Annotated in this window: 49 protein-coding genes and 1 tRNA gene; 29 read left to right on the top strand and 21 right to left on the bottom strand. The window is 40.9% G+C overall.

From position 1 onward, the window contains the following. Positions 1 to 707 precede the first annotated feature (707 nt). The 9 genes from ACSFVZ_RS17990 (at position 708) to ACSFVZ_RS17950 (ending at position 10,481) form a co-directional block, all read left to right on the top strand. Positions 708 to 2,018: a hypothetical protein gene (locus tag ACSFVZ_RS17990; RefSeq protein WP_435559361.1), complete on the top strand. Its 1,311-nt coding sequence runs from the start codon at positions 708 to 710 to the stop codon at positions 2,016 to 2,018. Between the two features lie 16 nt (positions 2,019 to 2,034). Beyond that, positions 2,035 to 3,411 (top strand): SH3 domain-containing protein, encoded by a 1,377-nt coding sequence (locus ACSFVZ_RS17985; protein WP_435559360.1) that lies wholly within the window; start codon positions 2,035 to 2,037, stop codon positions 3,409 to 3,411. 8 nt (positions 3,412 to 3,419) lie between these two features. Beyond that, on the top strand, positions 3,420 to 4,532 hold the full coding sequence (locus tag ACSFVZ_RS17980; RefSeq protein WP_235382762.1) for a dipeptide epimerase: 1,113 nt from the start codon (positions 3,420 to 3,422) through the stop codon (positions 4,530 to 4,532). Beyond that, a complete protein-coding gene (locus tag ACSFVZ_RS17975; RefSeq protein WP_435559359.1) occupies positions 4,529 to 5,278 on the top strand; it encodes a L,D-transpeptidase family protein in 750 nt (249 codons plus the stop codon). Before ACSFVZ_RS17980 ends, ACSFVZ_RS17975 begins: the two co-directional genes overlap by 4 nt. A gap of 80 nt (positions 5,279 to 5,358) precedes the next feature. Next, positions 5,359 to 6,927 carry a sodium:solute symporter gene (locus tag ACSFVZ_RS17970; RefSeq protein ID WP_295511878.1) on the top strand — a complete coding sequence of 523 codons (1,569 nt, stop codon included), beginning with the start codon at positions 5,359 to 5,361 and terminating at the stop codon, positions 6,925 to 6,927. Then, a complete protein-coding gene (locus ACSFVZ_RS17965; RefSeq protein WP_435559358.1) occupies positions 6,928 to 7,839 on the top strand; it encodes a glucosamine kinase nucleotide-binding domain-containing protein in 912 nt (303 codons plus the stop codon). Continuing rightward, positions 7,829 to 8,764, top strand: coding sequence for an N-acetylmuramic acid 6-phosphate etherase (gene murQ, locus ACSFVZ_RS17960; protein WP_135925862.1), 936 nt, complete (start codon positions 7,829 to 7,831; stop codon positions 8,762 to 8,764). The genes ACSFVZ_RS17965 and murQ overlap by 11 nt, the downstream gene beginning before the upstream one ends. Then, positions 8,764 to 9,942, top strand: coding sequence for an exo-beta-N-acetylmuramidase NamZ family protein (locus tag ACSFVZ_RS17955; RefSeq protein ID WP_249930256.1), 1,179 nt, complete (start codon positions 8,764 to 8,766; stop codon positions 9,940 to 9,942). Before murQ ends, ACSFVZ_RS17955 begins: the two co-directional genes overlap by 1 nt. 101 nt (positions 9,943 to 10,043) lie before the next feature. After that, positions 10,044 to 10,481 (top strand): energy transducer TonB, encoded by a 438-nt coding sequence (locus ACSFVZ_RS17950; RefSeq protein WP_295511883.1) that lies wholly within the window; start codon positions 10,044 to 10,046, stop codon positions 10,479 to 10,481. Between the two features lie 59 nt (positions 10,482 to 10,540). Here the strand turns inward: ACSFVZ_RS17950 and ACSFVZ_RS17945 are convergent, their stop codons facing one another. Next, the gene (locus ACSFVZ_RS17945) at positions 10,541 to 13,561 is read right to left on the bottom strand and encodes a carboxypeptidase regulatory-like domain-containing protein (RefSeq protein ID WP_435559357.1); all 3,021 of its coding nucleotides are present in this window, start codon (positions 13,559 to 13,561) and stop codon (positions 10,541 to 10,543) included. A gap of 377 nt (positions 13,562 to 13,938) precedes the next feature. Continuing rightward, positions 13,939 to 14,784 carry a MurR/RpiR family transcriptional regulator gene (locus ACSFVZ_RS17940; RefSeq protein ID WP_135925859.1) on the bottom strand — a complete coding sequence of 282 codons (846 nt, stop codon included), beginning with the start codon at positions 14,782 to 14,784 and terminating at the stop codon, positions 13,939 to 13,941. A gap of 335 nt (positions 14,785 to 15,119) precedes the next feature. On the opposite strand from ACSFVZ_RS17940, the gene pbp4b reads away from it, so the two are divergent. Both pbp4b and ACSFVZ_RS17930 read left to right on the top strand, forming a co-directional pair. Then, positions 15,120 to 17,567: a penicillin binding protein PBP4B gene (pbp4b, locus tag ACSFVZ_RS17935; RefSeq protein WP_235382768.1), complete on the top strand. Its 2,448-nt coding sequence runs from the start codon at positions 15,120 to 15,122 to the stop codon at positions 17,565 to 17,567. A 94-nt stretch (positions 17,568 to 17,661) separates the two neighbouring features. Beyond that, positions 17,662 to 19,038 carry a Na+/H+ antiporter NhaC family protein gene (locus ACSFVZ_RS17930; RefSeq protein WP_235382769.1) on the top strand — a complete coding sequence of 459 codons (1,377 nt, stop codon included), beginning with the start codon at positions 17,662 to 17,664 and terminating at the stop codon, positions 19,036 to 19,038. Between the two features lie 245 nt (positions 19,039 to 19,283). On the opposite strand, the gene ACSFVZ_RS17925 is transcribed toward ACSFVZ_RS17930, so the two are convergent. The 4 genes from ACSFVZ_RS17925 to ACSFVZ_RS17910 form a co-directional block, all read right to left on the bottom strand. Then, positions 19,284 to 20,420 carry a PQQ-dependent sugar dehydrogenase gene (locus ACSFVZ_RS17925; RefSeq protein WP_235382770.1) on the bottom strand — a complete coding sequence of 379 codons (1,137 nt, stop codon included), beginning with the start codon at positions 20,418 to 20,420 and terminating at the stop codon, positions 19,284 to 19,286. Positions 20,421 to 20,777: 357 nt separating this feature from the next. After that, the gene (locus ACSFVZ_RS17920) at positions 20,778 to 21,377 is read right to left on the bottom strand and encodes a hypothetical protein (RefSeq protein WP_235382771.1); all 600 of its coding nucleotides are present in this window, start codon (positions 21,375 to 21,377) and stop codon (positions 20,778 to 20,780) included. Next, a complete protein-coding gene (locus tag ACSFVZ_RS17915; RefSeq protein ID WP_421968077.1) occupies positions 21,367 to 21,918 on the bottom strand; it encodes an RNA polymerase sigma factor in 552 nt (183 codons plus the stop codon). The genes ACSFVZ_RS17920 and ACSFVZ_RS17915 overlap by 11 nt, the downstream gene beginning before the upstream one ends. Positions 21,919 to 21,924: 6 nt before the next feature. After that, positions 21,925 to 22,572, bottom strand: a complete 648-nt coding sequence (locus ACSFVZ_RS17910; RefSeq protein WP_435559356.1) for an energy transducer TonB — start codon at positions 22,570 to 22,572, stop codon at positions 21,925 to 21,927. 103 nt (positions 22,573 to 22,675) lie between these two features. On the opposite strand from ACSFVZ_RS17910, the gene ACSFVZ_RS17905 reads away from it, so the two are divergent. Both ACSFVZ_RS17905 and ACSFVZ_RS17900 read left to right on the top strand, forming a co-directional pair. Beyond that, positions 22,676 to 23,182: a DUF3087 domain-containing protein gene (locus ACSFVZ_RS17905; RefSeq protein ID WP_435559355.1), complete on the top strand. Its 507-nt coding sequence runs from the start codon at positions 22,676 to 22,678 to the stop codon at positions 23,180 to 23,182. A gap of 9 nt (positions 23,183 to 23,191) precedes the next feature. Continuing rightward, entirely contained in the window at positions 23,192 to 23,641 is a 450-nt protein-coding gene (locus ACSFVZ_RS17900; protein WP_135925850.1) for a low molecular weight protein-tyrosine-phosphatase, read from the top strand. A gap of 29 nt (positions 23,642 to 23,670) precedes the next feature. Here the strand turns inward: ACSFVZ_RS17900 and ACSFVZ_RS17895 are convergent, their stop codons facing one another. Further along, on the bottom strand, positions 23,671 to 24,741 hold the full coding sequence (locus ACSFVZ_RS17895; RefSeq protein WP_199526250.1) for an energy transducer TonB: 1,071 nt from the start codon (positions 24,739 to 24,741) through the stop codon (positions 23,671 to 23,673). A 331-nt stretch (positions 24,742 to 25,072) separates the two neighbouring features. On the opposite strand from ACSFVZ_RS17895, the gene ACSFVZ_RS17890 reads away from it, so the two are divergent. From ACSFVZ_RS17890 to csrA, 6 genes are all read left to right on the top strand, one after another. Next, positions 25,073 to 25,699: a GTP cyclohydrolase II gene (locus ACSFVZ_RS17890; protein WP_135925848.1), complete on the top strand. Its 627-nt coding sequence runs from the start codon at positions 25,073 to 25,075 to the stop codon at positions 25,697 to 25,699. A 78-nt stretch (positions 25,700 to 25,777) separates the two neighbouring features. Further along, positions 25,778 to 26,572 (top strand): BPSS1780 family membrane protein, encoded by a 795-nt coding sequence (locus tag ACSFVZ_RS17885; protein ID WP_435559354.1) that lies wholly within the window; start codon positions 25,778 to 25,780, stop codon positions 26,570 to 26,572. Then, positions 26,572 to 27,024, top strand: coding sequence for a regulatory protein RecX (locus tag ACSFVZ_RS17880; RefSeq protein ID WP_135925846.1), 453 nt, complete (start codon positions 26,572 to 26,574; stop codon positions 27,022 to 27,024). Before ACSFVZ_RS17885 ends, ACSFVZ_RS17880 begins: the two co-directional genes overlap by 1 nt. A gap of 17 nt (positions 27,025 to 27,041) precedes the next feature. Beyond that, a complete protein-coding gene (alaS, locus tag ACSFVZ_RS17875) occupies positions 27,042 to 29,642 on the top strand; it encodes an alanine--tRNA ligase (protein WP_135925845.1) in 2,601 nt (866 codons plus the stop codon). 6 nt (positions 29,643 to 29,648) lie between these two features. Then, complete coding sequence (locus tag ACSFVZ_RS17870; RefSeq protein ID WP_135925844.1) at positions 29,649 to 30,866, top strand: aspartate kinase; 1,218 nt, start codon at positions 29,649 to 29,651, stop codon at positions 30,864 to 30,866. Positions 30,867 to 30,959: 93 nt separating this feature from the next. Beyond that, complete coding sequence (csrA, locus tag ACSFVZ_RS17865) at positions 30,960 to 31,151, top strand: carbon storage regulator CsrA (RefSeq protein WP_036970495.1); 192 nt, start codon at positions 30,960 to 30,962, stop codon at positions 31,149 to 31,151. A 26-nt stretch (positions 31,152 to 31,177) separates the two neighbouring features. Here the strand turns inward: csrA and ACSFVZ_RS17860 are convergent, their stop codons facing one another. Next, entirely contained in the window at positions 31,178 to 31,645 is a 468-nt protein-coding gene (locus ACSFVZ_RS17860) for a YcxB family protein (protein WP_199526247.1), read from the bottom strand. Positions 31,646 to 31,769: 124 nt separating this feature from the next. On the opposite strand from ACSFVZ_RS17860, the gene ACSFVZ_RS17855 reads away from it, so the two are divergent. Further along, the gene (locus ACSFVZ_RS17855; protein ID WP_435559353.1) at positions 31,770 to 32,693 is read left to right on the top strand and encodes a hypothetical protein; all 924 of its coding nucleotides are present in this window, start codon (positions 31,770 to 31,772) and stop codon (positions 32,691 to 32,693) included. A gap of 367 nt (positions 32,694 to 33,060) precedes the next feature. On the opposite strand, the gene ACSFVZ_RS17850 is transcribed toward ACSFVZ_RS17855, so the two are convergent. After that, complete coding sequence (locus ACSFVZ_RS17850) at positions 33,061 to 33,252, bottom strand: hypothetical protein (RefSeq protein ID WP_135925841.1); 192 nt, start codon at positions 33,250 to 33,252, stop codon at positions 33,061 to 33,063. Positions 33,253 to 33,304: 52 nt separating this feature from the next. After that, positions 33,305 to 33,478 carry a DUF1328 domain-containing protein gene (locus ACSFVZ_RS17845; RefSeq protein WP_064485886.1) on the bottom strand — a complete coding sequence of 58 codons (174 nt, stop codon included), beginning with the start codon at positions 33,476 to 33,478 and terminating at the stop codon, positions 33,305 to 33,307. 532 nt (positions 33,479 to 34,010) lie between these two features. Between ACSFVZ_RS17845 and ACSFVZ_RS17840 the strand changes: the two genes are divergently transcribed. The 4 genes from ACSFVZ_RS17840 to ACSFVZ_RS17825 all read left to right on the top strand — a co-directional run bounded on the left by ACSFVZ_RS17840 (position 34,011) and on the right by ACSFVZ_RS17825 (position 37,480). After that, the gene (locus ACSFVZ_RS17840) at positions 34,011 to 34,259 is read left to right on the top strand and encodes an OadG family protein (RefSeq protein ID WP_135925840.1); all 249 of its coding nucleotides are present in this window, start codon (positions 34,011 to 34,013) and stop codon (positions 34,257 to 34,259) included. 15 nt (positions 34,260 to 34,274) lie between these two features. Beyond that, positions 34,275 to 36,047 (top strand): sodium-extruding oxaloacetate decarboxylase subunit alpha, encoded by a 1,773-nt coding sequence (gene oadA, locus ACSFVZ_RS17835; protein ID WP_138558651.1) that lies wholly within the window; start codon positions 34,275 to 34,277, stop codon positions 36,045 to 36,047. A gap of 10 nt (positions 36,048 to 36,057) precedes the next feature. Beyond that, positions 36,058 to 37,188, top strand: coding sequence for a sodium ion-translocating decarboxylase subunit beta (locus tag ACSFVZ_RS17830; RefSeq protein WP_135925838.1), 1,131 nt, complete (start codon positions 36,058 to 36,060; stop codon positions 37,186 to 37,188). A 115-nt stretch (positions 37,189 to 37,303) separates the two neighbouring features. Beyond that, positions 37,304 to 37,480, top strand: a complete 177-nt coding sequence (locus tag ACSFVZ_RS17825) for a hypothetical protein (protein ID WP_165385086.1) — start codon at positions 37,304 to 37,306, stop codon at positions 37,478 to 37,480. A 163-nt stretch (positions 37,481 to 37,643) separates the two neighbouring features. Here the strand turns inward: ACSFVZ_RS17825 and ACSFVZ_RS17820 are convergent, their stop codons facing one another. Further along, on the bottom strand, positions 37,644 to 38,960 hold the full coding sequence (locus ACSFVZ_RS17820) for a peptidoglycan DD-metalloendopeptidase family protein (protein WP_135925837.1): 1,317 nt from the start codon (positions 38,958 to 38,960) through the stop codon (positions 37,644 to 37,646). 399 nt (positions 38,961 to 39,359) lie between these two features. Here ACSFVZ_RS17820 and tyrS point away from each other — a divergent pair, with 399 nt between their 5' ends. Next, positions 39,360 to 40,559 carry a tyrosine--tRNA ligase gene (gene tyrS, locus ACSFVZ_RS17815; RefSeq protein WP_135925836.1) on the top strand — a complete coding sequence of 400 codons (1,200 nt, stop codon included), beginning with the start codon at positions 39,360 to 39,362 and terminating at the stop codon, positions 40,557 to 40,559. 58 nt (positions 40,560 to 40,617) lie between these two features. Here the strand turns inward: tyrS and ACSFVZ_RS17810 are convergent, their stop codons facing one another. The 4 genes from ACSFVZ_RS17810 to folE2 form a co-directional block, all read right to left on the bottom strand. Continuing rightward, positions 40,618 to 41,568, bottom strand: coding sequence for a cobalamin biosynthesis protein CobD/CbiB (locus ACSFVZ_RS17810; RefSeq protein ID WP_435559352.1), 951 nt, complete (start codon positions 41,566 to 41,568; stop codon positions 40,618 to 40,620). A 1-nt stretch (position 41,569) separates the two neighbouring features. Beyond that, on the bottom strand, positions 41,570 to 42,277 hold the full coding sequence (gene mtnN, locus ACSFVZ_RS17805; protein WP_054551291.1) for a 5'-methylthioadenosine/S-adenosylhomocysteine nucleosidase: 708 nt from the start codon (positions 42,275 to 42,277) through the stop codon (positions 41,570 to 41,572). A 103-nt stretch (positions 42,278 to 42,380) separates the two neighbouring features. Then, positions 42,381 to 42,974 (bottom strand): DUF2726 domain-containing protein, encoded by a 594-nt coding sequence (locus ACSFVZ_RS17800; RefSeq protein WP_062564930.1) that lies wholly within the window; start codon positions 42,972 to 42,974, stop codon positions 42,381 to 42,383. Between the two features lie 81 nt (positions 42,975 to 43,055). Next, positions 43,056 to 43,976 carry a GTP cyclohydrolase FolE2 gene (folE2, locus tag ACSFVZ_RS17795; protein WP_235382779.1) on the bottom strand — a complete coding sequence of 307 codons (921 nt, stop codon included), beginning with the start codon at positions 43,974 to 43,976 and terminating at the stop codon, positions 43,056 to 43,058. A gap of 175 nt (positions 43,977 to 44,151) precedes the next feature. On the opposite strand from folE2, the gene arcB reads away from it, so the two are divergent. After that, positions 44,152 to 46,479, top strand: a complete 2,328-nt coding sequence (gene arcB, locus ACSFVZ_RS17790; protein ID WP_138558648.1) for an aerobic respiration two-component sensor histidine kinase ArcB — start codon at positions 44,152 to 44,154, stop codon at positions 46,477 to 46,479. Positions 46,480 to 46,485: 6 nt separating this feature from the next. Here the strand turns inward: arcB and arcA are convergent, their stop codons facing one another. The 5 genes from arcA to trmB form a co-directional block, all read right to left on the bottom strand. After that, the gene (gene arcA / locus ACSFVZ_RS17785; protein ID WP_054551295.1) at positions 46,486 to 47,202 is read right to left on the bottom strand and encodes a two-component system response regulator ArcA; all 717 of its coding nucleotides are present in this window, start codon (positions 47,200 to 47,202) and stop codon (positions 46,486 to 46,488) included. Positions 47,203 to 47,307: 105 nt separating this feature from the next. Beyond that, positions 47,308 to 47,829, bottom strand: coding sequence for a YfiR family protein (locus ACSFVZ_RS17780; RefSeq protein ID WP_135925830.1), 522 nt, complete (start codon positions 47,827 to 47,829; stop codon positions 47,308 to 47,310). Further along, positions 47,829 to 49,451 carry a sensor histidine kinase gene (locus ACSFVZ_RS17775; RefSeq protein WP_435559351.1) on the bottom strand — a complete coding sequence of 541 codons (1,623 nt, stop codon included), beginning with the start codon at positions 49,449 to 49,451 and terminating at the stop codon, positions 47,829 to 47,831. The genes ACSFVZ_RS17780 and ACSFVZ_RS17775 overlap by 1 nt, the downstream gene beginning before the upstream one ends. A gap of 119 nt (positions 49,452 to 49,570) precedes the next feature. Then, positions 49,571 to 50,599, bottom strand: a complete 1,029-nt coding sequence (locus ACSFVZ_RS17770; protein WP_235382781.1) for a methyltransferase — start codon at positions 50,597 to 50,599, stop codon at positions 49,571 to 49,573. 17 nt (positions 50,600 to 50,616) lie between these two features. Then, a complete protein-coding gene (gene trmB / locus ACSFVZ_RS17765; protein ID WP_435559350.1) occupies positions 50,617 to 51,342 on the bottom strand; it encodes a tRNA (guanosine(46)-N7)-methyltransferase TrmB in 726 nt (241 codons plus the stop codon). 218 nt (positions 51,343 to 51,560) lie between these two features. Here trmB and mutY point away from each other — a divergent pair, with 218 nt between their 5' ends. Together mutY and ACSFVZ_RS17755 are read left to right on the top strand one after the other, a co-directional pair. Next, positions 51,561 to 52,637, top strand: a complete 1,077-nt coding sequence (gene mutY / locus ACSFVZ_RS17760) for an A/G-specific adenine glycosylase (protein ID WP_435559349.1) — start codon at positions 51,561 to 51,563, stop codon at positions 52,635 to 52,637. A 15-nt stretch (positions 52,638 to 52,652) separates the two neighbouring features. Beyond that, positions 52,653 to 52,925 carry an oxidative damage protection protein gene (locus ACSFVZ_RS17755; RefSeq protein WP_036970432.1) on the top strand — a complete coding sequence of 91 codons (273 nt, stop codon included), beginning with the start codon at positions 52,653 to 52,655 and terminating at the stop codon, positions 52,923 to 52,925. A gap of 49 nt (positions 52,926 to 52,974) precedes the next feature. Here ACSFVZ_RS17755 and ACSFVZ_RS17750 read toward each other — a convergent pair whose 3' ends face one another. Continuing rightward, positions 52,975 to 55,737 carry an ATP-binding protein gene (locus ACSFVZ_RS17750; RefSeq protein WP_435559348.1) on the bottom strand — a complete coding sequence of 921 codons (2,763 nt, stop codon included), beginning with the start codon at positions 55,735 to 55,737 and terminating at the stop codon, positions 52,975 to 52,977. Between the two features lie 344 nt (positions 55,738 to 56,081). On the opposite strand from ACSFVZ_RS17750, the gene ACSFVZ_RS17745 reads away from it, so the two are divergent. Continuing rightward, positions 56,082 to 56,157 (top strand) — tRNA-Phe (locus ACSFVZ_RS17745).

The following is a 56,157-nucleotide window of genomic DNA, read 5'->3' as shown; positions in this document are numbered from 1 at the left end:
CATTTCTCTTAGAACGACTTTGAACCACGCAGCCGGAGGTTCACTGTTTCAAAATACGTCCCGCGTCCGCCACTTTCTCTCAAGTAGAGCTAAGTGAATCAAACCGACGAAAGTCGGTTTTTTTGTGCCTGCAATTCGCATAGGATTGGTTTTAGGAGAGGCTTCAGTTGCGAATAAACACAACGTTTTATTGCGTTCATTTCTCTTAGAACGACTTTGAACCACGCAGCCGGAGGTTCACTGTTTCAAAATACGTCCCGCGTCCGCCACTTTCTTCTTGAAAGTGACATAAACCGACGAAAGTCGGTTTTTTTGTGCCTGAAATTCGCGTAGAAGCTTGAATGCTCAATATAAACTTGATGCAATAATTTTATATCGCGTTCATTTCTCTTAGAGCAACTTTGAACCACGCAGCCTAAGGTTCACTGTTTCAAAATACGTCCCGCGTCCGCCATATTATTTTTTTATATCCCGCGTTTAATAGCAATTCACAACAATAGACCAGTTAATTAAGCGTATCGGTATAAGTAGCTTCAAATGACACTAGCAAAAAGTGCATGGTAAGTTTGCTCGTTTCACTTTGTACCTTTTTACTTTCATATTTTCTTGATATTTAGCAATAAATCCCAGTTAACTTGCTTCACGGTCAAATTGTGTTAGATTTAATAAAATATTCCAAAAATAATAACTAATGGGAATTTTAGTTTATGAATACTAAAGCTGCATTTCAAAAGCGGCTAGCTTTATCATGTGGTTTTTTATTGCTAGCGGGTTGCCAAACAAGTGCAAGTAAGGTTGTTTTGTCTGATGAAGAGTACTTTGATAGGGTCATGCTAGCCCCAGCAATTCTTCCTGCTGATTTAACAAATACTGGTTGTTTAAGTTTAAATAATGATGATGATGCAAAAGACTATAAAACAGCATCGCAGGTGAATTATCAACAAGCAGATTGGCAATCTCGCGTGGCTGCTGACTGGCTGTACTTTGCAGATCCTCTGCAACCAGGCAAGTTGTTATTGATAGATTATCAGGTTAAGAGTGGGCAACTTGCTTACCGTTATTTAAGTGATGGTAGTCACAATGAGCTTTATGAACCTTGGAGCTCATCAAAAATTCAAGCATTTACTGGCGCGTTATCAAGAGTGAGGCAAGCTCACCCTGAGCTAGGTGCAACTGTGTTTGCAGGAGATACAGCACTGGCTGATTTGATCAGCAGTATTAATAGTTACGAAGCATTTGGTAAAGCCGATGGTAATTCAAATGCTATTGCCAGTTATTTTGTTAATGTGGCAGGGCGAGAATACTTACGTGGGCTTTTTAATGAGGGCTGGCTGAAACTGCAGGATCAACGTTTGTTGTTTAACGGTGCATATGGCTCAGAGCAGTTTGCCCCATCAGACGACTATTGGCATAACCCGATAAATAAAGAGTTTGCTGTAAAGATAGACCGTTACACTGCAAGCAGTGATGATCCCGGTTATTTACGGTATCGTTGTGATAGTTGTGGTTTAACGGGTAATAAAGCAATGACCACACTTGCTCAAGCTGAATGGTTAAAGCGACTAGTAAGTCATCAACGTGAGCCAATTACGCAAATGCCTAATTTACAAAGTAGTGATGTAGATGTGCTACTTAACGGCACAGGACATACCGATCAACATGCTAAGGTTGGCGGTATGATGGTGGGTATAAGCCACATTGTTACAAATGCATTGGCAAATGTTATAGCCCCTAATGATAGTCGCTCTGCAAAAGAGGTGCTCGACACTGCAACTAATGGACAATGGCGTGTTTGGCAAAAAATAGGCTGGGGTCCAAGTGAAACGCGCTCAACCACAGAAACAGTGATGCTTGCACATGTGTGTTTAGGAAATTATCAAGGTGGCCGTGAATTTACTTTCAGCGTGCAGCAGTCAATAGGCGGAGCTGACGAAGCCAATTTGCCAAAAGTCGGTAAGCAAATGCAGCAAAAGTTGCAGCATGCGTTTACAAAATTATTAGATTCACGCATTCAATAAGAATTAAGGAACAGCTATGCGTCGTTCAATTATCGCGTTATCAATTACTTTAGGTGTAGCCTTTTGTGCACCTATTCATGCTGAGGGCTGGCAATCAGATGTTATTGCGGTTACTCAGTCGCAACTTTCGCCCAATTACTGGTTAGCGAAAGGTGCATCGGCAAAAATGATCATGACAGAGGCGCAAATTACAGCCTTTAACGAAAAGCTGATTAAAGAAAATAAATACATTGTTGATCCACTGTCATTTCAAACAACATTGAGTAAAGAGGAATTAACAAGCGCGATTCACTCTGCAAGCTCTATCCCTAAAAGTCCGCGTTTTTTTACTGATGGTAGACAGTTAACCGCCAAAGACTTCGCCAAATATCAAGCTAACCTAAACCTTAATAAAGTGGCCAGTAGTAACAAGGTTCGTTTTGGTATGGTTGTTAAGCGAACTGCTCTGCGCACTTTTCCAACCTGGGACCGGGTATTAAATAGTGGTCTTGATCAAGACTTAGATCGCTTTCAAGAAAGCGGCATGTTCCCGGGTGAAGCTGTTGCTGTATTGCATCAAAGTGCAGATAAAAAATGGCTCTTAGTTCGTGCTTACAACTATTTAGCATGGGCTCCTAGTGAAGATATCGCTTTTGCTGACGCCGATGAAATTAAAGCTTATCGAGAGCAAGATAACTTTTTGGTTGTAACCGGCGCAAAAGTAAATACCGCCTATGTGCCTAACGACACTGCAAGCTCAGAAGTCCAACTAGATATGGGTGTGCGTTTACCTTTGCTTGATAACGAACAAGTACCTAATTTGCTCAATGGTCAAAACACGTATGCAAGCCATGTTGTTCAGCTGCCCACCCGCAATGAGCAAGGCCAGCTTGTTATAAAACCGGCGATGATCAGTAAAACCGCCGACGTAAATTTAGGTTACTTAGAATACAACGAGCAAAACCTAATAAAACAAGGTTTTAAGTTTTTAGGTGAACGTTATGGCTGGGGACATGATTACAATGGCCGTGACTGTACAGGCTTTGTAGGCGAAATTTATAAAAGTTTTGGCTTATTAATGCCACGTAATTCAGGCCAGCAAGGCAGTAGTGAATACGGACAAAATAATCGCTTTGATAAAAATACGACCGCAGACGCAAAATTACCGGTGGTTAAAAATATGGCGATTGGCGATCTTATTTATATTCCAGGTCACGTGATGATGTATTTAGGAGAGCACCAAGGCGAGCCGTATGTTATTCATGATGTGAAAGGCTTAGGCTATAACAAAGGCGATGGCAGCTTTTATAGTAGTGCGCTTAATGGCGTATCGGTTACCCCCTTGTTACCCCTGCGATTATCTCAAGAAACAAGTTACCTAGACCGTGTTTATAACATTAAGCGTATTCGATAGAGGCTTGTATGAAAATTAAAGCAGTTCGTTTTGCGAAACTTAAAGTGCCTTTGGTCACGCCATTTAAAACAGCGCTTAGAGAAGTGAGTTTTATTGAAGACCTAGTGGTTTTAATAGACACCGAATGTGGTCAAGTCGGTTATGGCTCGGCTGCTGCAACTCCCGTTATCACAGGTGATACACATCAAGGCATGATAGCGGTGATTCAGCAGTTTATTGCTCCTAAACTGATAGGGCATGAAATCGAAAACATCAACCAGCTTACTCACATTATTCAATCAACGGTGATTGGTAATAGCAGCGCAAAAGCGGCTTTAGAATTAGCGGTTTACGACTTGTGGGGCAAACTCTACAGAGCGCCTTTATATAAGTTACTTGGTGGTGGTAAGTCAGAGTTAAAGACTGATATTACCATCAGCGTAGATAACATAGATAAAATGCTTAATGACTGTCAGCGAGCGGTTGAGCAAGGTTTTGATGTATTAAAAATAAAAATCGGCAATAACCTTAATCAAGATATTGAACGTGTAAAAGCAATTCACGCAGGGTTTGCCGCTAAGGCGCAGTTACGTTTAGATGTAAACCAAGGGTGGAATGCCAAACAAACAGTGTTTGCACTGCAACAACTTGAGCAAGCAGGTGTGGTGTTAGAGTTGGTTGAGCAGCCAGTAAAAAGCAGTGATATTCAAGGGCTCAAATATATTACTGAGCGAGTGAACACTCCGATCATGGCCGATGAAAGCGCCTTTTCACCTAAGCAAGTAATACAACTTTTAGAGCTTGGCGCAGTTGATATTATCAATATTAAACTAATGAAAACGGGCGGTTTAAGTCGAGCAATTGAGATTGCTAATATCACTGCCCAATACCAAGCGGAGTGTATGATTGGCTGTATGTTAGAGGGCAGTATTGCTGTGGCAGGTGCAGCGCATTTAGCTTCAGCCAAAGCGCAACAAATAAGCAAAATAGACCTCGACGGCCCTGCGCTTGGTCAATACGACCCGGTTCAAGGTGGGGTTGTATTTAACGGTCCACAAATTAACTTATCGGATGCCCCCGGCCTTGGTATTGAGTCAATAAACGGTCTAGAACTAATAACAAACGGAGTATGGCCAGCATGAAAAAACTAGTCAGTCTTATTGCAGCTATGAGTTTAACCGCTTGTGCAAGCGTAGAATCACCTAAACCAGTCATTGATAACAGTCATCAGCAGCTCGTGGTGGTGGTCGCTAATGACAGTGATGCTATTGATGCCACGTTGTATCGCTTTGAAAAAAATGCTGGTAGCTGGCAACAACAAGGCCAGCAACATGCTGTGGTGCTTGGCCGCACAGGGCTTGCTTGGGGGGTAGGGCTACATCCGTCACAACCTGGACAGCAAAAACAAGAGGGTGATGGTAAAGCGCCTGCGGGCATTTTTGAGTTAGGTACAGCATTCGGTTATTTAGATTCACTGCAAACAAACCTTAACTATCAAGCAATGACTGCTAACGACTATTGTATCGATGTGAAAGGCTCACCCTTTTATAACCAACTAGTTGATAAGGCGGTTGTTGGTGAAGAGGCGGTTAAGGATTCTTCGGAGTGGATGCGCCGAGATATTTATAGCCAAGATAATCTCTATAAAAAAGGCATTGTTGTTAAGCATAACCCAAGCAATATTAATGGCGCGGGCAGCTGTATCTTTATGCATTTGTGGCGAGCACCTAGTAAACCAACTGCGGGTTGTACAGCGATGACTGAAAGCGATATGGACACATTACTAGCCTGGCTTGATGAGCGTAAAAAGCCATTACTGGTAAGCCTGACCAAAGCGCAATATCAGCAAAAACAAAGTCAGTGGCAATTACCTAGCCTAGGTAACTAAAAATAATAAAATAAAAGTATTTTAATTTTGTCATAATAATGGAATAATATATTCCATTAAGGTTTGGGTTAGGATAATAAATGAGTGCAAATTACGCTTTACTCGATTGGCTAGTATTCGCAGGCTACGCAGCAATTTTGTTGTTAAGTGGTTGGTGGTTTAATCGCAAACGTGCTAACTCAAGCCAAGATTTTTTTCTAGGCGGAAATAGCATGCCAACGTGGATGGTTGCGATATCTGTACTGGCTACTTCTCAGTCAGCTGCCACTTTTATTGGTGGGCCAGATCAAGGCTACCAAGGAGACTTTTCTTATATTGCTACCAATATTGGTGCCTTTATTGCGGCGTTTATTGTTTCTGCATTCTTAATTCCAAAGTTTTATCAGCAAAAAGTTTATACGGTCTATGAGTTATTAGAAAAACGCATTGGTCCTAAAGCAAAGCGACGCAGCGGCTTGATGTACTTATTTGGCCGAGTGTTTGCAAGTGGTGCTCGTTTATATATGGCAGCGATTGCTGTTGCGATGATTTTATACGGAAATATCGATGCAGACAGTGTGGTTGTAGCCACTCTAGTGCTGGCACTAGCAGGTTTGTTGTATACCTTTTTGGGCGGGATCCGCAGCGTTATTTATTCTGATGTATTGCAAAGCATTGTCTATGTGAGTGCGGCTATTGCGGTTATTTGGAGCTTGCTGAGCGTTATTCCAGCCGATTTTTCAACCATTATTGCAACCTTAAATGAACCAAGCCCAGGGGCAGACTCAAAACTCGCGCTGTTTAAGTTTGATTTAGACTTTGGCCCGTCAGGGGTGTTCAACATGGCCTCTGTTCTAACTGGTTTTGTGTTATTAAATATTGCCGCGTTTGGTCTTGATCAAGATATGACACAACGTTTGTTAACCTGTAAAAGCCCGAAAGAGGGCAGTAAAGCTTTACTACTTTCAGTGGTAATGGTGATCCCGGTTATGGCTATTTTCATCTTTATTGGTTTGCTGCTTTATATTGTTTATCAGCAACCAGCATTAATGAATAGCGAAGCTGGACAAACGGTTGTTCAAGAGTTTAACGGTGAAAAAATCACTATCTTTATGTACTACGTATTAAACGAAGTACCAGCCGGAGTGAAAGGCTTAGTGAGTGTCGGTATTATTGCAGCCGCTATTTCTACTTTGAACTCTGGGCTTAGTTCGATGTCTTCAGTCATCGTGCAAGATTTATATCGCCCATATTTAGAGAAAGCCAATAAGCGAGTCAGCGATCAGCACTTTGTTAAAGCAGGTCGTGTGGGTATGGCGCTGGTAAGTCTTGCTTTAGCGCTAATGGCTATTCTTTGTTATTTCTGGCAGCAGTATAGCGATATGCCATTATTAAAATTTGCTCTAAGCGTAATGGTCTTTTCCTACAGTGGTTTATTAGGGGTGTACTTTACAACTTTATTTACCAAGCGTGGCAGTGAAGGGTCAGTATTAGCTGCCTTAATTACAGGATTTATGGTGACCCTATTCATGCAACCTTACATGATTGATTGGTTACTGCCTGAATCTATGCGCTTTTACTTAGGGTTTACGTGGCAATTATGTATTGGCACCTTGCTTGCCACATTAGTGTGCTGTATAGGAAAAGCAAGCAATGAGGCAACGGCATAAATGGCGCCATCATATATTTTAGCCATCGATGGCGGTGGCACTAAGGTGGTAGCTGAGCTTAAAGAGCTGGCAACGGGTAAGCAATTTCGCGCTCAGGCTGGCTCTGCATCACTGTCGAATGATCTTGATTTAGCAGTTGAAAACATTGTTAAAGTGACGCGCGAGGTGTGCGAACAAAGCAATGTTAAGCCTAGCGATATAGTTACCGTTATGGGGCTTGCTGGAGGTTCGTCAGTAAGCCTTGCTGAGCAAGTCAAAGTAATGCTCAAGCTTATTTATGAAATCGAATTTGCTTACTTAGAGATTACAAGTGATGCGACTACTTCACTGTATGGGGCAAATTTAGGTGCTCCTTGCGTTGTCGTAGCTCTTGGCACGGGAGCTGTCGGGGCGCGATTAACGGCTCAAAATCAAATTAAATTGGTTGGGGGGTGGGGGTTCACTGTTGATGACTTTGGTGGTGGTGCCCGCATTGGCCTTATGGCTGTACAGCATTTATTAAACGATATAGATAGTTTTGATTTACCAAAAAGCCCTTTAACGATTCGCTTGAGTGAGCAGCTAGGATGTACTCGTCAAGCAATTAGTGATTGGCTTAAACTTGCTAAACCCGCAGATTACGCAGCATTTAGTCCGTTGGTGTTTAGCTTACAAGATGAATGTAAGGTGGCAAAAAGTGTTTTGGCAGAACACACACAGTCAGTGGTTGAGTTAATTAGCAAAAGCAGAGGCAACTCACCTTTACCGGTAATTTTAATAGGTGGTCTTGCGAAGGTGAGCCAACCATTATTACCACAGGCCTTACAAAATGACCTATCTCCTTGTAAGGGAGATTCTTTAACTGGCGCCTCAATTTTAGCGGCAAAGCATTATTATGACATTATTGAAGAAGGACAACCCAATGAGCCCTGAGCACGTATTTAAGCAACAACGTGAATTACTCGAAGAGTTAAATGGCATTGTCTCAGAAGGACAAAACCCTGACACTTTGGATATTGACTTGCTCAGCACTACTGAGATCCTCACTAAAATCAATAATGAAGATCATAAAGTGGCTGCGGCAGTAAAACTTGTTATTCCGCAAATAAGTGCTGCGGTAGATCACATTGTAGAAGCGTTTCAGCAAGGCGGTAGGTTGATTTACATTGGTGCTGGCACCAGCGGTCGCTTAGGTATTTTGGATGCGGTTGAATGTGCTCCTACTTACAGTGTGAATGATCAGCAAGTGCAAGGAATTATCGCAGGAGGTGATACGGCCTTTAAAAAGGCTGTTGAAGGCGCTGAAGATAGCACGACCTTAGCTATTGAAGATTTAAAAAATGCCAACTTAACGAGCCGCGACGTTGTTGTCGGCATAGCTGCCAGTGGGCGCACACCTTATGTGTGCTCTGCAATTGAATATGCAAAATCAATAGGTTGTGTAACTGTAGGTGTGACTTGTAATCCTAATTCAGCGGTCATGTGTTTACCACAAATTGGCATTTGTCCGGTGGTCGGAGCTGAAGCTGTAACAGGCTCAACTCGAATGAAATCGGGCACAGCACAAAAGCTTGTATTAAACATGTTAAGTACCGCCAGCATGATACGTACAGGCAAAGTGTATAAAAATTTAATGGTCGATGTGAATGCCAGCAATGAAAAGTTGCATGCCCGCGCTATACGTATCGTGATGCAAGCGACTGATTGTACGCAGCAGCAAGCAGTTGATGCGTTAAAGCAAGCAGAGCAAAGTGCCAAATTAGCCATTTTAATTGTACTAACAGGAAAATCGGCAGTTGATGCTAAAGAGCTTCTATCGAAAGCTGATGGTTTTTTACGTAAAGCGGTGGAGGAATAATGCGCTTTTTAGTTGTTATGATTATCAGTTGTTTATCACTGTTAGGCTGTAAAGAGACTCCACAACAAGTCTCTGAAAACACCTTGCCATTGCAAGTTGGTGCTGCAAATTACGACGCTTATATACCAGCCCTTAAAGGTAAACGCGTTGGTTTAGTGGTTAATCAAACCTCAGAGATTAATGGTCAGCATTTAGTTGATTTATTGCTCGATAGGGGAGTTAAGGTAAGTAAAATATTTGCACCTGAGCATGGCTTTCGCGGCGATCATGATGCAGGCGCACATGTAAAAAGTACTGTTGATGCAAAAACAGGCATTGATGTTGTTTCTATTTATGGCAGTAATAAAAAGCCAACTCCTGAAGTACTTGCTGATCTTGATGTCATTATATTTGATATTCAAGATGTTGGTGTGCGCTTTTACACGTACATCAGCTCAATGCACTACATGATGGAAGCGGCAGCTGAGAATGATAAGTCATTTATCGTATTAGACAGACCTAACCCGAATATTGCTTATGTTGATGGGCCTATCCTTGATCCACAATTTCGTTCGTTTGTTGGTATGCATGAAATTCCTGTTTTACATGGTATGACAGTGGCTGAACTGGCTCAAATGATTAAAGGTGAGGGATGGATAAACAATGCAGATAAACTTAATTTAACAGTGGTTCCCGTTGCTAATTATGAGCGCACAATGAGCTATGAGTTACCGGTAAAACCAAGCCCTAACTTACCTAATGCTCAATCGATTCAGTTGTACCCATCACTTTGTTTCTTTGAGGCAACGCCTATTACCATTGGCCGTGGTACGGATTTTCCGTTTCAAGTTGTGGGCTATTCGCCAATAAAACTAGGGGAGTTTAGTTTTACCCCTCGTGCAATTGAAGGCGCATCAATGAACCCTAAATTCAAAGAGATTGAAGTTTTTGGTCAAGATTTACGAGATGCTGATATTCATGGTCTAGATTTAAGTTTATTTATTTCAGCCTATCAAAAGCTAACTGCGAATAATCAAGAATTTTTTGAACGCGCTGGCTTCATGGATAAACTTGCGGGTACTGATAAATTGCGTTTAGCCATTGAAGCAGGTCAAACTGAGCAGCAAATTAAGCAAAGCTGGCAAGCTGACTTAAGTACTTTTAAACGAAAGCGAGCTCCGTATTTGCTTTATCAATAATAGCTAGGTAACTAGAAAATAAGAACGAGGCGCTTGCCTCGTTTTTTTATATCCATAAAAAGCTGTGTTATATTCAGGAGCTTGATTTATAAGGATATACCATGAAGACTTATTTCAGTTTAAGCATTGCTGCTTTCGCTTTACTAGCTGGCTGCTCACAACTCCCCAACACCTCAACAAGTAACTCAACCGATGCGCTTGATCTACGTGATAATAAAAACGCAGCAGAGCAGCTGTGGACACTAAAACATGCAACAAAGCCTATCTATCCTAAAGCTGCTTTAATTGCCAAACAGACGGGCTGTGCGCGCTTTGTTATAACTATTGATAATCAGGGCAATACGATTGATATCCGTTTTGTCGAGAGCTTCCCAGAAGGGCTGTTTGTCGATGTGTCGCGAGAGTCGCTTAAAAGTTGGCAGTGGCAGGCAAGTGCAGGTAACAGCGAGTCGCAAGCGATTATTCGCACTGTGCAGCTCGACTACTTTATGAAAGAAGCGGTTAATATAGATGCAGCAAAAGCATTTTGTACAATTTAAGTCTGTTCTTGAGGCATAAAAAAGGGCCGCAATAGCGGCCCCCAACAGGATTGATTAACTTAGAACTTGAAGTTAAACGACAGCTGCACACGACGTGGGCTGTAGTAATTACGATACTCACCAAAGGTTTCTGACGATACATATGGGTTATTGTTATAACCTGTTTGACGGTCAAATACGTTGAAGATATCAGCACGGAATTGTAGTTCCATGTCACCTGAGAACTTAAAGTCTTGGGTGTAGTTTAAATCAAGCTGCCAATGGCTAGGGCTACGACGGCTACCTGCAGGTTCTCCATAACGTGCTGTACCACTTGAGTAGCCATAGATTGAACCATCCCATGCTTCCCAAGGTTTACCCGACTGGAATACAAAGTATGCACCGATGTTCGCATCCCATGGCACAGTGTAGTAACCATACACTTTTACTTTATGCGGCTTATCACCTGATAATGTGCCGTATTTGTAATCCCAAGGGTAGCGGCCACGGCCATCACCATAGTTCGATGAACCAATGAAGGTATTCGCATCTGTTGTTGCTGTGGTGTTATCTTGGTCGAAGTTACCGTAGTAGTGACTCCAAACATAAGAAGCATTGATATAGCTGTTTTCGCCTAGGTATTCCGCTTCGATGCTCGCTTCCCAATATTTCGTTTCGCCACCATCTACTTCGGCAATAACATATGATGAACCGCCAATTTCATCACGGATCGCATCAAGGTTATCTACGTATAAGCCTTTATCAGCGATATGTTGTGGCACGCCTTCAGCATCAACACCAGAGTAGTCAGTTAAGCGCGCATTATTTGGCATATCTTCCCAGAAATGCGACGCCTTACGGTGACGAACATGAGCACGTAATACTAAATCAGAACCCACATATTTAGTGGTACCAAGAGTAAACTCTTTGATTTGACGAGGCGTTAAATCATCAGCAAATACTTTACCAGATGAACCTTGACGCGGCTCTGCGTAAATTACTTTACCCGCTTCATCAAATTCAACTTCGATTTCGGCACGGGTATTACGGTCCCAAGAGGCTGCACGCGCTAATGAGCTTGCTTCAGGGTTATACATTGAGAAGTTAGCAAATACAGAGTCTTGATCTGCATAATTCCAATTCACACCTAAACGAGGCTGGATCATATCTGTCCAATCTGTTTGATACATTTCGTATTTTTCGCCTGGTGCTAACTCATAACCAGAGAGAGTACCAGATGCTGATTTAAGACCTTGACCATACCAAGTATCGCGGCTCACAAGCACACCCACATTGTAAGTCCAATCACCTACTTCAATGGTGTCGTTGATTTCGAAGTTCAGCGTTTCCATTTCTGAGTTAATAGCAGAAACCGCATCTCCACCTGCTACTAAGCTCATTTGTTGCACGCGAGCACGGTAAATAACCGGCGCAGAGCTGCCTTCTTCTAAGCTTTCATCTAGGCCGCCAACATAAGAAATTCTACCCCAACCATTTGAAAGGCGAGACAGAACTTCTTTACTTTCTTTCCATTCACCACCTAAATGTAATGTATGGTAACTATCGCCCCAGCTAAATTCATGTTCTAGATTTAACTCAAAGCTATCACGGTAAAAGTCGATATTATCGTATTGGTAATACGCACCAACACCGCCGCCACCTCGCATTTGCCCATCTTCGGTATAACCGTATTGTGCAATGAGTGGTGCAGCGCCTGCATTGTATGCAGCAATTTGCTCTGCTGTGTAGTTATCATCAGCATCTAATAAGCTTGGTACACTGAAGTAACCCATTTCAGTTAGATTACTTAAGTCAAGTTGACCCGTTAACGATGGTACTACAGGTAGTTTTGTATCAGGTGTGGTACCAGACTCTATCTCTAATTTACTGTATTGGAATGAAAGAGTTGTTGCATCACCTAAAAGCCACGAACCATCTAAGGTAAAGATATCTTGATCGGCTTTATCACCTGCAGAAACACTGTCAGTTTCGTAAGCGCCAACAGAGCGACCTTCGATGGTTTTTTCTGAGGTACGCTGTGAAATATTAATTAAAATATCGTCAGTAGGTGCCCAAGTTAACTTACCAAAGTATTCATCTCGGACATTTTTATAGTCTTTTACTTCACCATAGGCTGTATCTTTATTAGTACGTGTTTCTTCAGGGCGATAATAAGAAGTGTAGAAGTATAAAGTGTCTTCAATAAGCGGGCCGCCTAAACTTGCTGTTAACCAGCTTTTATCAAGCTCATAGCTTTCTTGACCTGTTGGAGTCGCCACTAAGCTCTTAGGTTGAACTTTGTATTCAACATTACCGTGGAATTCGTCAGTACCTGATTTTGATACGGTATTGATTGAGAAGCCACCTGAACGGTTAAAGCCAACGGCTTTTGCACCACCGCGATCCATAGTAACGTAGGCAACGTCATGGGTTGATGGCTCTGATGCTAAGTTACCAAACATAGGGAGTGAAACATCAACACCGTCAAAGCCGTACGAGTTATCAACACCCGAACCACCTGCTGATGGACCAAGGGTTGCGTTTTCAGATAGCTCAACACCCGGAACAAGTTTTAATAGGTCACGGTAATCTTGACCAACTGGCACGCTATTGATTGCTTCTTCACCTAATGAGTTAGTGAGTGCAGATTTACCTTCGCGGAATAACTTACTGCCGGTAACCGTGATAACCTCAACGTTTTCGTTAGCACCACCCATAGTGACGTTTAAGCTTGATGTTTGCTCAAGTAAAACGTCGACAGTCATGGTTTGCGTTACACCGTTTTTATCGGTGAAAGTCAGTTCATAAGTACCGGGCTTTAACTGCGGTAAGTCATAACTACCATCTTCACGCGTAACAACGGTACGAGGTTTTGGCATCACGTTACTCTTTGCAGTTACTGTGATCCCAGCCAGTGACTGCTGTGTCGCTGGTGATGATACTTTACCTTTAATACCACCGGTTAGATTTGCAAAGGCTGGTGCGCTGGCTAGAGCCGCGGCCATAACAACGCCGGTAAAGGCTGTTTTCTTTGCACGAAGTGCATTGCTTGTCGCTTTGGCTATATAGCTAATTGCGAGTGTGGATGCATGTTGTTTCATTGTTTCCCGTCCTTATATTTATATGCTTTGTTGGACTGCTTACCCAGTTGAGACTTATGAACTTTAATATTATGTTGCCCACATATTAAACAGGTGTTATTTACTATGGTCAAGAATATTTTTTTATTAACGTACCTTTTTTTAGGAATAAAATATATAACCTGTTTTAGGTAAAGTTCAGCAATCGCTCGCTTTAGCGGTGGCTCAATTATCAGAAAGTTATTTTTGTAAGAAATTATGACTGTATACTCAGTGGGTTAATCCCAAAGATAAAGAGTAAAAGATGTGATTTATGGTAAGAGGAAAAAGTCTGCTTCAATCATAAAAAAAAGCAGCCTAGGCTGCTTTTTTGTTCTTAAATGTTATTTATTAAGAAATTAGTTATTCTTAAATTCACCGACAACTTCATTAGAATGTTCCAGTAGTTTACGGCCTTGGCGACTTGACTGGGTGAGAGCGATAAACAGAATATCAATAACAAAGTCTTGTGCTGTTCGCGCAAGAATTGACGATAAACGCACAGACTCACCTTCAGCCACTGAGTAAAGTTTTACATCAGCAGAGTCAGCAACAGGGCTACTGCCAAACTTTGTGACTGAGATCACTGAGCTGTCATTCTTTTTCGCTTGTTTAACTACTTCAGCAATTTCGCGGGTCATACCTGACTCACTTATCGCAATCACCAAGTCACCTTTTGAAAAGGTAGCAACGTATGCAAGCTGCGCGTGGCCATCTGGCTCGGCTATTGCAGGCATGCCGAGTTTTTGTAATTTATAAGAGAAGTCTTTTGCAACTAATGCTGAGCCACCTAAACCACAGATCAGTATGCGCTTTGCTGACTTTAAAAGCTCTACTGCTTTTTCGACTGCCACGGCCTCGTTGAGATTCTTTGTTTCAGTGAGTACAGCCAGTTTACTACTTAATAATTTTTCTGCGATTTGTTCAAGTGAGTCATTAAGGGTGATTTTACCATGTAGTTTTGGTTCACTTGTTTCGTCATTGAGCGCATCAATCACCGCAAGTTTAAAAGCAGGAAAGCCTTTGTAACCTAATTTTTGTGAAAACTTCACCACACTTGACTGGCTCACTCCAACCACTTTCGCAAGCTCAACGGATGATAAGTTACGAATAGCATTCGCCGAATTTAGTGTGAAATCAGCAAGCTTTGCTTCGCTGCTCGATAAAGACTGGCGTAAAGCTTTAATTTTTACAAAAGTAGACATAGGGCTCACTTTGTTTAATTAACTTAAGTCACATTGCATAGTAATGTACTACACACCTTAAGTTGCGATACGTAATTGCTTTGATACCACGACTTATTTTTTGTTTTACTTGACCTAAGTTTGGAATATTTTTCTTTAATTAGATGGAATAATATAGTTTTATTCCATAATAGATACAAGATTATTTGTTGAGATAGCTGCATTTTTAGAGACTTAGCGATAATGTATGCTGTTTATTCTTTATTTAGTAAATAAAATATTTTACATGTTAAGTGGGTGTTGCTACTGTATTGCTGAGAATCGTCAACGCTTAAATCATCAGGTATGAATCTGTTATGAGTTTTACCCCTTTAAAAAAATTTCTTAAACAGCTGTGTTATCTCAGTAGTGCTGCTTTTTTAGTAAGCTGTGCCAGTCATCAATATACCTTCACACAATCAGCTAATTACAGTCACCGTGTAAAGTTTTTAGTAATGCATTACACCGCCATTGATTACGAAAAGTCGATGCGTGCGTTAGTGGATGAAGGGGGCTTAAGTTCACATTATTTATTACCAGAATCAGGCGATCCAAGTTATCCAAAAGACGATTTAGAAATTATTCAGCTGGTTGATGAAAAAGACAGAGCATGGCACGCCGGCCGCAGCTTTTGGCAAGGCCGAGAAGATTTAAATGATCATTCAATTGGTATTGAAATCGTGAATGTACCAACCTGTCATATACCTGAGCAAAGTCAGCCAGCAATGGAAAACGATGCCAGCAAATTGTGTATTTTTCCAGACTATGATGCCAAACAAATTGAGTTGTTGATTGAGCTTAGCAAAGATATCTTGGCGCGAAACCCAGATATTGGCCCAACTCAAGTTATCGGCCATTCAGATATTGCGCCAAGCCGTAAGAACGACCCGGGCCCGCGTTTTCCTTGGTACCAACTTTATAAAGCGGGTATCGGTGCGTGGTACGACAGCGACACTGTTGATAAATATTGGCAATTATTTAGTGCATCAAAACCCTCTGTTGAGTTAATGCAAAAAGCACTGCGTAGCTACGGCTATGAGGTGATTGCTACGGGACAGCTTGATTCGCAAACTTTAGATGCCTTAAGTGCTTTTCAAATGCACTTTTTGCCTTGGCATGTAAGTGGGAATAGTGATGCCAGAAGTGCCGCTGTGTTGTTTGCTTTATTAGATAAATACTTCCCTAAAAAGCTTGAGCGGTTATTTAAAGAATATCAGCAGCAACAGCAAGCGGTTGAGCCAGAGCCAAAAACACTGGCTAATGCACAAGTGATAGCCCGTATTCCTGCTCTTGATCCAAGCAGTCGCGCGCTTGTTAACGACAGAGGCACCTTTGTCGCCTATAAAGGTCGCGGTGAGATCATCATTGAAAACCAAGACGCAACCAGCGCCGACATTTATATTAATGGTGAAAAAATCAATATAGCTTCGCCTTTAACTGCCGAAAAAATATATCAATACAGTTTGGCTAAACGTACTCACAATGGCATCAACACCTATAAAGTTGAGAATGTATTGCCTGAAGGGGCAAGCTTAACCTTACGCTTTCCTTATCCAACGCTTGATAAAAACAGCAGTCAAAAGCGCTTTAGTGCCGTTGATGAATTAATTACTCAAGAAATTAAAGAGGGCTTTCCGGGCGCGGTACTTGCCGTTGTTAAAGATGGCAAACTGATTAAATTAAGCCATTACGGCGCAGCTAAAAAGTACCACGCTGATGGCAGTGAGCTCAAAAGCCCACAAGCTATGCAAAACAATACCTTGTTTGATATAGCCTCAAACTCAAAAATGTTTGCCACTAACTTTGCGCTAATGAAGCTTGCCAGCGAAGGAAAGCTCGACGTAGAAAAACCGCTGTTTTATTACCTACCAGAATTTAGAGGCAGCGGCCGTGAGCAGCGTTTAGTAAAAGACTTACTTACCCATAGTGCTGGTTATCCTGCCGTGGTTGATTTTCATCGTAAAGACAATAAATTTGGTGAGCGCTTTTTTTCACAAAACAGTCTGCGTACTAAAAACCTGTTATTAACTGGCGTTCCCTTCGTGGCTGGACGTAACGTAAAACACTTATATTCTGATATCGATTATATGTTGTTAGGTGTACTGGTTGAACGCATCAGTGGTATGGCGCTTGATACTTATGTTGAGAGCCAAATTTATCAACCGCTTGGTTTAACACATACGGTTTATAATCCATTGCAAAAAGGCTTTTTAACCTCACAAATTGCGGCCACAGAGATTAATGGTAACACCCGAGGTGGACGCATTGAATTTGAAAATGTTCGAACCGATGTTCTGCAAGGTGAAGTACATGATGAAAAAGCCTTTTATGCCTTAGGTGGCGTAGCGGGGCATGCAGGGCTTTTTAGTACTGCTGGTGATTTGTCAGTGCTTATGCAGGTATTACTCAATGGCGGTGGTTATGACAATAAGCAAATTTTTACGCCACAAGTACTTGAGCAATTCACAAACTCTCAAGCAAGTGATGAAACCTATGGGTTAGGGTGGCGACGAGCGGGGCATCAAGCGCGAACTTGGCATTTTGGTCCTTACGCCAGCCCGCGTGCTTTTGGTCATACTGGTTGGACTGGCACTGTGACCGTCATTGACCCCGAGTACGACCTTGCTATTGTGCTATTAACTAATGCGCGTCATACACCTATTGAAGGTTCGCAAGAAAATTACGAGTTTGTCGGTAAACGTTTCGAAACGGGTAAGTATGGCTCTATTATCTCACTGATTTATGAGAGTATATTAAATCACTAGTCGAATTAAGTTGAGTTTAATGGTAAAGCCATTAAGCTTAGCGAGTTTTCGCATAATAAAAATAAAATGCTGTTCTTAATTTAAAAGGGTTTTTATGTCTTGGTATTCAATTTTACCACCCTTGATTGCTATCTTAATTGTGTTTTGGCGCAAAGAAGTGATCATGGCGTTATTGGTCGCGGTTGCGTCGTCTGAGTTTTTACTTGCTATCAATGGTGAAGGTAATAGCTTATTTTACACTTTCATTAATACCATTGAGCGTGTTGTTGAAGTCGCCAGTTCCCCTGGTAATAGCCGTATCCTTATTTTTAGTATCTTAATAGGTGCATTACTTGCCTACATTCGTGAATCTGGCGGTGTCGCTGCTACCGTTAATTTACTGATGAACAAAGGGGTTGCCAAAAGTAAGCGCCAAGTTGGTTATTTAACCATGTTCTCAGGTATTGCAGTATTTATTGAATCTAACTTAAGTGTATTAACCTCGGGTATTTTATCGCGTGGTTTATTCGATAAATTTAAAATGAGCCGAGCACGCCTTGCTTATATTATCGATAGTACCAGCGCACCTGTGTGTATCTTAATCTTGTTAAATGGCTGGGGTGCATACGTGCTTGGTCTACTTGGCAACTACGAAATGGAAGAGTCTGCGGTATCAGTACTTTGGGGCAGTATAGGTTATAACTTTTACGCCATTATCACTTTACTTATCGTGTTCTATACCATTACTTTTGATAAGGTACATGGGCCATTAAAGCAAGCTGAAGATAATTTTGAACAACAAGAAACCGAGCTGGCTGAAGAAGTAAAAGGCTCTAAAGCGCGTTATATGCTTGTGCCACTTATTACCTTAATAGCTAGCATGGTTGGCTTTATGTTCTGGACTGGCGATGGCGATATTGCCAGTGGCAGTGGTTCTAAATCAGTGCTGTATGCAACTATTTTAGCTTGTGTTGTGGCTTACTTTTTAATGATTAGCTCTCGCGACTTTACTCATCATAAGCTTGTTGATATTGGCTTTAAAGGTATGGGTGAGTTGCTACCACTGGTAGCAATTGTATTGCTGTCACTTACCTTAGGGGCAAGCTTAAAAGACCTAGGTACGGGTGTGTTTGTAGCTGGTCTTGTGGGTGATTTCTTACCTATTTACTTGGTTGTGCCAGTGCTATTTTTAACCGGTGCGGTAATTTCATTTACCACTGGTACCTCATGGGGCACATTCGCGATTCTTATTCCAATTGGTGTACCGCTCATTCAAGCTTTAGGTTTACCACCTTCATTAGTAATTGCTGCTATTTTAGGCGGTGGCGTGTTTGGCGATCACTGCTCGCCAATCTCAGATACCAGTGCGGTATCGGCTATTGCATCAGGGTGTGATTTATTAACTCACGTAAAAACCCAAATGCCATACGCCTTATTTGGCGGCGCGTTAACCTTTATCGCTTACCTAGTGACGAGTATTATTGTTTTATAAGTAATAGCTGTAAGCTTTAAGCTATAAGCAAAAAACCACAGAAGTCTGTGGTTTTTTATTGCTTGAAACATAGGTCGTTATTTATTGCGACACATTTAATTCTTAAACAGTTACGGACCAAAGTCCGACCTACAAGAGTGTGGACAGAAACCATCGCGCGAAATAAATTTCACGCCTACGGTACTCCTTTACTCTTTTTCCTTGTAACTCGCTAACTTGTTGGGTTTCGCTTCGCTCTACCCAATCTACGATTTAGGTACAACTTTATAAATCCCTACACCATCAACACCAAGGTATAGATCACCATTAGGGTGGGTGGCGAGGCTACGTACACGACCTACACCTTCAAATACTTTGCTGTGGCCTGTTACTTTGTCACCATCTAGCTTCACTAACACAAGGTGGCCAAACTTCATCGAGCCTACGGCAATTTGACCTTGCCACTGTGGGTATTTATCGCTGGTGATAAACTCCATTCCAGAAGGGGCGATTGATGGCACCCAATACCAATCAGGTTGTTCCATTCCTTCGCGGCTGGTTTCGTCGGTAATTTTTGTACCAATGTAGTTGATCCCATAGGTGATCTCAGGCCAACCATAATTCGCGCCTGCTTTAACTATGTTGATTTCATCACCGCCACGAGGGCCGTGTTCATGGCTCCATATAACTCCCGTTTCAGGATGCATCGCCATACCTTGTGGGTTACGGTGTCCATACGAATAGATGCTTTTGTGAGTTGTATTATGGTTATAAAACGGGTTTGATTTAGGGATAGAACCATCGCTATTGATACGGTGAATTTTGCCTGCATCGTAGTCTAGGCTTTGTGGGTGAACGTCTCTTTTGCCACGGTCGCCAATAGAGAAATACAAGTAACCTTCTTTGTCGAACTCAATACGCGAACCATAGTGTTTCGTTGTTTTAATATTTGGCTCGCCATCAAATAATAATTGCTGATCGACAAGAGTCATATCTTTAAAGCGAGCGCGCATAATTGAGGTATTGTAACCCTCACCATCACCTTCATAGCCCGAGTAGGAAAAGTAAATCCAGCCATTGTCGGCAAAGTTCGGATCAAGCTCTATATCTAATAAGCCCCCTTGACCTTCATCATGTACTTTAGGTGTGCCTTTAACTGTTTGCTCAACGAGTTTACCATCACGAATTAACCTAAGCTCACCACGTCTGTCGGTAACGAGTAAATCTCGCTCGTTAAGCCAAGCCATACCCCAAGGAATTTGAATCCCTTCGCTTACTAATTCTAGTTTGTAGTTATTCGCACTGGCATCCAGTGGAATTTTTTGCTCTGGCTGAGCACAAGCTTGCAAGCTAGATAAGCTAATTGAGGCAATGATTAAATTGTTAAACAAAGACCTTTTCATGGTAACTCCATAATATTTAAACACGATGTTATTAGCCTAGCTGGTTCAGCATTAAATTGTTATTAACATTAGAACAATGTGCGATTATTGGTAGGAAAAGCGAGGTAAGGAGCGGGGGAGTAGTCAGCCGTCTGATTTGACCCCGATAAAGTAAACTCGGGGTTTAATTAACTTGTTTGTTTTCACTCCGTTCTACCGAACGTCATGTAGGTCGTCATTTATGGCGACAAATTATCTTTTCATTAACGGGCTTAAGCCCGACCTACAAGAGTTGGATTGAGGCCATCGCGCGAAATAAATTTCATGCCTACGGTACTCCTTTACTCTTTCCCCTTGCTAACTGGCGAACTCGTTTTATTAAGATGCACACTTTTTCGTTTCGTGGGTTAGCTGTTTGAGTGCGATGATTTGGCCTTGCTTGTTTTGGTCAAGTGCCAGTAGGTCACCTTGGTGAATATGGGTATCTAGGGTGCCGTGCTTTTGTAATTCTTCAAGTAGCGATTGTTTAATTTGTACGAGTACATTTTGCTCGCAGTCGGCGATATACCAGTCGTTATCAACACTGACTAGACGGCCGGTGAAGCTGGTGCGGGCTTGGTGATTGGCTAATGCTTGTTGGTAGTTAGTATCTAGCATTTGCTTTTGCTGCTTTAGATTGCTTACATAACTGCCTTTAGAGTCGAGCTCGTGAACTTCTACCCATTGATAATCAGAAAGATCAACAGCATAAATGTTTGTTAGTTCTCGATAATTATATTCAAGCATAACAAAGCCAAATAATGCTAGGGCAACAAATAAACTGGCCATTTGTATTTTCAAAAAACGTTGTTTTTTAGGCCGTGTTACTTGTGGCGTTTGCATTTGTGCAAGTTGTTCGGTGCTAAAGCTGTGCTGTGTTTTACGCTTTTGAAAATGTGCTTGTAAATCAGCATCGAGTTGCTCGTCGTTACGCTTCATGATGGCCTCCTAGTTGTTGTTTCAGGTTTTGACGGGCATATCGCAGCCGAGTTTTAATGGTCTCTGGGTTACTTTGTGTAATAGCAACAATATCTTCGAGACTAAAGCCTTCTTGCTGTAGGGTCAGTGCTTCTCGCTGTACAAAGCTAAGAGCCATGAGTGCTTTATCAAAGGCTTCATAGTCGTAGTGATATTCTGCACCTTTTGGTTCAGAAAAAACTTGGTTGTCTTCTAATTCAACGAACTTTTGCTGCTTACGAAACTCATCAATCAACAAATTACGTGCTAAACGAAATAGCCACGCTTTTGGATTGTTCTGTTCATTGTAAAAGTCGCGTTTATCAATAACTTTTAACCAAGTTTGCTGGCATATATCGAGAGCAAGATCTTTATCACTTTGGGTGACTAGGTAGTGATAAAGATCGTTCCCGTACTGAGCAACGAGTTGGTTAAGATAACGGTTGTCGCCTGTTTTGGCATACTGCGCCAAACAATCAGTGTTTGGCTTGTCAAATAACCATGTCTTGATGCTCATTAGCATAGGCCGTTATCCATCTATTTTAAAATCAAGTTGAACGCTTTGGTTTGTTTGTAATTGTGCCACACCTTCAACAACTTTAGGGCGATATTTCCAACGTTTAATAGCGCGAATTGCTTCGCGGTCAAATACCCGTTTAGGCTCTGCATCAATAATAACTGGGTCGATAACTTCACCAGTCGGTGAAATGCTAAAGCTAATTTGCACCCAGCCTTCAATCCCCTCGCGGGCTGCAACCGGTGGGTATTTAGGATTTATGCGTACAATTGGCGTTGCATCTCCCGTTGGTTGGTTAATGCTTTTGCTAAGCGTGTCGCCAATGTTATCGAATGTCATCGTTGGTGTTAAATCTGCTACCACAACCGTATCTGGATTATCACTCGTTGGGCGTGGCGGCGTTTTTGGTGGAATTTTAGCAACTGGTGGTGGCGGCAGTGTTTGCTTTACTTGCACTTTTGAATCTTCTGGTACTTCATAAATTTCAACCGTAATATCTGGGCCTGTTTTTACATCGGCTCTTTGCTCAGCAGAAATTAAGTACTGCATAAATGCAAATGCTGCAAAGGTCATTACACCGCCACCAATAATTGCTGCGGTTGTCTTTAAAGCTGTATTGCTGTTATTCAAGCTTGCTGAGTTTAGTGGTAATGTATGCATAGCCGTTCCTCTTTGGATAATTGCTTTCATAGCTAAAACGGCTGGCAAATAAAAAAGGGGTGAAATTTTTTTCACTAATTTTAGTGTGACTTTTTAGGTTGTTATGAAACTTATTCAAATAGATAAAGCCCGTTACCGTAAACATTTAAACCAAGTGATTATTGCTTGTGTAATTGCTTTAGCCTTTGGCAGTTTAGCCATTTCACAAACATTAATTGCGTTATTCCCTGACCCAAGCGGTAGCCATTTTCATTGGAACCTATTAGGCGTTGTTGTGTGTAGTTTGCTGGTGGGTTTTGTGCTTAATAAATACCGCAACCATGATTACATGACTGAAATTGTCTATGTGTGGGAGCTAAAAAAAGCGCTAAATAAAATTACTCGAAAAATGCCAAAGTTAAAAGCTGCAGGGCGCGAGGGCAATGCTGATGCTTTATTAGCAATTCATTACAGCTATGCCGGTTCGCGTTTGTTATGGCAGCTTGATGACAACACCATTACCATGGATGAGTTGGCAATTAAGCAGGCAGAGCTTGATAGTGTGGCAGAAAAATACAACCTGTCACTTGATGCAGAACGTTATGATGAGTCAATCTTAAAGCAATTTTAAGGACGAATAATGAAAAAGGTTTTGATTGTTTGCTTGGGCAATATTTGCCGCTCACCTACTGCTGAAGCGGTACTTCGTAGCCGTGCCAAGGCATTGGGTGTCAATGTTAAAGTTGATTCTGCTGGCACTATTGGCTATCACCAAGGCAATCCACCTGATTCACGTTCAAAAGCAGCAGCCGAAAAGCGTGGTTATAGTTTTAAAGGGATATATTCGCGACCTGTGACTCAAGCTGATTTTTATGAGTTTGATTTAATCCTTGCGGCAGACAAGCAAAATCTTGCTGATTTACAAGCCCAGTGTCCAGAGCACTTACAATATAAGTTGTCGCTGTTTTTAAGTCATGGTGATGCAGGGCAGAGCGAGATCCCTGATCCCTATTATGGTGGCGATCAAGGTTTCGAAAAGGTACTCGATTTAATTGAGGATGCAGCAGATAACTTGTTAAGCAGGTTATAAAAAGGGTCGCATTGCGACCCTTCTTTTTATTAGTTGATTTTAAAATCTAATTGCACCCGAGAAGTCGCAGCAATAGCTTGACCATTTTCAAACTTAGGCGCATAACGCCATTTTTTCATTGCTTTAACCGCTTCTCTTTCAAACGCAGTACCACCTTCAGAATCAACCACAGTTATGTTGTCTACAAAGCCTGACGGGGTTACTTCAAATTCCATCACGACACTGCCATCTTCCATACGTTGAGCTTTTGACATTGGGTATTTAGGTGGCACACGGTATAACGGCTCTTGTTCTTGGCTTTCTTTCCAAGGCACCATTTTCGCAATCGCTATACAATGTTTGGTTGCTTCGTCACTTTTACCTGTTTTTTCGTATAAGTGAACCAGCTTGGAATGGGCATCGAGTTCCGTTTTGTGATCAAAGTCTAGCTCTTTATCAAACACGCTCACTACATGATTTAAACGTTCAATGGCGGTGCTGTATTTACGTTGGCTTTCTGCAAATGCGGCAACTAAGAAGTCAGCGCTAATACGATCGACAGCGTTATCGGGTAAGTTTTCTTGGTAGTATTTATCGGCTTCTTCAAGATATTCCTTTGCTGTGTAATAGCGTTCACTATTAATTTTATAAGCAAGGATACGTGCCGCAGTCAATTTTGTGTCAGCAACAAGTTTGGCTGAATTTTGCTTTTCAGCTATGGCAATAGCGTCATCTAAATACGTATCAGCACGCTTAGCTGAAGGGGTGGATTCTGCCATGCCGATTAATGAGTCATACACTTGCACACTTAGCTTGCCGTGGTTTTTTTCGAGTATTTCGTAGGCTGTACGATATAACTCAAAGCGCTGATCTTGTTCGCTTTTAGCGAGGCTGTTTGCATAGTTAATAGCAAGATTTGCGGTGTTGTCGGCGCTTTCGCCATAAACCTCTTTACCTAACTCAAATGCTTTTTTAGCAAGTTCGCTGCTGTCTTGTTGGTTTTCTACAGCGGCGACATAAGCGCGATAGGTGTCGTTAAATTCTTGCGCGGTCGTTTCATTGGCAATGCCTTGCTGACTAAATAGTAATGCAATGCATAAGGCAAGTGAGCTCTTTTTCATAATAATCCTTATTATTTCTGCCCAGTCTTTGGATGATAACTGATACAAGTTAATGATAATGGTTATCATAACTAGGTACAAGGTATCAAATCGCTTTAGATGCATCAATGCTTGCTTTGTGTTTATGTTTTTAGATTATTTGTTGCAGTAAAAACCCCGGCTTTCATAGCGCAAAGCTCGTATCTTCAAGTGGTTTGAGTGTATAATACTTGAATTGCTGGTAACTGCCTCAATATTAGTTATCACTCGTCGTATGTTGCATTCTTACAACCTTCAAGCTGTTGTAATCACATTTGCAGTATCGCATTTATTTTTTAATTTTGGATTTGTCGTGGCGCAAGTAAGAGCAAGAGTCCAGCTAAATGTTGGCAAAAACAGTGATATTCCTGCAGAAATCGTATCTTTTAGTGGTTTAAAAGATGGTCAAGAGCATGTGGCATTAGTATTTAATCAAGCCGACACTGAGCAAGATGTGCCATTAATTCGCATGCATTCAGAGTGTTTAACGGGTGATGTATTTCACTCGTCACGTTGCGATTGTGGTGAACAATTAAATGAGTGTATCGAAATGATGCATCAGCAAGGCGGCATTTTACTGTACTTACGCCAAGAGGGCCGTGGCATTGGTTTATACAATAAGATTGATGCTTACGTATTGCAGTCACAAGGCATGAATACATACGAAGCGAATAACCACTTGGGTTTTGCTGATGATTTACGTGACTTTTCAGATGCGGTTTTAATGTTAGAGGCTCTTGGGCAAAAGCACGTTAAGTTAATGACCAATAACCCAAATAAACTTAAAGCACTGCGTGATGCAGGCATTGAGGTTGACTCTGTTGTGGGCACGCACGCTCATATTAAAGCAGGTGTAGTAGGCAATCGTGCTTACCTCGAAACGAAAATCAAACATGGTTCGCACATGCTTGATATTAAAAAAATTAAAAAGCCTGAATAAATTTCACAACAGGTGACTATAAACAAGTAGCGCACCCAGTTATACTCGGTGCGTTTTGTCGTTATTGAATGAGAAATTATGTCAATCGAAGTTCGTGTTTTTAAAGCTGGTGCAGGCGTAAAGTGGTTTAAAGCAGGCTGGGAAATCTTTAAGCTGCAACCGTTTACTTTTATCTTAATGCATCTGCTAATAGTGGTAATTAGCTTTTTGGCGCTAGTACTGCCTCTATTGCAAGTTGTTGGTGCGTTTGTGACGCCGTTTTTAATGGCGGGGTTTTATCAAGCTGTGCTCACAAAACAACAAGGTGGGACTATCAGCCAAGTTGATATTTTTAAGCCATTTAGCAACAAAGGAAACCGTATTGGTTTAGTGCGAGTCGCGGTGTATCAGATGGCGGCGGGTATTTTATTGGCATTACTGTCTAATTTTATCTTTGCAGATGCTTACGCGGTTATCTCGAGTCAGACTTTTGACCCTCAAAATCAAGCTCATTTGGCTGATTTATTAGCGACCATTTCTATGGGGCAAGTTGCGGTATTTTTATTGGCTATCTGTGTGTATTTAACGGCTTTTGCCTACGCAGTACCTTTGGTCTACTTTCAAAAGCAAAGCAACATGTTTGCGGTGTTAAAAACCTCTTTTATGGTATTTTATAAAAATATGGCACCACTGAGTGTGTATGGCCTTATTTGTGCCGTGTTAATGGTGATCTGTATTCCTTTATCGTTTATTCCTCTATTGGTTTTAATGCCAATTTGTTACATTAGTTTCTTCGTGTCATTTCAGGCTATTTTTATGCCGGTTGTACCAAAAAGTGATGACCAAGCTAATGCGCCTGAATCACCGTCGCAATCAGGACGTTTTGACGCGTAATGGATGATAAAGAACAAAAGTTAAAGAATTACGTACTTTGGTTACTATCTCGACAAGATTATTCGCGTCGGGATCTAACCCGAAAGTTACAGCAAAAAGAGGCGACGCCAGAGTTCACAGAGCGTTTGTTAGATTGGTGTGAGTCACACAACTTTATTAACGAGCAGCGCTATTGTGAAGGGTTTGTACGCCGCCATTTAGCAAAGTATCATGGTGCAAAACGCATTCAGAGCGAAGCGATGGCAAAAGGGATAGACCGAGCATTATTAGATAAGACGCTCGAAGAGTTCGAAATCGATTGGTTTGAACTCGCACAGGACGCATATTTAAAGAAGTTTTCAAATTCAGGTAAAGAACTCGACCAGAAAGAAAAAGCGAAACGTGTTCGCTACTTGATGTATCGAGGCTTTAATTACGAACAAATTGATTTTGCAATGCAAGCACAGCAATAAACGGGTGAGATTTTCACATGCAGCATATGACTACCGCACAGATCAGGCAACAGTTCTTAGACTTTTTTGCCTCTAAACAACACCAAATTGTTCCTTCAAGCTCGCTGATCCCGGGTAACGATGCCACGTTATTATTCAATAATGCCGGTATGGTGCAATTTAAAGATGTATTTTTAGGTGCGGAAAGCCGCCCTTATTCACGTGCAACCAGCTCACAACGTTGTGTGCGTGCCGGTGGTAAACATAATGACCTTGAAAACGTAGGTTACACTGCACGTCACCATACATTCTTTGAAATGTTAGGTAACTTCAGCTTTGGTGATTATTTCAAGCAAGACGCAATTAAGTTTGCTTGGGAATTTTTAACTGAAGTTGTAAAACTTCCGCAAGAAAAGCTACTTGTTACCATCTATCACGATGACGAAGATGCTTTCAACATTTGGCATAAGGAAGTAGGTCTGAGTGAAGACCGCATTATTCGCATTGCAACTAGCGATAACTTCTGGTCAATGGGTGATACGGGTCCGTGTGGTCCATGTTCTGAGATATTTTACGATCACGGTGAGCACATTTGGGGTGGTCCTCCGGGTTCACCAGAAGAAGACGGTGACCGTTTCATTGAGATCTGGAACCTAGTATTCATGCAGTTTAACCGCCATGCCGACGGTACAATGGAGCCGCTTCCTAAGCAGTCTGTTGATACAGGTATGGGTCTTGAGCGTATCTCTGCGATTTTACAAGGCGTGCACTCAAACTACGAAATCGATTTATTCCAAGCACTCATTGCAGCTGCGGCTAAAGTGACTAACGCACAAGACTTAGATGATAAATCGTTACGCGTTGTGGCTGACCACATTCGTTCGTGTGCATTCTTAGTATCTGACGGCGTTATGCCATCTAATGAAGGCCGTGGTTATGTACTACGTCGTATTATTCGTCGTGCGGTTCGTCACGGTAACAAGTTAGGCGCGAAAGGCGCATTCTTCTATAAGCTAGTTGCTGCGTTAATTGAGCAAATGGGTCAAGCGTACCCAGAGCTTGCTAAGCAACAAGAAATTATCGAAAAAGTACTACGTATTGAAGAAGAGCAGTTTGGTAAAACACTTGAGCGTGGTCTGGCAATTCTTGAAGAAAGCCTAGCAGACATCAAAGGTGATGTGATCCCGGGTGATTTAGTATTCAAGCTTTACGACACTTATGGTTTCCCTGCTGATTTAACGGCAGACGTGGCGCGTGAGCGTTTTATGACCATTGATGAGCACGGTTTCCAAGAGTGCATGGCAGTGCAACGTAAGCAAGCACAGCAAGCTGGTAAGTTTGGTGCTGATTACAACCAACAACTTAAGTCTGAAAAACACACAGACTTTAAAGGTTACGATGCAGAGCATTACACAGGCACAGTGGTTGAGCTTTTCCATGAAGGTCAATCTGTTTCTGTACTTGAAGATGGTCAAGAAGGTATCGCAATCCTTGACCGCACACCGTTCTATGCTGAATCAGGTGGTCAGGTTGGTGATACCGGTGTGTTAAAAGTTGCTGGCGGTGAGTTTGTCGTTACTAACACCACTAAGCTTGGTAATGCATTTGCGCACCATGGTCGTGTACAAGGCCGCATTGGTACAAACGATAAAGCAGAGGCAACCATTGATGCAGCACGTCGCGATAGCATCAAGAAAAACCACACTGCAACACACATTTTACACGAAACGTTACGTCAAATTTTAGGTGAGCACGTAAATCAAAAAGGTTCACTTGTTGACCCAGAGCGTTTACGTTTTGACTTCTCACACTTTGAAGCAGTTACAAAAGACGAATTACGTCAAATTGAGCGCGCAGTGAACGATGAAATCCGTCGTAACTTTGCGCTTGAAACTGAGCTAATGGCTATCGAAGATGCAAAAGCAAAAGGTGCAATGGCATTATTCGGTGAAAAATACGACGACGAAGTTCGCGTAGTAACCATTGGTGATTACTCAATCGAGTTATGTGGTGGTACTCACGTTAAGCGTGCAGGTGATATCGGTTTATTTAAAATCGTATCAGAAAGCGGTATCGCTGCCGGTATCCGCCGTATTGAAGCAGTAACAGGTGCTGAAGCTGTTGCTTATGTAAGTGAGCAAGAGCAACAACTAAACGATGTTGCAGCGCTAGTAAAAGGTGATAGCAGCACAGTACTTGAAAAAGTAACTGCGTTACTTGAGAAATCAAAAGGCCTTGAGAAGCAAATTGCACAGCTTAACGACAAGCTAGCAAGTGCGGCAGGTGCATCGTTACTTGACTCTGTTGTTGAAGTGAACGGTATTAAACTACTGGTTGCTGATGTTGCTGGTACTGAGTCTAAAGCACTACGTGGCATGGTTGATGACCTGAAAACGAAGATTGGTTCAGGTGTTATTGCCCTTGGTGTAGCTAATGGCGATAAAGTAAGCCTAATTGCAGGTGTAACTAAAGACCTAACAGGTAAAGTGAAAGCCGGTGAGCTTGTAAACCACATGGCTGCACAAGTAGGCGGTAAGGGCGGTGGTCGTCCTGATATGGCACAAGCTGGTGGTACTCAGCCAGAGAACCTAGCTACAGCCTTAGAAAGTGTAACTGGTTGGTTATCTGAGCGTTCTTAACCACTAGTGGCACTTATCGTCCAAAAATTCGGTGGCACCTCAGTTGGCTCAATTGAGCGAATTGAGGCCGTCGCTGACCTTGTTGTAAAAACCAAGCAGCAAGGCCATCAAGTTGTGGTGGTGCTCTCGGCAATGTCGGGAGAAACTAACCGTCTTATTCAACTCGCTAAACAAATCGATTCTCGACCAAGCGCCCGTGAGCTTGATGTACTGCTTACCACAGGTGAGCAAGTGTCTGTTTCTTTACTGGCAATGGCTATTATTAAACGTGGCCACTCAGCGGTAAGTTTGCTGGCTGATCAGGTCAACATTCGCACCGACAATATGTTTGGTAAAGCGCGTATTGAAGAGGTTGCAGCGACTCGTTTAAAGCATGAGCTTGAGCACAACCGTATTGCTATAATTGCAGGCTTTCAGGGCCGAGATATCGAAGGTAATATCACCACACTTGGCCGAGGTGGTACTGATACTTCAGCAGTTGAGATTGCGGGAGCGATTAATGCTGACGAATGTCAGATCTATACCGATGTTGATGGCGTATATACAACTGATCCGCGTATTGAACCAAATGCTCGTCGAATGAGCCATGTTACTTTTGAAGAAATGCTCGAAATGGCGAGTTTAGGTGCTAAGGTATTGCATATTCGTAGTGTAGAAGCGGCAGGAAAATACAATATACCGCTCAGAGTACTATCGAGTTTTAACCCAGATCAAGGGACCTTGATCAGTTTTGAGGAACCGGAAGTGCAAGCAAATATTGTGTCAGGTATTGCTTTCAATCGTGATGAAAGTTTGATTTATATCAATCAAATGCAATATGGGATTGAAAACCTGGCTAAAATTACGAAACTTTTTGCAGAGTTTGGTATCGAAATTGATATGATTAATCAAGTTAATCATAACTTTGAAAAAATAGACTATGCTTTTACTGTGCACACCAATGATTATGAACAAGCATTGGAAGTTTTAACCTTAAATCAGGCTGCGCTTGGCGCAGATTCTATTAAAGGAATAAGCAATGTTGCTAAGGTGTCAGCAGTAGGAGTGGGGATGAAGTCACACTCTGGAGTAGCAAGTTTATTTTTTAATGCGCTTGCCGAAGAAAACATCAAAGTCATTTTGGTGTCGACATCTGAAATTAAGATTTCAGTTCTAATAGACGAAAAATATTTAGAGCTGGCAGTACGTGCGCTGCACAAAGTTTTTTTAACTGAAAATGAATAAGATTTAGAGTTTTTACTTACTTTTAAGTCTAGATTTCATTAGAATGTTTTTGACGCGGAATCTTTTAATTTTTTGGAATATGGGAGCAAGAGAATGCTAATACTAACTCGTAGAGTAGGTGAAACCCTTATGATCGGTGACGAAGTTACAGTTACTGTTCTTGGTGTTAAAGGAAATCAAGTTCGCATTGGTGTTAATGCGCCTAAAGATGTATCAGTACATCGTGAAGAAATCTACATGCGCATCCAAGCAGAGAAATCTAACCCAAATCCGGGCAACGTTTAATCAGCGAAAGATATTTTAAGAGCCACTCATTGAGTGGCTCTTTTATTTAGTTCTGCAATAATCTCTTCATTTAGCGCTTTTTTAGACAGGTATTGCATACCTCGACTAGCTTTCAAAATATAGCCTCGCTCAGTCTCAATTATGTCTGTGATTTGTTGCCATGTTAGTTGATAGTGTTTATAGGGGTTTTCGGCTTTAACACCTTCATCATCAAACACGATAGTTACTTCACTACCTGAAGCACGACTCATCATTTGTCTGGCCACCCACCATGGACGTTTATAATAAAACGATAAGCACTCCACTACGGCAAGCATTATCATAAAACTACCTAAATAATGGTTTTCTAACTGGTAAAAGGCTAGTAGGCCTAATGTTATGAGCAATGCTAACAGAGGATATTTAGGTTTAGCCTGAGATGAGTAGGGTAAAGACTCATCAAAGCACTCGTAGTAATACGGTTTATCTAATGTGTAAGTTGTAGTTAATGTCATTCGTGGACTCACTTAATTTGCTGATAGCAGTTTAACATTGATAAAAAAAATCTGCCGCAGTTGGTTTTCATTTAGTTGTCATTGTGAGAGCTTAAGGTATGTGTATTTTAAAGGTGTAAGCTATATGTTTGTTAGTTCAATGTCGTTAGCACTTGCAATGACTACAAATACTTTTTTGGTTATGGGCGATATGCCATACACCCCGATAGATGAAATTAATCTCGCAGAAGGCGGAAAAATTGCCAAGGCAATCGCAGCGACACCTCATGAATTTTTGATGCACTTGGGCGATATGAAATCGGGCTCACTTGCATGCACGAATAAGCTTTTGCAAACTAACAAGGTGTTACTAACATCGTTGACTACACAGCCTTTCATTTACACCCCTGGTGATAATGAATGGACCGATTGCGACCGAGAAAAGCTATCTGTGCGTTTTGATGAGCTTGAGCGGCTAAGTTTTATAAAAGGCTTAATGTTCGACGAAGCTTATACACAAAAAGCAAAGCGGCTACAGGGTTATGCGACACAAGCTGAGATGCCAGAAAATGCCCGATGGCAATTTAATGGCATTGAGTTTCGTACCTTGCATATCCCGGGCACCTTTAATGGTCGCTCGCAAATCTTAAAAAGTGATAAAAACGCAGCACTGGATGCCGCCGATATGCGTGATAAGTACAATCTCATTTGGCTAAAGCAAGCACATGTTCATCAGGATGCTAAGGCCTATGTGTTTGGCTTTCAGGCAGATATTTACCACCCAACCAGTAAATCCGCTTGCAGTGAGTCACAGCGCGCCGATTGTGATGCCTTTAAAGTATACCGAGATGCCATCAGCGATTTTGCAAAGCATACCAATAAGCTAGTGCTCGTGATGCATGGTGATACAGGGCCATACTGTACACAACAGTTAGCGAGTAACTTAACGCGCTTAAATGTCCCCGGTGATTTTGCCGTAAGTGACGTCGCAAAAGTGAGTTTTATCGACGGTCAGTGGCATATAGCGAGTGTAACGACAAATAAGCCTCTCACAACGTCTTGTAAATGAAAGCGTACTCTTAGCCATCAGCTTGTAGGTTGGGTAGAACGGAGTGAAACCCAACGCACTCAGAGCCATCAGCTTTCAGCCGTCAGCTATTAGATAAACCCAACAAGTTAGCGAGTCTCTAGGGGAAAGAGTAAAGTTAGCAAGCTTGAGGCTCGCGTAGGCGTGAAATTTATTTCGCGCGGTGGTTTATAAAGTCATCAGACTTTAAATCCAAGTTAAGACTTGTAGGAGGCGTTTTAACGCCGAAAAACTCACGCTATAGCAAAAAATTCACGGTTAAAATCATTCCTACGATTATCTCAGATCTCATACCTCATTTAAAAAACAAAAAAGCGGCACTAGGCCGCTTTTTTCGTAAGGTGTGATATTAGCAGTTAGTTTCTTCTGCTTTAACACCTTCTTTAACTTCTTCACATGCATCTTCAACTGCATTTTGTGTATCAGTGATTGCTTCATCTATACGCTCACCGGCTTCCTCTGCTGAGTTGTCTTCACAACCCATAATGAATAAACCTGAAAATAGGGCGATAGTAGCGGCTTTTAAAGTTGAATTTTTCATAACTAAATTCCTTGTAAATTAAATATTAGGGTTAATTAAATTTTAACTTGCTTTACTTAGGTACGTTGCCTCTAAGAGCACCTGACACTAACGAAATAACAAGCAATACTAAAAAAATGAAAAAGATAATCTTAGCAATGCCTGCTGCGGCTCCAGCAATACCGCCAAAACCTAACACTGCAGCGATTAATGCAATAACTAAAAAAGTAATGGTCCAGCGTAACATAGTGGTCTCCTTGCCTAATTAATTTTTCAAATGGTCGAGTTGAATAAAGCGAGTTTTATGCCAATCATTATTATCTTTATATTTCAGTTGCTTAGCGTTTTTTGTGGGCGGGGCATGGTTATTCTTTTGGTAACTTTTACGATCAAGCGTGTAACTTATTCATAGTGATATTTTTTCATATTAATTAAATTCATTTTATATTTAGCTTTGTCTTTATTGGTAAGACCAATTTCGCACTTTGTCATGAGTTGTTACTGTAACACCTTGTTAAGCAGGGTTTTTGAACAGAACTTGCTTTTCGTCGGTTTGTTTTAATATAACTGATGGCTATATTCATTATTTTTATCATCTATAACGTAAGGTTAATTGCTGAAATAGTATGGTGTTAATTAGTTGTGCTCTATGTTATTTTGAGTTTAATTGGTTTTACCAATTTACAATAGGCTATACAAATTATTTTTGTTTGTTATTATTGCTGAATAAATATTTAACAAAAATGATTTTTTATTTTTAATCATCGAAGGGGAGTTGTATGGATATTGGTGAATTGCTCACAACTGCAGGCAGCTTAATGGTAACAGGCATGGTTGGCGTGTTTGTTTTTCTGAGCATTTTAATATCTGCGGTTATTTTAATGTCGAAAGTTGTAAGCCGATTCGATGATCCTACAAGTGTAGAGCCAACACGAACAGCAAAAATTCAACCTCAACAGGGTGTGCCTCAGGCACATATTGCCGCGATCAGCGCTGCAATTGCACAATTTCGAAATAAACAAAAATAATGGGGCAGCTTAAACATGGCTAAATTAAAACTTACAGAATTAGTATTGCGTGACGCTCATCAGTCTTTATTGGCCACGCGTATGCGTTTAGACGACATGCTACCCATGGCTGAAAAACTTGATAATGCAGGTTATTGGTCTATTGAATCATGGGGTGGAGCAACCTTTGACTCATGTATCCGTTATTTAGGTGAAGATCCTTGGCAACGTATTCGCGAATTAAAAGCGGCAATGCCAAATACTAAACAGCAAATGCTATTGCGCGGACAAAACCTTTTAGGCTACCGCCATTATGCAGACGATGTTGTCGAAAAGTTTGTAGAACGAGCCCATAAAAATGGTGTAGATGTGTTCCGAATTTTCGATGCTATGAACGATGTACGTAATCTTGAAACTGCAATTAAAGCAGCGGTTAAAGTAGGCGCACACGCTCAAGGTACTATTTCGTACACCGTAAGCCCAGTACACACACTTGATATGTGGCTTAAACTTGCGAAACAGCTCGAAGAACTAGGCTGTCATTCTATTTGTATTAAAGATATGGCTGGTTTATTAAAGCCATATGATTGTGAGCAGTTAATCAAAGGTTTAAAAGAAACCGTATCTATTCCTATCGCGATGCAGTGTCACGCGACGACAGGATTAAGTACTGCAACTTACCAAAAAGCTATAGATGCAGGTATCGATATGCTTGATACCGCAATTTCGTCTATGAGTATGACTTATGGTCATAGCGCCACAGAAACAATCGTGTCGATTGTTGAAGGCACAGAGCGAGATACCGGCCTAGATTTAAACCAACTAGAAGAAATTGCCGCGTACTTCCGTGATGTTCGTAAAAAATATGCTGCTTTTGAAGGTAGCCTAAAAGGTGTTGATGGCCGTATCTTATTAGCACAAGTGCCAGGTGGTATGTTGACTAACATGGAAAACCAGCTTAAAGAGCAAGGTGCTGCCGATAAGCTTGATCAAGTATTGCTTGAGATCCCACGTGTTCGTGAAGACTTAGGCTATATTCCACTGGTAACTCCAACGTCTCAAATTGTCGGTACTCAAGCGGTACTTAATGTATTGACTGGTGAGCGCTATAAAACGATTACCAAAGAAACCGCAGGTGTACTTAAAGGTGAGTACGGTGCAACGCCGGCACCTATGAATAAAGAGCTACAAGAACGCGTTCTAGATGGCGCAGAAGCAATTACTTGTCGTCCTGCTGATAAACTTGAACCTGAACTTGAGAAGCTAGAAGCTGAATTATTAAAAGAAGCTAAAGAGCAAGGTTTAGAGCTTGCTGATGATGTGATTGATGATGTGCTTACCTATGCATTATTTCCACAAATTGGTCTTAAGTTTATTAAAAACCGAAATAATCCTGATGCATTTGAAGCTATTCCTACAGGTGAAGTTGCTAAGCCAGAAAGCAAACCAGCTGCTGCAAACTCAGTAAAAGCTGAGCAATACAGCGTTAAAGTTGATGGCAAAGTTTACGATGTCGTTGTAGCACAAGGTGGTGAGCTTAAAGAGGTGACTTTAAAAGACAGTGAGTTAATTCCTCAGTCTGCTTCAGCGTCTGCTGGCGAAACTTTAAACGCGCCATTGGCGGGTAATATTTTCAAAGTGAAAGTAAAGCCAGGCCAAACAGTAAACCAAGGTGATGTAGTTATCATTATGGAAGCGATGAAAATGGAAACTGAAATTCGCGCTGCACATACCGGCACGGTTGCTGAAGTTTTAGTTGCCGAAGGTGATTCTGTTGCCACTGGCGATGCATTGATAGCGCTGGCGTAGGAGACAGAGAATGGATGGTCTTTTAAATCTCTGGCATGCAACAGGTATCGCTAACTTTACCTTTCCTGCCTTGATCATGATTGCGGTTGGTTGCTTATTGTTATATCTAGCAATTGCTCGTAATTTTGAACCCTTACTATTGTTACCAATAGGCTTCGGGGCGATCTTAACGAATATTCCTGCTGCAGGCTTATCTGAACCAGGTGGACTGCTTTATTATGTGTATCACATAGGGATTGATTCTGGGGTGTTTCCACTTCTGATCTTCATGGGGGTTGGCGCGCTAACAGACTTTAGTGCCTTGATAGCAAATCCGCGTATGTTGCTGTTAGGTGCAGCTGCGCAGTTTGGTATTTTTGCTACTTTATTTGGTGCAATTCTACTTAACTTTATTCCTGGCTTTGAATTTACGCTACAAGATGCATCGGCAATTGCCATTATTGGTGGTGCGGATGGTCCAACGGCTATTTTCTTAGCATCTAAATTGGCACCAGACTTACTTGGGGCTATCGCAGTAGCGGCTTATTCATATATGGCACTAGTGCCAATTATTCAGCCACCAATTATGCGTGCACTAACAACGCAAGCAGAGCGCGAAATTCAAATGCCGCAACTTCGTACTGTATCGAAAAAAGAGAAGATTATTTTTCCTTTAATGGTGCTTAGTTTAACTATCTTGTTTTTACCAGCTGCAACACCACTTGTAGGCATGTTCTGCTTAGGTAACTTGATGCGCGAATCGGGTGTGGTCGATCGTTTAAGTAACAGTGCACAAAATGAAATCATCAACATTACCACGATTTTCTTAGGCTTAGCGGTAGGTTCAAAGCTTGCTGCTGATAAGTTCTTAACGGTAGAAACTATCGGTATTTTGGTGTTAGGTGCATTAGCGTTTGCGATTGGTACAGCTTCAGGGGTGTTTATGGCAAAAGGTCTTAATAAGATCTCTAAATCGCCAATAAACCCATTAGTAGGCGCTGCGGGTGTTTCAGCGGTACCAATGGCAGCACGTGTGGTGAATAAAGTAGGTCTTGAAAGCAATCCGCATAACTTCTTGTTAATGCATGCTATGGGACCAAACGTTGCAGGGGTATTAGGAAGTGCCGTTGCAGCAGGTATTTTGTTAGCGATTGTTGGCTAAGTCGATTTACTTCCAACCGACTGGCGCAGTAATTTTACTGCGCTTTTTTTTGCCTATAGACTAGGGTCACCCTAAAGAAATTGTAGTTAAATGATAGTTGTGTAAGGAAGCCACCATGAATATCTTTATTATCTTACTATGCCTTTTTGTTGCCTTGGTTATTCTAATACCGCTACTTGAAAAGTATCAGTCTAAAATGGGGCTTGATGGCGCTACAAAATACGCAAAGTACATTTGGCCACTGGTGATGATTTCGCTAATTATTCAACTTATTTATGTTTTATTAAGGTAATAATAGCTTCTGTGTTGTGTTTTATTTCAGGCATGAATCGCGCCTGCGCAAGCTCATACTTGCTTTCAATTATTGAAGAGAATAAAGGTCATTAAGGCTGATTTTGTGGCAGGCACTAAAAAGCCGCTTCATCATTGAAGCGGCTTTTTTAATGTTTACTCAATTACTTATTTAACGCTAATTGTAACTCTCGGTTACGTTGTAATTGCGCTAAGAAGTTATCAGCAATCGGTTTAAACTTAGCTAGCTCATCACGCGGTAAAGGCTCTGATTTAGGTAGTTTGACCGTTTTCGGATTACGGTGTACACCGTTTACTAAGAATTCATAGTGTAAGTGTGGGCCAGTTACACGGCCAGTCGCACCAACCGTACCAATTTTTTGCCCCTGCTTCACTTTTTGACCTGTTTTTACCAGACGTTTGTTCAAGTGAAGGTATTTAGTTACATATTGAGTGCCGTGGCTAATAAATACGTAGTTACCATTGTATTTGCTGTAACCCGCTTTAATCACTTTACCATTACCCGATGAAACTACCGGTGTACCTGTGCGAGCAGCATAATCAATACCATTATGCGGCTTAACAGTTTTAGTTACAGGGTGTAAACGGCGAGGGTTGAAGCTTGAGCTAATATACTTAAAGTTAACAGGCGCGCGTAAGAAAGCTTTTTTCATACTACGGCCTTCAGGCGTATAGAAGTTACCATCAGTATGGCGAATCGCTGTATAACGTTCACCTTGGTTTATGAATTCTGCAGCAATGATTTTGCCATCACCAATGTATTCACCATCAACATAGTGGGTTTCGTAGATTAGACCGAATTGGTCACCCTTACGAATATCATTTGCAAAGTCGACATCCCAACCAAAAATATCGGCAAAGTTCATTATTTGGCGCTCGCTTAAACCTGCGGCAATACCCGATGTCCAGAAGCTGTTGCTGATTTCACCACCGGCAGACTTGCTGAGGGTTTCAATTTCTTTGCTGTCGATTGATGTATCGTAGTTACCTTCGTCATTTAATGTAACGTATAAGGTATCTGTTTTTGAAATTACATAACGAAGCTGCGCTAATGAGCCATCTTCGGCGGTTGCAAAACTTAAAATTTCACCCGGATGAATTTTTGTTAACTTGCGCGTTTCAGCGTTTGTGTTAACTAGTTTGTGCAGAGTTTGCGCTGAGAAGCCCGCGCGCTTAAAAATAAGAGCTAAATTATCGCCATTGCGAACTTCATGATCAACAAGCTCATATTCTGGAAGTTTTGCTGCTGCTTGCTCCGAATTTAGTTCAGTTAGTTTTTCGTTATCATCAACTTTAACTTGTAATTCGTAGCGTTTACCAATTTCAAGTGCGTTTGCACTGTTATCCTTTGAGGCGGTGGCTTTTTCAGAAGGCAAAAGTGCCAAGCCGGCAATAGCAGAAACCAAACCTAGAATGAGCAGTTTGTGTTTTTTGGGGAGTTTGTGCACTACATGAACCATAACGTGCCTTTTCTGCTGTCAAGAAAATTAATTACTAATATTGCAGGATATACCTAAAATAGCGCAAATACCAGTGTTTTGTAGATTTAAACTGGCGCTAATTTGCGCTAGAATTGGCCTGCGCGTTAAACTTTTTTGGTTGAATTTGCAGCATGTGTCGTCAGTTAAACTAATTTGCTGTTAGTTAACTAAAGTACCTTCAATAAAATGCAATAACGCGGTATAAAGAACAATCATGCGCGCTGCCTGCAGGGCTGTTTCTTAAACTATTTAAGTTAGGCTTTTTTTTAGTGTCACTCTTTTGATGCTAACTAGCTAAATTTTAAAGTTTTTAGCTCTATAATTATAACCCTGACAGGCCACCACGCCCCGGTAGCTGAATTTTTGGAGTAATACACAGTGGATTTACAAACCGCTCTAGCTGAGATAAAACGCGGTGCAGAAGAGATATTAATTGAAGACGAATTAGTTGAAAAACTAAAGTCAGGTAAGAAACTTAAGATCAAAGCGGGTTTCGATCCAACTGCGCCTGATCTGCATTTAGGTCATACAGTTCTTATCAACAAAATGAAAACCTTCCAAGACCTAGGTCACGAAGTGATTTTCTTAATCGGTGATTTCACCGGTATGATTGGTGATCCAACGGGTAAAAACGTAACACGTAAACCGTTAACTCGTGAAGATGTTTTAGCCAACGCTGAAACATATAAAGAGCAAGTATTTAAGATCCTCGATCCTGCTAAAACAACTGTTGCATTCAACTCTACTTGGATGGAGAACTTAGGTGCGGCAGGTATGATTAAACTGGCTGCGCGTCAAACAGTAGCACGTATGCTAGAACGTGATGACTTTAAAAAGCGTTATGCCAATGGTCAATCAATTGCTATCCACGAATTTTTATATCCACTGGTACAAGGTTGGGACTCAGTTGCATTAGAAGCTGACGTTGAGCTTGGCGGTACAGACCAACGCTTTAACTTACTAATGGGTCGTGAACTACAAAAAGACGAAGGCCAAAAGCCACAAACAGTGCTTATGATGCCACTGCTTGAAGGTACCGATGGCGTTCAAAAGATGTCTAAGTCATTAGGTAACTATATTGGTATTACTGATGAGCCGAACGATATGTTTGGTAAAGTGATGTCTATTAGCGATGAGCTAATGTGGCGTTACTATGACTTATTAAGTGCATTATCAATCGAAGAAATTGCAGCTCTTAAGCAGCGTGTTGCTGATGGTGCAAACCCGCGCGACATCAAGATTGAATTAGCGAAAGAACTGATTGCACGTTTCCACAGTGAAGAAGCAGCCGAAGGTGCTCATCAAGATTTCATCAAGCGTTTCCAAAAGAATGCATTACCAGATGAGATCCCTGAAGTGACAGTTACTATCGCTGAAGACACTGTGTTTATCACTAACTTACTAAAAGAAGCTAATCTTGTTGCAAGTACCTCAGAAGCGATGCGTATGATCAAGCAAGGTGCAGTTAAATTAAATGGTGAAGAAAAAGTAACGGATACTAAGCTTGAAGTTGCAAAAGGCACAACTCAGATTTACCAAGTAGGTAAGCGTAAGTTTGCTAAAATCACCTTAGCTTAATCAAGCTAATAGAAATAAAAAACCAGCTACGGCTGGTTTTTTTGTGCTTATATTTTGATTAGTTTGTGAATAGGCTAATTACTTCAATCCCGACTATCAGCAGTAACCAAAATGCTTTCGCTTGGTTTAAACGATTCACTAAAGCGGCAATATCATCAGCATTTGGTAAACGGTCGGTACCTACACGCATCTTATTAAATCGCTCTTCTTGATATAGCGCCGGACCGCCTAATTGCACTTGTAATGCCGCAGAGGTCACACTTAATAGCCAGCCTGTATTAGTTTGATAAAAGTGTCTTCCATAGTGCTTAATATAATGAATACTCTGCTTGCTGGCATTGCTTGCAGCAATCGTTAAAGCCAATAATCGAATGGGTAACCACTCTAATACAAACAGTAGTTTAGCTATGGTCGTTAAAAACGGGTTATTTGGCTTACGATTCTTACGCCATGCTTGATGTATTAAAGTGAGTAAGCGATAAACCAAAGCAAAGATAGCGCCGCCAATTATATAAAAGAAAATAACGGCAAAATAATGCCGCGCACTTTGCAGCACCAGTGACTCCATGGTGGCTTTACAAATTCCAGGAGCCGATAAACGTGAAACATCACGAGCAACAAGGCTTGTAAGTAGCTCTCTTGCTGTCGCTTTTTGATTTAGCTTAACTAATCTTGCTATCCGCAGTGATTTTTTCTCTTGGGCACGACTACTTAGTAATAAATACAAAATTAAGCCGTTTAATAGCTCAGGATAAAAAGCAAATTCTAAAAAAAGTACAACCAGTGTCACTATCACTAAAATGGTGAGAGTAAAAGCTAAGGTTGAGGCTAAATATTGATAGCTTTTGGGGTTCGTTGGGTTGTATAAACGCTCGCTAAGCGCAGAGAAAATAACGGTTAAAAAGGTATTAGGATGATACCAACTAACCAAAGGAAAAAAGCGCTCAGCTAAGAGCGCTACAAAAAATACAATAATGTCCAAATGGTTTTGAACAATATTTGCAATCACCTTATAAACTCACCGATGTTAGCTTCTCTAAAAGAGCAACAACCATTTTAGATGAGTTGATAGATGCAGTTTCGATATACTCTTCAAATGATTGCGGCGACTCTTTGCCAGCAATGTCAGACATTGAACGAATAACAACAAATGGTGTTTCTAGCACATGACAAGCTTGTGCAATTGCTGCACCTTCCATCTCTACTGCAAGCATAGTTGGGAATTCAGCACGTGTTTTTTCAATTCGTACCGGGTCACACATGAATGAATCACCAGTACAAATTAGGCCAATCATGGTTTTAACATCGCTGATTTGACTTACGCTTTGCTCTGCCGCTTCAATCAGTTTAGGGTGCGCAGCAAAGCCAGCTGGCATTTGTGGTACTTGACCGATTTCGTAACCGAATGCAGTTACGTCTACATCGTGGTGACGAACTTCTGAAGAAATAACCACATCGCCTACATTTAGCGATGGCTCAAAACCACCTGCAGAACCTGTGTTGATCACACAATCTGGGCTGAAGTTGTCGATTAGTAGTGTTGTTGCTACTGCAGAAGCTACTTTACCAATACCAGATTGAACTAAAGTAACTGTGTTACCCGCTAATTCACCAGTGTAAAAGGTAAAACCAGCTTTAGTCATGATGCTTGGGTTTACCATTGCTTCGCGTAAGATTTTTACTTCTGGCTCCATCGCGCCAATAATACCAACGTGCATAATATTTGATTCCTTAGATTGAATAGGATGATTATACCTAAAAATGCCCGAAACAAACAAAAAAGCAGACCTTAAAGTCTGCTTTTGCCAATATTATGACAGGTTATATTTCTGCAAGCGCCGTTGAGTGTGCTTTTGCTTGTGATGGTGATAATACCGCAGGTTTAGTAATGCGGTTGCGTGCAGGTCTTGCAGGCGCTGCTGCAGGTTTACCAAGTTTAAACATGATTGCATCACGTACTTCTCTTGGTTGATAGCCTGATTTTACCTTCATGCGAATATGCGGGATGCCCGCCGCTTCTAATGCGCCACTAACAAACCAATCACGTTGTGCTTTATGGCCGTCGCGGTTGGTGTTATTTACTAAATCAACCGCGGCAACAATGGTAAGTTTGTCTTTGTCGATAAGTACGTAATCTAACTGTTTGTTTTTGGCTTTAGCCATCGCAGCACGTTTTGCTTTGACAGATAAGCCTTGCTTGCAGTCGATTAAATCAATGAGTTTAACGCGGCTGACGATTTTATATTGGTCGCCTACAGCACGTTCTAGAAGATGTAAAAAAGCACTCTCAACTTGCGTAAAAACAGTTTGCTTACGAGTGAAAGGATAAGGGTTTCCGCCTTCATCGGTAAACTTTGACGCAACAACAGAGGCTACTACGACTAAAACTAAAATTGATAATAAAGCGAATTCCATATGGTAACTCCACAACAACAAATTGACACTCAAAATAATTAGCAATTAGTGTGCCTAAGTGTGCGGAGTCACCTGAATTTTTTAAGCTGTGTAGCCGCCAACAATTCCTTTAACAGCAATTGCCACTGCATCGTGGGCATGAAGTGATTCGTAGTGATTTATTTGTAGCCAGTAATCAGCGTAATTTTGCTCTTCGAGTAAGCCTTTAATTTTACGTGCAGCGTCTTCGCAGAACATTAGGTTTTGACCATTTAAGCGGGCAAACTCTTGCTCGTCTTCACGTTTAACGGCTGCTTGCACAGGCGTTTTAAGCTCTGCTTCTAAAGCATCAATCAAGCCAACCACATCAAAACTATCAATTTCGCTGTCGAGCTTTACTTTGACGTTTGCAATTGAGCGCTGTGAGTGTGGTGTAGCCACAATTCCATCCGTTGTGCCCAGCCATTCTAAAACAGTCTGCTTATCAATATCTTGCTCTGCAAACTTTTCGCTAAATGCATTTTGAATTAATTGTCGTGCAAGGGCTGCTGAGCATGGGCATGTTGACGAGTAGGTCACATCAACCATTAATTCAAAGCTTAATACACCTTGGTTTATTTTAGCGATTAAGTGGATAGGGTAGTTTTTCCAGCCCACTTTACCACTTAATAGTGATTTGCGGCGCAAAGGCAACTCAAATTTAAACTCGATCTGTGCTTTGTCACTTAGGTCATCATGACTACTGATAAAGGCATCAAGTGCTTGAGCAAGGGTTTGGGGATTAACTTGTTGCTCGGTTGATAAGGTATCAAGCGCCAAAAATAAACGCGACATATGAATGCCTTTGGCATCTTCTTTATGTAAATTAACAAAGGCGCGTGCTTTAGCAATTACATTTACTGGGGCTTGGTTACGAGTTTCAAAAATGAAAGGTAGTTCAATTTCACCCATGCCAACCCAGTCTAACTTACCCGTTTTTAACGCTGGGGCCGTATCAGCAATATCTGGCATTGTGGTTTGCATGGTAATACTCATTCTTTGCAATTAATAAAGCGCGATATTTTACATGAAAAAATATAAAAAGAAGTGCCATACGTGAAAAAATTATATGTTTATCGCACAATGTGAATATTTCTAAAGGATTAGTGATAAAATTAGCTATGCTGTTTTTTTCGATTATGTGCCTAAGCTTTAATATATGATTGATTCTTCTATGAGTCCGTGGGCTCGCACACTCTCAAGCTTTATTTCTAAATACGGTGAATTTAAGACCGCTGCGGCTTGCTATGCCTTATTATTAGTGATGTCGCTGATTTTATCTTGCATGTTTTATTATGTTGCAGTGGGGACTGTCACCTTGGTGGATGTTTTAGCGGTGATGTTTTTTACCGCAGTTGTATCGCCTATTTTGATTTCGGTGCTGCTAAATTCAATTCGCCAGCTCGAAGCATCATATAGCTATTTAGATAGTGCCACTAAGCAAGAAAAACTATTAAACCAAACGTTAAAAGACAATATCAGTCGCTTAAATGAAGAGATTGATGAGCGTAAAATGGCGTTTCACGCTAAGCACAGAGCAATTGAAGAGCTCAGACGTGAAATCGCTGAGCGCAAGAAAACTCAACAAGAACTCGCCCAACAAGGTATGTTATTGCGCTCAATTGTCGACTCCTCTCCTGATTTATTTTATTACCGTGATAACAACGGCGTCTTTGCTGGCTGTAATAAAATGTTTGAGCAAGTGATTGGAAAAAGTGGCGAAGAGTTAATTGGCAAAAGTGTAGAGGAAATCTACCCAAGTAATTACTTACCTGAAGTACTGCGCACCGACAAAAAAGTATCGCAAACGCACCAAGCCCTAACGCTTGATGTTGAATATCCCGTTAATGGTGAAAAGCGCTGGTTTGAGATGCGTAAGTTACCGTTTATTAACGAAAAAGGGGAATATATTGGTTTGCTCGCTTTCGGTCGTGATATCACCAGCCGTAAAGAAGCCGCACAAGCGCTTGAAGCAGCTTATAAAGACAAAGGGAAGTTTATTGCCACATTGAGTCATGAACTTAGAACGCCTTTGAATGGCATTGTAGGCTTAACACGCATGTTGCTTGATACCGAGCTTGATAAACAGCAGCGTAGTTGGTGTAACACAGTGTTTTCGAGTGCTGAAACCCTTGGTAATATTTTTAACGATATTATTGATTTAGATAAAATTGACCGTGAGCAGCTAGATATCGTTACTGACTCAGTAAATGTAGCTGACTTTATCAATGATGTTGTTAACTTTGCTGGCCTGATTGCTGAACAAAAGAGTCTTGATTTTAACATCAAACGAAAAGGCACGTTGGATGTGTATGCATCGCTTGATCCAACTCGGTTACGTCAAGTTGTGTGGAACTTAATAAATAATGCCGTTAAGTTTACACAGCAAGGTCATGTTGAGCTTGAATGTATTCGTGAAAATCGCCCAGATGGCCCTTGGTTAGTGATGCGTGTTAGTGATACCGGTCAGGGGATCCCGCAAGAACAACTACACCGTATTTTTGACATGTACTACAAAGCACCAGACATCAATGGCACCAATGCTATTGGCTCAGGTATTGGGCTTGCAGTAACAAAAGCACTGGTTACTGCGATGAAAGGTGAAATACATGTAAGCAGCACAGAAGGTGAGGGCAGCGTTTTTGTGGTAGAGATCCCACTTAAACTCTGCATTGCGCCTACAGAGCAAAATTATGCGGTTCGTAGTTTAAACATTCTACTTGTTGAAGATGTTCCGCTTAACGCTGAAATTGCCACAAATTTACTTGAGCAGCGTGGTCACGAAGTTATTTGGGCTGAAACCGGTGAAGATGCGCTGTCGTTTGTCTACACAGAAGATGACTTAGACCTCGTATTACTTGATATGCAATTGCCAGATATCAACGGTGATGAAGTTGCTCGCCAAATTCGTGACGATGAGCACTTTGATAACCTACCAATCGTTGCCTTAACTGCTAACGTGCGTAGTGCTGAAGAAGAGCTTGCTGGTATTAACATTCAAGGCGCGCTTGCGAAGCCAATTAATACAACCAAGCTTGATAAAATGCTTGGTGAGCTGTTTGATATTAAACAACAAAAAAGTTGTCAGTCAGAAACAATCAAGCCAGTGTCAGTCAAAGATTTGTCAGGTATCCGCGTTGAGTTACTTGATATTGAAACCATTGAAGACTTTGTTGGTTCAATGGGGTTAACTATCTTCAACCGTAGTTGTGAGCTGTTTAATAAGCTAAACCCACAATATCAAACTGAGCTTGCAGATGCGTTAGCAGCAGATGATAGAGAAGAGTACAAATCGGTGGCGCATAAATTAAAAGGCGCAGCTGGCTCTGTAGGCTTAAACGATGTTCAGTTACACGCTAAGAAGATGGAGCATGGAGCGCTTGAAGAAAGTAGTGAAGAGTTACAACAGTGGCTTGATGAACTAGCAGTTAAAATAAATGAAGGGCGCGAAGCCCTCCAATTATTTTTACAACAACTAGAAAATTAATTCTAATTAGCTGTCGATTTTACCGATGAAACGATAGCCTTCACCATGGATGGTGCTGATTAGTTCAGATGTGCTGTTATCGCTTTCAAAGTGTTTTCTGATACGACGAATTGTTACGTCTACAGTACGGTCGTTAGCGCGAAGCTCACGGCCAGTCATATGCTTGATTAATTGCTCACGGCTGAAAATACGGCCCGGTGAATCAAGCATTAAGCGTAGCGCACGATATTCACCTTTAGGTAAACGTTTAGCGTCACCACTTGGAGATGTTAAACAACGGCTGTTTTCATCAAGTTCCCAACCGTTAAATGTAATAACACCGTTTGTTTCGATATTTGCTTCTTCGCCGCCTAAAGCTGTGCGCGAAATTAGGTTGCGAGCACGGATAGTTAGCTCGCGCGGGTTAAATGGTTTTGTGATGTAATCATCAGCACCAATTTCTAGACCTAAAATGCGATCAACGTCGTTGTCACGACCTGTTAAGAAAATTAAACCCACGTTTCGTTTTTGACGAAGTTCACGTGCTAAGATTAGCCCGTTTTTACCTGGTAGGTTGATGTCCATAACTACAAGGTTCACATCATCATTATTTGTAAGCTTGTCATGCATATCATCGCCATCAATGGCTTCAATAACTTTGTAACCTTCAGCTTCAAATAAACTAACGAGGTTTAGTCGAGTTACGTCTTCATCCTCTACGATCAGAATGACTGGCGTTTGCATTGTATATTAACCTTTTCGGAAATTTTATTTACAAAAATTCGGTATTATCAAGCAAAACCGAATACTAGAGATTATAGGATTAGATCCAATTGTTAACAAGTAAAATCAATTTGGATAAAACTTAGCCATAGCTAACAATCGAGATTGCACTTTAAAGTTATGCTGCAATACGTGCTGCTTATTGATATACAGTCGGATTTTATTTCCTTCTTGAACCAGAGAGGCTATACCGCCATTTTCTAAAAAACTAATACTTTCGCCTATTGTTAAAGTATTTAATGAAATTGTATCGGTCCAAAGTGGAAGTATATCATTTTCTAATGTTTCATCAATGTATGTGATATCACAAACTTGAGAAAGTTCAGAAATTTGCTGAGTTTTTTTCACTAAAATTACTTTGATTGGTTTTTTGTTAATTTGCAGTTCATTTTTCTCTTTAAGATACGAGCCCGGACCATTTTCTAAATCGTAAAAACAAAATGTAACAGGGGGAGGATCTACTTGATCATCAAACTTGGTGAACTTGGCAATCTGATATAAAAATGCAGACTTAACTTGCTCTGGTGACTTTGCGAAAGCAGAGTTCACACTAAGCAAAAGAACGACTAAATAACACACCCAACGCATCACATGTCACCTTCATGCAAAGGTAGTGTGATTATAAAGTGCACGCCTTCTTGATTAAGCTCATCATATACAATCGTTCCTCCAAGCGCTTGGGTTACAAGGTTGTACACTAGGTGCATACCTAAACCGCTTCCGCCTTCACCTCGCTTAGTGGTGACAAAAGGATCAAAAATACGCTTCTTAATTGATTTATCAACACCAATACCATTGTCATAGTAATCGATAATAAGGCTGCTCTCGTTACGTTCAACGTTAAATCTAACTTCGTTGCCAATATCATCAGTAAAGCCGTGAATAACAGAATTGCTTAACAGTTGCTGTAATACTTGTTGTAACGGTCCAGATTTAGTTTCGATGCTAAAGTTACTATTACAATTGATGATGATTTTTGGGTTGCGGTATTGTATTTCTGAGCGCATCGACATAATTACATCACTTAATAAGTCATGCAGATTTATTTTGGTACTCATTTCTACATCTTGATTCACAGCTACTTTTTTAAAGCTAGAAACCAATTCTGCTGCACGGTTAAGGTTTCGATAAATTAAGTCGAGGTTTTCAATACCATCATCTATGAAACGCTTTAGGTGTGCTGAGGTTAAGGTTTTTTGCTCAAATAAACTGTTTATTTCTGCAAGTTTATCGCGAAGTAATGTTGAACCTGTGATACCTAAACCAATCGGCGTGTTAACTTCATGGGCAACGCCTGCGACCATTTGGCCAAGAGAGGCCATTTTTTCATTTTCTACAATTTGGTTTTGATATTGATGCATTCGCTCAAGGGTATTGAGTAGCTCTTGATTCGCTTCTCGTAGGGCGATTGTGCGCTGATTTACTTTTTCTTCAAGGCTTTGGTTCAGTTGCTTAATTTCTTGCTTGTCATTTTCATGGCGCTCAATCTGCTTTTGAGTACGGGCAAGCATGATATTTAAGCTATTAGCTAGTTGATTGATCTCGTCAACATTGGTTTTTTGCGCACGTGTTTCGTAGTTGTGGTTTCTAGATACGTCTTGCAGCAGGTTACTCAAATTATCGATTGGGCTTGCTATGCGTTTTTGAATGCGTCTAGAAACAAAATACACAATAACCAAGACAAAAAGAGTCAACAAAATATCGATAAAAATCTTCTTGTTAATATATTGGTTTAGTCTTTCTAAGTCACCACGGACATAGGCATAGCCAATCGTATTACCTTCATAAACAATAGGTTTTATTAGCTCTATCGCTTTATTTTTAAATTGAGGTTCTAATAGCTCATCAATATTATTAACTTTAATTGGTACTGGAGGGGTTCTTATTGCGTTAAAACTACTAAAGAATTTAGGCTTATTTGATAACTCATCAATAGCATAAATGTGCACATTTTTGATCATAGGCACAGATTCAAATAGTTTTAAACGCTCTGCTTCTGTTTCATTATCATCAAAAAGCACTGTTACTTGCGCATTGTAGGCAATGATTTCTGCAAGTAGGGTGATTTTATCAACGATTAACGCTTTTTGTTCTTTAACGTCAAGATAAGTCGATATCGAAATCGACAAAGATAGGCATAGCGCAGTGACGAGCATGACCGCATTTGCCAAAGCTTTACGAATACTTGTTTGTGCCGAAAATAGTGACATGCGCGATAGAAGGCCAATCTTTTTATATTGTTATTAAAAATTAAGTCTAGCAAAAACAGAAAAAGTAACTAAATATTTAATAAAATATTTTTGTTATGAATAAGCTATTTTACAAATTGTTATGAAGCTGAGTAAACGGCAAATTTAGTATTTTTAAAATCGGTGCTGTACTGGCCAAATTGCGCTTCTAAAATGGGTGGATATTTTAAGAAGCTGTTAGCAACAATGGTCAATTTTCCTTGCTTACTCAAGTGCTGCTTTGCAGAGCTTAGAAAGGCCTCGGCAATGGTGTAGTCTGTGGCAATACCCGTGTGGAAAGGCGGGTTACTGATAATTAAATCAAATTTACCCTCAATGCTTGCTAAACCGTCACTTAATATGGCTTCACCTTTGAGATTATTTAGTGCCAGTGTTTGCTCTGTGGCGTAAGTTGCAAGGGCACTTACATCGCTACAAACAAATTCTAGCTCAGGCTGCTTTAAACCTAAGTAGGTGGCAATTATGCCTGCCCCACAAGCAAAATCGAGCACTTTACCCTTGTTAATAGAAGGGGCATGGTTAAGTAGTACCGCGGTACCAACATCAAGAGCACCGTGATTAAATACCCCTGGTACACTGATAGCAGTGAATTCAGCATCACCAGCTTTAACTTGGAATTGTTTGTGATAGCGGCTGATATCGAAGTTATCATTTAACGTAAGCTCAGAGAACATATACAAAATACAATGCTTAGCACTATCGATTTTGTTACTAAAGCCACAGTGGTCCTTTAGTTGTTTCTCTGCTGATTTTACGCCGCTTTTATTTTCACCAACCACAAAAAGCTGAGCATCTTGCTGGCAAACAGCACGGATATTATCAAGGCACATTAGTGCCTCTGGCTTAGCTTTTGGGTAGTAATAGATAACTAAATCGTAGTTACCATTTGGAATAGTGTGATCAACCACAGCATGTACACCTGCAATTTTGCTGGCATACATGGCATTAGCGTGGTTATAACTGAACGCAGTAATTTTTGCGTCTGGGTTTAGCGTTTTAAGTTCGCGTAAAAAGCCATCTTGCTCAAAGTTAACCACTAAAATCGACTGGCCAACAAGTTCGTCTTCATTTCGAAGCAATAATAAACTTGGGTTGGTTAACTTACTCATGCTGCTTTTACCTTTTATTACTTAGTACGCTCAAACATCAAGTCCCATACGCCGTGACCTAAGCGATGACCGCGTTGCTCAAATTTTGTCAATGGACGTGAATCTGGGCGAGGAACGTAATCATTGGTTTCTGATTGGTTTTTGTAACCTTCAGCAACTTGCATTACTTCAAGCATATACTCGGCATAGTTTTCCCAGTCAGTCGCCATGTGAAAAACACCACCAATTTTTAATTTGCTACGTAGTTTTTGCGCAAACTCAGGCTGCACGATACGACGCTTGTGGTGACGCTTTTTATGCCATGGATCAGGGAAAAATAATTGCAGTTTAGATAAACTCTCATCAGCAATACAATCAGCAAGCACTTCAACTGCATCATGCTCGAATACACGTAAGTTGGTGATCCCTGCTTCGTCAGCGTCCATTAAACAAGCGCCAACACCAGGGCGATGAACTTCAATACCAATAAAGTTAAGCTCTGGTGCGTTTTTAGCCATTTCAACCAGTGATTTACCCATACCAAAGCCGATTTCTAGTACGACATCGTTATCGTTACCGAATACTTCTTTTAGATCGAGCATACCATTTTTATGCTCAAGGCCCATTGTTGGCCAACACTTTTCGATGGCGGCTGCTTGGCCCTTTGTTAGGCGACCTTCGCGCTTAACGAAACTACGAATCGTGCGGATATATTTACCCTCTTGCTTTGCTTGCTCGAGGTTTGGGTTACTTGAGTCATTCATATAATTTGGCCTGATAAAAAACACTGACTATAGAAAAAGGTTGCGTATTATCCCTGACCTGCGCCTTGAGTACAATAGTAAGAACCTGTTTATCTTTCGAGATTAATTTTGCAGCCATATGTGGGCTATTTGGCAAGGCGGAGTCGGTTCGACTTGCTTGGCCTAACTAACTGCAATAGACTTGGCCGCAATGAGCTTCAGCAAGTAAAGATGTTATTTTGAATTTAAGCAATAAGGAGTCAACTTGGTTTGCAAACCAAGTGGTTGACTGGTATCACCTTCACGGCCGTAAAACTCTTCCATGGCAGTTAAATAAAACCCCTTATAAGGTATGGATCTCTGAGGTCATGCTACAGCAGACTCAAGTCGTAACTGTTATTCCTTACTTTGAAAAGTTTATGCAAAGCTTTCCTGACATCATTGCGCTTGCAAATGCGGATGAAGATCAGGTGTTGCACCACTGGACTGGCCTTGGCTATTACGCTCGTGCACGCAACTTACATAAAACAGCAAAAATAGTTCGTGATAAATACCAAGGGCAATTTCCAACCACACTTGAAGAGGTGATGGACTTGCCGGGCATTGGTCGCTCTACTGCAGGGGCTATCTTGTCTTTATCGCTTGGCCAACATCACCCAATTCTAGACGGTAATGTAAAACGAGTACTGGCGCGCTTTTTTATGATTGAAGGCTGGTATGGGGTGAAAAAGGTCGAAAACCAGCTTTGGTCATTATCATCGCAATTAACCCCTAAAGAGTCGGTCACTGAGTTTAATCAGGCAATGATGGATTTAGGTGCAAGCCTTTGTTCGCGTAGTAAATTTGATTGTGAGCCGTGCCCTTTAAATAGTAAATGCCTTGCTTTTAATAAAGGCAAAGTTAAAGAGTTCCCACATTCAAAACCGAAAAAGGCAGTGCCTAAAAAGTCATGTCATCAGCTGATCCTAGCCTGTGACAATAAAGTACTTATGGAAAAACGCCCGAGTTCTGGAATATGGGGCGGCTTGTTTGGCTTTTTTGAGTTTAGCGAATTAACTGAACTAGAAACATTTTTAGCTCAGCAGGGTTTAACTGCAAATACGCAGGCACTTGAAGCCTTTACCCATGTGTTTTCACATTTTGAACTGACTATTAATCCGCATGTTTTAACATTGCCAAATATTCCAGATCTCATCAATGAGCGACAACTGGTTTGGTATCCGCTTGATGAGTCAGTTGAAGTTGGCCTTGCAGCGCCAACGAAAAAGCTGGTTAAACAATTAAGCACAATAGATTACAATAGCATCACGCAATAAGAGTAGAGAGCAATTATGGCACGTACAGTATTTTGTCAAAAGTTACAAAAAGAAGCTGAAGGCTTAGGCTTCCAACTATACCCAGGTGAGCTTGGTGAAAAGATTTTCAACAACATCAGTAAAGAAGCGTGGGGCCAATGGCAACACAAGCAAACGATGTTGATTAACGAAAAGCATTTAAACATGATGGACCCAGAGCACCGTGCTTTTTTAGAAGAGCAAATGGTCGGTTTCTTATTTGAAGGTAAAGACGTAGAAATCGAAGGCTACCGTCCACCAGAAAAATAAACCAAGAAAATAAAGTAAAAAGGGCCGTTATGGCCCTTTTTGATAAGTACTATTTGTTTTCTTGTTCGGCTTTTTGTATTTGCTCTTTTATATATTGAGCGACTTTAGAGTATTCAATTTCATAATTATCTCTAAGCTCAATTAATTCATCACTTGTAGGGTCTTCATTTTTACAGCGATGTTCAAATTGTTCAGCCAACTCAGCGACTTTCATTGCACCTATCGTTTTTGAGATAGATTTTAACTGGTGGCATGAGTTTATTATTTTCTCAAGATCAAGCTCGATAACCCCTGCATTTACTTCACGGCTAAGTTGATTACTTTGCTCTAAATACATTTTATAAAAGCGTAGCTTTTTAGCTTCATCATTATTTACGTATTTAGATAATACGCTCATATCAATAGGGATTGCAGGTTTAGGTGGGGCCAGTTTCACCTCTTCAGGGTTAGCTTTATAAGCACATTTATGAAGTGCGGCTTCAAGTACATTTAACTCAACAGGCTTTGTTATATAGTCATTCATTCCTACATTTAAACAGCGCTCTTTTTCGCCTTTAAGAGCGTTTGCTGTGATAGCAATTATGTAAGGTTGAGCATTAATGTCTTCGAGTTGAGATGCTTCATTGCGGATCTTTTCAACCATGTCATACCCTGACATTTTTGGCATGTGCAAATCAGTTAAAATAATTGAGTGATGGCCTGCTCGCCATATATTAAGACCTTTTTCGCCATTTTCAGCAAGCTCAACACCATAGCCTAACAAGTGAAGTTGATCTGTTAATACTTGCTGGTTTAGCACATTATCTTCTACTAAAAGCACGAGTTTGTTTTCGTCACGAGCTTGGTCAACGCTCAAGTAATCATTGAAAGATTTGGTTGAGACAACTTGTTTTGGTGTGTGTAAACCCGCAGCCACTAACAGCGACATCATGAAGTTTGACTTACAAAATGGTGACGCATTTAAGTAGAAGATATTTTTATGATTTACCGCCGCTTCATCTAATTTACTCAACACGATAACTTGCTGGTTATTATCTTCTAGTGTGTAGAGTAAACGGCGCAAGATATAGTTAATATCCTCCATTCCCTCTATACCATCGAGGATCCAGATAATGTTTTCGTTATCTTGTTCCGCCTCTATTAAATCATTGCTATCGGCAAAAACATGAGTCGCTCCCATAAAAGATAAATAACGGGCAAGCAAAGCTTTACGGCCACTATGTTGTGTTACCACAACAACACGATGGCCTTTCATTGTATGTCTGTGGGCGAGATCTACTTTACCTTCGGTGCTAAATGGTAAATCGACTACAAATTCACTACCAATACCTAAGTCACTACTAACAGAAATGCTGCCCAACATAAGTTCTGTTAAGCTTTTACAAATTGATAATCCTAAACCGGTACCACCATATTCTCGAGTAATAGAGCCTTCGGCTTGAATAAAGGGGTTAAAAATTTCACGAAGCTGGGCTTGCGTCATTCCTTTACCATTATCAGAAACAGTAAAACGCAATGTGTAATGATCGGTTGTGTTCTGAGCAACCTCAACAGATATTTTTACATGACCTTTTTTGTTTTCATCTGTGCTTGTGAACTTAATAGCATTACTACATAGGTTATAGAGTACCTGACGAACTCGAACGGTATCGCCGATTAAGTTTGTGGGAATATCGGGTGCTATAGCAAGTTCAAGTTCAAGGTTTCGTTTTTTTGCAACTGATGACAGAACGCGAGCTACTTCTTCAACAGTATCCGAAACAGAAAATGGAATATTATCTATATTAAGTTTACCTGCCTCAATTTTCGAGAAATCGAGAATATCGTCTAAAATACCTAATAAAGAAAACGCAGAATCACGGATAATAGTACTTAGCCTGTGCTGGGCACCATCAAGCTCAGTTTGGCGAAGTAAATCAATGGTTCCAATCACACCATTCATCGGTGTGCGAATTTCGTGACTCATGGTTGCCAAGAAGGTTGTTTTGGTCTCATTCGCTTGTTCTGCTTTTAAAGTTGCTTGTTCAAGCGCGAGAGTTCTGTTGTGTACTTCTGTTTCTAGGCCGCTTTGTAGTTTTTGCAGATCGGCTTGCGCTGCTTTGTTTTCTTTAATTGCGGATTGAACCTTTCTCAGCAATTGATTGATATTTTCAGCAACAATATCTAATCCGAACTCAAGATTCTCTGTAACATGCGTGTTGTAGTCTGCATTATTCGTGATCGCAATTAACTCTTGGCTTAAAGAGCCGCTACTTTTAGTAAAACGCTTATTGATAAATATACTCATCGCAATTGACAAAATTATCAGCGCTAATACAGCTAAAGCGGCTAAAGCATATGAAACCCCAGCTGATTGAACTACAGGCTGTTCAGTTGGATGCTGTTTAACTATAAGCTCGCCGACTGGTTGGTCGTTAAACTCAAGTACAGTATGAACAAGCATGTTTTGTTCGAGTTGCTGATTAACTTTACTTGCATCAATTCGCTCTTGATTACTTGCAAACACCAGTGAGACATCACCATTTACTTCATATCGGTATAAGTAGTAATCAAAATTATTGTTTAGCAACAAACTAACATCTAATACCTCTTTTACTTTATCTTGTCCTGGCATTGTTAATGCGCTTACCAAAGGAGCTGATAACTGAGATGCAACTTGTGATGCGGTGAGTTTGGGTTGTGATGATTGTTTTTCAGAATTGTTGGAAGGGTAAAAAGCTAGAGCAGTAACTGCTAAAAGTGTGATAACAAGATTCGTAATAATAAAAAGCGGCAACAGGCCTTTTACAGGAGAAGTTGATTTACTTCGCATAGCTTTAATCCAACAATTTATACTGCAATAGTAGGTATATTCTTGATAATTAGATAATCCTACCATCAATGAAGAAAAATTCACCACGTTTTTAGACTAGGAAATTGATTAAAAACATAAGACGTTGTAAAAGCGCATAAGTTTGTTGAATAAATAGTCTAAAAATCATTAAAAACAGCAATCTTGATTGAAAACTGTGCAAACAGATAGAATCCTCAAAAAATAGTTGACTTGAGAAGGCAAAACCCGTTTAATACGCCGCACGCCCAGATAGCTCAGTCGGTAGAGCACTGTGGAAGTTGTATTGAAAATCCTATAAGATTTTCAGCTTAAAACCGAAGTTTGCCCAGATAGCTCAGTCGGTAGAGCAGAGGATTGAAAATCCTCGTGTCGGTGGTTCGATTCCGCCTCTGGGCACCA

The sequence above is a fragment of the Pseudoalteromonas nanhaiensis genome (genome assembly GCF_051235485.1).
GTDB classification, from domain to species: domain Bacteria; phylum Pseudomonadota; class Gammaproteobacteria; order Enterobacterales; family Alteromonadaceae; genus Pseudoalteromonas; species Pseudoalteromonas lipolytica_C.
This window is presented reverse-complemented; position numbering and strand designations above follow the sequence as displayed.

Coding starts and splice junctions, on each gene's coding strand:
- ACSFVZ_RS17975 (WP_435559359.1), top strand. CDS start 4,529: ATGAAAAAACTAGTCAGTCTTATTGCAGCTATGAGTTTAACCGCTTGT.
- trmB (WP_435559350.1), bottom strand. CDS start 51,342: ATGAATGACTCAAGTAACCCAAACCTCGAGCAAGCAAAGCAAGAGGGT.
- ACSFVZ_RS17855 (WP_435559353.1), top strand. CDS start 31,770: ATGTTTGTTAGTTCAATGTCGTTAGCACTTGCAATGACTACAAATACT.
- ACSFVZ_RS17915 (WP_421968077.1), bottom strand. CDS start 21,918: ATGCTAATGAGCATCAAGACATGGTTATTTGACAAGCCAAACACTGAT.
- ACSFVZ_RS17750 (WP_435559348.1), bottom strand. CDS start 55,737: ATGCGAAGTAAATCAACTTCTCCTGTAAAAGGCCTGTTGCCGCTTTTT.
- alaS (WP_135925845.1), top strand. CDS start 27,042: ATGCAGCATATGACTACCGCACAGATCAGGCAACAGTTCTTAGACTTT.
- ACSFVZ_RS17780 (WP_135925830.1), bottom strand. CDS start 47,829: ATGCGTTGGGTGTGTTATTTAGTCGTTCTTTTGCTTAGTGTGAACTCT.
- murQ (WP_135925862.1), top strand. CDS start 7,829: ATGAGCCCTGAGCACGTATTTAAGCAACAACGTGAATTACTCGAAGAG.
- ACSFVZ_RS17930 (WP_235382769.1), top strand. CDS start 17,662: ATGTCTTGGTATTCAATTTTACCACCCTTGATTGCTATCTTAATTGTG.
- ACSFVZ_RS17880 (WP_135925846.1), top strand. CDS start 26,572: ATGGATGATAAAGAACAAAAGTTAAAGAATTACGTACTTTGGTTACTA.
- ACSFVZ_RS17910 (WP_435559356.1), bottom strand. CDS start 22,572: ATGCATACATTACCACTAAACTCAGCAAGCTTGAATAACAGCAATACA.
- arcB (WP_138558648.1), top strand. CDS start 44,152: ATGATTGATTCTTCTATGAGTCCGTGGGCTCGCACACTCTCAAGCTTT.
- ACSFVZ_RS17905 (WP_435559355.1), top strand. CDS start 22,676: ATGAAACTTATTCAAATAGATAAAGCCCGTTACCGTAAACATTTAAAC.
- ACSFVZ_RS17955 (WP_249930256.1), top strand. CDS start 8,764: ATGCGCTTTTTAGTTGTTATGATTATCAGTTGTTTATCACTGTTAGGC.
- ACSFVZ_RS17820 (WP_135925837.1), bottom strand. CDS start 38,960: ATGGTTCATGTAGTGCACAAACTCCCCAAAAAACACAAACTGCTCATT.
- folE2 (WP_235382779.1), bottom strand. CDS start 43,976: ATGCAAACCACAATGCCAGATATTGCTGATACGGCCCCAGCGTTAAAA.
- ACSFVZ_RS17925 (WP_235382770.1), bottom strand. CDS start 20,420: ATGAAAAGGTCTTTGTTTAACAATTTAATCATTGCCTCAATTAGCTTA.
- ACSFVZ_RS17800 (WP_062564930.1), bottom strand. CDS start 42,974: ATGGAATTCGCTTTATTATCAATTTTAGTTTTAGTCGTAGTAGCCTCT.
- csrA (WP_036970495.1), top strand. CDS start 30,960: ATGCTAATACTAACTCGTAGAGTAGGTGAAACCCTTATGATCGGTGAC.
- ACSFVZ_RS17945 (WP_435559357.1), bottom strand. CDS start 13,561: ATGAAACAACATGCATCCACACTCGCAATTAGCTATATAGCCAAAGCG.
- ACSFVZ_RS17845 (WP_064485886.1), bottom strand. CDS start 33,478: ATGTTACGCTGGACCATTACTTTTTTAGTTATTGCATTAATCGCTGCA.
- ACSFVZ_RS17965 (WP_435559358.1), top strand. CDS start 6,928: ATGGCGCCATCATATATTTTAGCCATCGATGGCGGTGGCACTAAGGTG.
- ACSFVZ_RS17755 (WP_036970432.1), top strand. CDS start 52,653: ATGGCACGTACAGTATTTTGTCAAAAGTTACAAAAAGAAGCTGAAGGC.
- ACSFVZ_RS17985 (WP_435559360.1), top strand. CDS start 2,035: ATGCGTCGTTCAATTATCGCGTTATCAATTACTTTAGGTGTAGCCTTT.
- ACSFVZ_RS17920 (WP_235382771.1), bottom strand. CDS start 21,377: ATGAAGCGTAACGACGAGCAACTCGATGCTGATTTACAAGCACATTTT.
- ACSFVZ_RS17950 (WP_295511883.1), top strand. CDS start 10,044: ATGAAGACTTATTTCAGTTTAAGCATTGCTGCTTTCGCTTTACTAGCT.
- ACSFVZ_RS17850 (WP_135925841.1), bottom strand. CDS start 33,252: ATGAAAAATTCAACTTTAAAAGCCGCTACTATCGCCCTATTTTCAGGT.
- ACSFVZ_RS17885 (WP_435559354.1), top strand. CDS start 25,778: ATGTCAATCGAAGTTCGTGTTTTTAAAGCTGGTGCAGGCGTAAAGTGG.
- ACSFVZ_RS17830 (WP_135925838.1), top strand. CDS start 36,058: ATGGATGGTCTTTTAAATCTCTGGCATGCAACAGGTATCGCTAACTTT.
- mtnN (WP_054551291.1), bottom strand. CDS start 42,277: ATGCACGTTGGTATTATTGGCGCGATGGAGCCAGAAGTAAAAATCTTA.
- ACSFVZ_RS17980 (WP_235382762.1), top strand. CDS start 3,420: ATGAAAATTAAAGCAGTTCGTTTTGCGAAACTTAAAGTGCCTTTGGTC.
- arcA (WP_054551295.1), bottom strand. CDS start 47,202: ATGCAAACGCCAGTCATTCTGATCGTAGAGGATGAAGACGTAACTCGA.
- ACSFVZ_RS17895 (WP_199526250.1), bottom strand. CDS start 24,741: ATGAAAAAGAGCTCACTTGCCTTATGCATTGCATTACTATTTAGTCAG.
- ACSFVZ_RS17770 (WP_235382781.1), bottom strand. CDS start 50,599: ATGAGTAAGTTAACCAACCCAAGTTTATTATTGCTTCGAAATGAAGAC.
- ACSFVZ_RS17775 (WP_435559351.1), bottom strand. CDS start 49,451: ATGTCACTATTTTCGGCACAAACAAGTATTCGTAAAGCTTTGGCAAAT.
- ACSFVZ_RS17860 (WP_199526247.1), bottom strand. CDS start 31,645: ATGACATTAACTACAACTTACACATTAGATAAACCGTATTACTACGAG.
- oadA (WP_138558651.1), top strand. CDS start 34,275: ATGGCTAAATTAAAACTTACAGAATTAGTATTGCGTGACGCTCATCAG.
- ACSFVZ_RS17940 (WP_135925859.1), bottom strand. CDS start 14,784: ATGTCTACTTTTGTAAAAATTAAAGCTTTACGCCAGTCTTTATCGAGC.
- pbp4b (WP_235382768.1), top strand. CDS start 15,120: ATGAGTTTTACCCCTTTAAAAAAATTTCTTAAACAGCTGTGTTATCTC.
- ACSFVZ_RS17970 (WP_295511878.1), top strand. CDS start 5,359: ATGAGTGCAAATTACGCTTTACTCGATTGGCTAGTATTCGCAGGCTAC.
- ACSFVZ_RS17840 (WP_135925840.1), top strand. CDS start 34,011: ATGGATATTGGTGAATTGCTCACAACTGCAGGCAGCTTAATGGTAACA.
- ACSFVZ_RS17900 (WP_135925850.1), top strand. CDS start 23,192: ATGAAAAAGGTTTTGATTGTTTGCTTGGGCAATATTTGCCGCTCACCT.
- ACSFVZ_RS17825 (WP_165385086.1), top strand. CDS start 37,304: ATGAATATCTTTATTATCTTACTATGCCTTTTTGTTGCCTTGGTTATT.
- ACSFVZ_RS17990 (WP_435559361.1), top strand. CDS start 708: ATGAATACTAAAGCTGCATTTCAAAAGCGGCTAGCTTTATCATGTGGT.